This is a genomic window from Streptomyces sp. WM4235, assembly GCF_001279725.1.
Lineage (GTDB): Bacteria > Actinomycetota > Actinomycetes > Streptomycetales > Streptomycetaceae > Streptomyces.
In genome coordinates this window covers 113,504-162,304 of record NZ_LGDE01000436.1, presented here as the reverse complement: position 1 = coordinate 162,304, position 48,801 = coordinate 113,504, and the positions used below count along the sequence as shown (strand labels likewise).

The following is a 48,801-nucleotide window of genomic DNA, read 5'->3' as shown; positions in this document are numbered from 1 at the left end:
CTTCGTCCGCAGGAACGCCTCCGTGCCCTCGGTGGGGCGGTGGTACATCCACGACAGCAGGCCCAGCGCGAACATGTTCTTGCTGCGCTCGGCCTCCTTCCGCGACAGCCCGAACTCCTTCAGCGCCTCCACCGTCAGTGTCGTCAGGGGCACCGGATGGATGTTGTACGCGTCCAGCGAGCCGTCCTCCAGCGGGGAGGTCGCGTAGCCGACCTTCGCCATCGGGCGCTTGGTGAACTCGTCGGTATTGACGATGATCTCCGCGCCGCGCGGAACGTCCGCGATATTCGCCTTCAGCGCCGCCGGATTCATCGCCACCAGCACATTCGGGGCATCGCCCGGCGTCAGGATGTCGTGATCGGCGAAATGCAGCTGAAAGGACGACACGCCCGGAAGAGTTCCGGCGGGGGCGCGAATCTCGGCGGGAAAGTTCGGCAGTGTCGAGAGGTCGTTGCCGAAGGACGCGGTTTCCGAGGTGAAACGGTCACCGGTGAGCTGCATTCCGTCGCCCGAGTCACCCGCGAATCGGATGATCACACGATCGAGGCGGCGGACTTCCTTGCCGCTCCCACCGGGCCGCGGCGACGTGCGCTGCTCGCCGACCACTGAGTCCTCGGCCCCGTCGGCCTGCTCGGCCGGGCTACTGACCTGGCTGGTCACTGAACTGGACCTCCTTCGAGGCGTGGGCGCTCGCTCCCAAGGCCAACCCTACGTCCGTGAGGTCATTCGTCCCTGGGTCGCCCGAATTCTGGACCGTCCTTTGGGGGGCGGTCTGTCCGACAGACGTCGTGCAGTACGCGAAATATTCCAAACCTCCGGGCGATGGCGCCGGACCCCGACAGGTGCGTTTCGGGACCGGTACCACCACACCTCACCTGACAGAGTGTCAGTTGATCAAGATCTTAGATAGGTGAGAACCGCCAGTACACGCCGGTGATCCCCCACACTCGGGGACAGACCGAGCTTCATGAAGATATTGCCGACGTGCTTTTCCACCGCGCCGTCGCTCACCACGAGCTGCTTCGCCACCGCGGAATTCGTGCGCCCCTCGGCCATCAGGCCCAGTACCTCGCGCTCGCGCGGCGTCAGGTTCGCCAGCACGTCCTGCTTGCGGCTGCGGCCCAGCAGCTGGGCGACCACCTCGGGGTCCAGGGCCGTACCGCCCCTGGCCACGCGCACCACCGCGTCCAGGAACTCCCGGACCTCGGCCACCCGATCCTTGAGCAGATACCCCACCCCGGTGCTGGAACCGGCCAGCAGTTCGGTGGCGTACTGCTCCTCCACGTACTGCGACAGCACGAGCACCCCGATCCCGGGATGGTCGCGGCGCAGCCGCACGGCGGCCCGCACCCCCTCGTCGGTGTGCGTCGGCGGCATCCGCACGTCGGCCACCACCACGTCCGGCAGCGCGCCCTGCGCCGCCAGCTCGTCCACCGTCTTGATCAGGGCTTCCGCGTCCCCGACGCCGGCGACGACGTCATGCCCCCGGTCGGTCAACAACCGGGTCAGGCCCTCGCGCAGCAGCACTGAATCCTCGGCGATGACCACCCGCACCCTGTCTTCCACTTCTCAGCAGCTCCCGCATCCACTCGTCACCCGCATACCTGGCAGACCCAAGCATCCCAGCCGGCCGCCCCGACAACGGCGAATCCGGGCCAACTGGTCGCCGTCGGCCGGTATTCGACCATGCGATGCCGTGCGGTGCGTCGGGCTCGGCGGACCGGCCGCCGGGCACGCGGACGGGACCCCCGCCCACCCGGACGGGGGTCCCTCGGCAAGTCGAACGAGATGGCCTAGCGACCCGGTACGCCGGCCGGCTCGCGGTCGCGCCACGGCAGCTCGGCGGTGGCCGTCGTACCGGCGCCGGCGGGGGAGTCCACGACCAGCACCCCGTCCACCGCGTCCAGTCGCCCGGTGAGCCCCGCCAGCCCCGACCCGGCCGCGGCCGACGCCCCGCCCCGGCCGTCGTCCGCGACCTGGATCAGCACCCGGTCGCCGGACCGCCAGACGTCCACGCTCGCGGTACGGGCCATCGCGTGCCGGCTGATGTTCTGCAGCAGCTCCGACACCACGAAGTACGCGATGCCCTCGATCGCCGCCGCCGGCCGGGCCGGCAGGTCCACCGACACCCGCACCGGCACCGCGCAGCGTGCGGCCACCGAGGACAGCGCCGCGTCCAGTCCCCGGTCCGTCAGGACCGCCGGGTGGATGCCCCGCGCCAGGTCCCGCAGCTCCTGGAGGGCGATCTTCACCTCGCCGTGCGCCTCGTCCACCATGCGCGCGGCCTCCCGGGGGTCCTCGGTCAGCTTCTCCTTCGCCAGCCCCAGTTCCATGGCCAGGGCCGCCAGGCGGGCCTGGGCCCCGTCGTGCAGGTCCCGCTCGATGCGCCGCAGGTCGGCGGCGGCGGTGTCCACCACGACGCCCCGGTCGGACTCCAGCTCCGTGACCCGGTGGGCCAGCCGGGAGGGGCCCAGCAGGCCGGTGACCAGCACCCGGTCCACGGTCGTCAGGGCGCGCAGCACCCAGGGGGTGGCGAGGGTGAGGGCGAGCCCGACCAGGCAGGTGGTGGCGATGGCGAGCGGGGAGTCCAGGTAGAAGGAGTAGTCGTCGTTCTGGAACACCTGGAGTCCGGGCTGGTCGGTGAAGGTCGGGAAGACCCAGAACCAGAGCGGGTACAGCAGGAATCCCCACCCGTACGTCCAGAACACCAGCGCCACGCAGAAGCCGAACACCGCCCACGGGAAGTGGACCACCGAGTACAGCACGTGCCGCCAGGCGCTCCCGCTCTTGAGCAGGGCCCCCATGGCGGCCATCGCCCCGCTCTTGCGGGCCCTGATCGGCTCGGGAGCCGCGACGTCCACCCGCAGCAGCCCCCGCACCCGGGCCCGCTCCACCTGTCCGAAGCCGCGGCCCATCGCGAGCACCCCGGCCAGGACCGGAACCCCGAGGAAGGTCACGAGCAGACCGCCGCCGAGGCTCACCCCGGTGACGGCGAGGCAGAAGTACAGGGTGCTCAGCGGGAACCCGAGCATCAGGAACCCCAACTCCCGCCAGGTCCGCGCCGCCACCGGAGCCCGCAACACCGTGCCGATCGTCGTGCCTGTGCCCGTGTCCTCGCCCATGATCCCGACCCGCCCTTCGTGTCCGCCCGTTACCCCTCAACCCTGCCGCCGGGCCGCCCCCGGAACCATGCGGCGGGTCGGCCTGTCCGGAGGGGGGTTAACCCCACCCCGCACGGCCCCACCCCACCCCGCCCGGCCCCGCACGCGAAAGCGGGACCCCCGTCCACCCGGACGGGAGCCCCGCACCCACCACGTCGCCGCAGGGAGCCGAACGAGACGACGGGACCTACCGGACCGGTACCTCCGCCGGCTCGCGGTCGCGCCACGGCAGCTCCGCCGTGACCGTCGTCCCCACACCCTCCGGGGAGTCCACGACGAACACCCCGTCCACCGCGTCCAGCCGCTCCGTCAGCCCCGCCAGGCCCGAACCGGCCCGCGCGGACGCGCCACCGCGCCCGTCGTCCGACACCCTGATCAGCAGCCGCGGACCCGTCCGCCACACCTCCACGCCCGCGCCCCGCGCAGCCGCGTGCTTGCTGACGTTCTGCAGCAGCTCCGACACCACGAAGTACGCGATGCCCTCGATCGCCGCCGCGGGCCGCGCCGCCAGGTCCACGTGCACCTTCACCGGCACCAGGCACCGCGCGGCCACCGAGGACAGCGCCGCGTCCAGCCCCCGGTCCGTCAGGACCGCCGGGTGGATGCCCCGCGCCAGGTCCCGCAGCTCCTGGAGCGCCAGCTTCACTTCCCCGTGTGCCTCGTCCACCATCGCGGCCGCGCCCTCCGGGTCCTCCAGCAACTTCTCCTTCGCCAGGCCCAACCCCATCGCCAGGGCCACCAGCCGGGCCTGGGCCCCGTCGTGCAGGTCCCGTTCGATGCGCCGCAGGTCCGCGGCCGAGGTGTCGACGACCACCGCCCGGTCGGACTCCAGCTCCGCGATCCGCCGCTCCAGCTCGTCGGAGGGGGACAGCAGGCCCCGCACCATCGCCCGGTCCACGCTCGCCAGCCAGCGGGCCACCCACGGCAGGACCGGCCACAGCACGAACAGCCCCGTCAACGCGACGGTGAAGGTGAGCACCCCCCAGGGCAGCCGGACCAGTTCGAACAACACGGTCCGCCAGGCGACGGGATCCTTGATGCTCGACCACAGCCAGGGGAAGAACCCGCCGGAGCGCAGCGGGCCGGGGATCGGCGTCGGCTCGTCCACCCGTACGCCCAACAGCCACCGGGAACGGACCCGTTCCAGCTTGCCGAGCTGCCGCGAACCGAGCAGCCCGCACGCGAGCAACGGCAGCCCGATCGCGGTCACGGACAGACCGCCCGCGGTCGAGACCATGACCACCGTGTAGACGAAACCGATCAGCGCCGCCGGCAGATTGCTCAGCAGGTACGCGATCTCCTTCCACGTGGCCGCGCCGAAGGCCGCACGTACGGGTGGGAGGAGGTCGTCCTGGGAAGTGCGGATGCTCGCGGTCATGCCGCACAGCCTGCCAATTTCCGTCCGGCGTCGCCATGGGGTGGCCCGGCGGCGGTGAACGGGGGATAACCCCACCCCGCGTGGCCCAGGCCCTAGACTCCCGTGCGTACCAGATCACCCAGATCGTCGACAGTGGCCGAGGAGCGAGGAACGGACGTGCCCGACCCAACGGTATCGACCGTGACCGTGTACGCGGCGGACTACTTCCGAAGCTATTCGGTCGTCGGCCTGCTCGCCGTGCTCGGCGTGCTGTTCGTCGCCGTGGCCTTCGGCGCCGGCCGACTGCTGCGGCCCGTGGTCCCCACCCCCGAGAAGCTCCTGACGTACGAGTGCGGCGTGGACCCCGTCGGCGAGGGCTGGGCGCACACCCAGGTCCGCTACTACGTCTACGCGTTCCTCTACGTCATCTTCGCCGTCGACTCGATCTTCCTGTTCCCGTGGGCGACCGTGTTCGCCGCCGCCGGCTACGGCGCCACGACCCTGGTGGAGATGTTCCTCTTCCTGGGCTTCCTGGCCGTCGGCCTGCTCTATGCGTACAAGAAGGGCGTCCTCGAATGGCTGTGACACCGGCGGGGACACCGGCCGAGCCGCAGCCGCTTCCCGAGCCGAAGCGGCTGGGAGTGCTCTCCCGACTGGCACCCGAACCCATGAAGGTGGTCCTGAACTGGGGCCGCCGCTACAGCCTGTGGGTCTTCAACTTCGGCCTGGCCTGCTGCGCGATCGAGTTCATCGCCGCGTCCATGGCCCGACACGACTTCATCCGACTCGGTGTCATCCCCTTCGCGCCGGGTCCCCGGCAGGCCGACCTGATGATCGTCTCGGGCACGGTCACCGACAAGATGGCCCCCGCCGTGAAGCGGCTCTACGAGCAGATGCCCGAGCCGAAGTACGTCATCTCCTTCGGCGCCTGCTCCAACTGCGGCGGACCGTACTGGGACTCGTACTCCGTCACCAAGGGCGTCGACCAGATCATCCCGGTCGACGTCTACGTGCCCGGCTGCCCGCCGCGCCCCGAGGCGCTGCTCCAGGGGATCCTCAAGCTCCAGGAGAAGATCGCCCGAGAGTCGCTCGCGGACCGCTACGCGAATCCGTCCGTCGCCCAACTCACCAGCGGCCTGGTCACGCCCCCGCCCGCGCCCTCGGCCACAGCGGGGGCCGGCGCGTGAACCTCTACGACTCCCTGCCCGACGCGGCGGCGACCGTCTTCGGCGCCGAGGCCGTGGGCTCGTTCGCGTACGACGTCCTCACGGTCGACGTGCCCGTCGGATCCTGGATCTCCTCGCTGGAGATCGCCCGCGACAAGCTGGGCTGCACCTACTTCGACTGGCTGAGCGCGGTGGACGAGCCGGGCACCGGCTTCCAGGTCTGCGCGCACGTCGTCTCGCTGGAGGACCACCGCGTACGACGCCTGCTGCTGCGGACCACCGTCCCGCACGCGGCGGCCTCGCTGCCGTCCGCCGTCGCCGTCTACGCGGGGGCGCAATGGCACGAGCGGGAGACCTTCGAGATGTTCGGGGTGATCTTCACCGACCACCCCCACCTCGTTCCCCTCCTGCTCCCCGAGAACTTCGAGGGCCACCCGCTGCGCAAGGACTTCGTGCTCGCGGCCCGCGTCGCCAAGGCCTGGCCGGGCGCCAAGGAGCCGGGCGAGGCACACGACCCCGACGCGCCGAAGCGACGACAGATGCTGCCGCCGGGCGTTCCCGACCCCAACGACTGGGGCCCGCTCAAGGGCCAACTGCCGCCGGCCCCCACCCGCCCCGCCCGCACCCCGCGCGCGGCCGGCGGCGCGGGCGCCCCGGCCCGGACGCCCCGCGAGGGCGCGCCGGTCCGCCGTACCCGCTCGGTGGCCGAGGGCTCCGCGACCCAGGCACCCCCGGCCGAAGGCGACGCCCCGGTGCGTCCGGTGCGGCGCAGCCGGTCGGTCGCGGACGGCTCCGCGAGCCAGGCCGGCCCGCCGGGGCCTGCGTCCGGGGCCCCGGACGCGCCCTGGCACGACCCGAAGCCCGCCTTCGAGGAACCGGCGCCGGCCGCGACGCCCGCACCGCCCGAGCCGCCCCCGGCCCAGACTCCGACGGACGGACCCGCCCCGGACGAAACCCCGGAGGAAACCCCGGACAAGAAGCCGGACACGGCCCCGGGCAAGGCCCCGGCCAAGAAGCCGGACCCGGCACCCGGGTCCGAGTCCACCCCCGACCCCACCCCCGAGACCGGAGGCGACGCGTGAACGACGTCCTCGACGTCGCCCTGCGACTGATCGTCGTCTTCGTCGTCTTCCTCGTGCTCCCGCTCGTCGTCGGGCAGACCGAGCACAAGGTGATGGCCCACATGCAGGGCCGCCTCGGCCCCATGTACGCGGGCGGCTTCCACGGCTGGGCCCAGCTCGTCGCCGACGGCGTGAAGTTCGCGCAGAAGGAGGACATCGTCCCGGCCGACGCCGACCGGCGGATCTTCCAGCTCGCCCCCGCCGTCGCGCTGCTCCCCTACCTCCTGGTCCTCCTCGTCATCCCCATCGGCCCCGGTGAGGGCGCGGTCGGCCAGGTCATCGACGCGGGCCTGTTCTTCGCCCTCGCCGTCATGGGCGTCGGCGTACTCGGCAGCCTGATGGCCGGCTGGGCCTCGGCGAACAAGTTCTCCCTGCTGGGGGGTCTGCGTACCGCCGCTCAACTGCTGGCGTACGAGCTGCCCATGCTGCTCACGGCCGCCTCGGTGGCCATGGCGGCCGGCACGGTCTCCCTCCCCGGCATCGTCGACGCCTTCCAGTGGTGGTGGCTGCCCTGGCAGATCGTCGGCGCGCTCGTCTTCTTCATCGCCGGCCTCGCCGAACTCCAACGGCCGCCCTTCGACATGCCCGTCGCCGACTCCGAGATCATCTTCGGCGCGTACACCGAGTACACCGGCCTGCGCTTCGCGCTGTTCCTGCTCGCCGAGTACGCCGGCATCGTCGTCCTGTGCGGCCTCACCACCGTCCTCTTCCTCGGCGGCTGGCACGGCCCCTTCGGCGGGGACGACCTGGGGTGGGTCTGGACCCTCCTCAAGGTCGCCGTCCTCGCCTTCGTGGTGATCTGGCTCCGCGTGAGCTACCCCCGACTGCGCGAGGACCAGTTGCAAAAGCTCGCCTGGACCGTCCTCATCCCGCTCGCGCTCGCCCAGATCGCGCTCACCGGCATCGTGAAGGTGGCGATCAACTGATGCCCGTTCCCGGATCCGGCCTGGCCAAGGGCCTCGCCGTCACCCTGCGCACGATGACGAGGCGCTCGCACACCGCCCAGTACCCCGACGTGCAGCCCGAACTCCCGCCGCGCAGCCGCGGCGTCATCGCGCTGTTCGAGGAGAACTGCACGGTCTGCATGCTCTGCGCGCGCGAGTGCCCCGACTGGTGCATCTACATCGACTCCCACAAGGAGACGGTGCCCGCCGCCGCCCCCGGTGGGCGCGAGCGCAGCCGCAACGTCCTCGACCGCTTCGCCATCGACTTCTCCCTCTGCATGTACTGCGGCATCTGCATCGAGGTGTGTCCCTTCGACGCCCTCTTCTGGTCGCCGGAGTTCGAGTACGCGGAGACCGACATCCTCGAACTCACCCACGAGCGCGACAAGCTCCGCGAATGGATGTGGACCGTGCCGGCCCCGCCCGCCCTGGACCCGGCCGCCGAGGAGCCCAAGGAGATCGCCGCCGCCCGCAAGGCCGTGGACAAGGCGGAAGCGGCTGCCGCCGCCGAAGCGGCCGCCGCCGCGGCCGCCGCGACCGAGACACCGACCGACCCGGAGGGAGACGCGTGAGCCCCGCCGCCACCCTGGCCGCCACCGGCCCCGGCTTCCTCTCCCCGACGGGCGTCGAGATCGCCTTCGTCCTCGTCGGCCTCGCCACCCTCGGCGCGGCGCTCGTCACGGTCACCACCAAACAGCTCGTGCACGCCGCGCTGTGGCTGGTCGTGGCGCTCGGCGGGATCGCCGTCGAGTACCTGCTGCTGACCGCCGAGTTCATCGCGTGGGTGCAGGTGCTGATCTACCTCGGTTCCGTGGTCGTCCTGCTCCTCTTCGGACTGATGCTGACCAAGGCGCCCATCGGCCGGTCCCCGGACGCCGACTCGGGCAACCGCCCCGTCGCCCTCGGCGTCGCGATCGTCGCCGCCGTCGCACTCGTCTGGGTCGTCGTCGACGCCTTCCGCACCACCTGGATCGACCTCGACGGGGCCGCCCAGGGATCCACCCGGGTCACCGGCGAGTTCCTCTTCCAGCACTGGGTGCTGCCCTTCGAGGCCCTCTCCGTGCTCCTCCTCGCGGCCCTGATCGGCGCCATCGTCCTGTCCCGCAGGAACGACCCCGCCGCCGGCCCCGACGACCAGAAGGGGCCGCGCTGATGCACCTCGCCTACCCGGCCGTCCTCGCGGCGCTCCTCTTCTGCGTCGGCCTGTACGGGGTACTCGCCCGCCGCAACGCCATCCTCGTGCTGATGGCCGTCGAGCTGATGCTCAACGCCGTCAACCTCAACCTGGTGGCCTTCGACGTCTGGCTGCGCGACGCCCTGCACGCCGGCCAGGCCCTCACCCTCTTCACCATCGCCATCGCCGCCGCCGAGATCGGCATCGGCCTCGCGATCGTGCTGACGGTGTACCGCAACCGGGGCACCTCGGACGTCGACCGACTGCGCGACACCGCCGAGGGCCACGAGCCCGCCCCGACCGATCCGAGCATCCAGAGCGAGGTCACCGCGTGAGCACCACGACCCTCGCGGTCCTCGTCCCCCTCCTCCCGTTCCTCGGCGCGGTGGCGGGACTGCTGTGCGGCCGCGGTGCCCCCGGCTTCGTCCGGCCGCTCGCCATCCTGCCGACGCTGGGCGCCGCCGTGCTGGCCGTGCTCGTCGCCGTCCGCCAGGGCGGCGGCCCGGCCATCGACACCGCGACCGAGCTGACCCCGACCGGCTCGGTGCCGATCGAGCTCGGCCTGTACGTGGACGGCTTCGCGGCCCTGGTCGCCGTGCTGGTCGGCGTGGTCGCCACCTGCGTGCAGCTCTACTCCACGGCCTACCTGCGCGAGGACCCGCGCTACCCGTCGTACGCCGCCCTGGTCTCCCTGTTCACCTCCGCCATGCTGGTCGTCGTCTACTCCGGCGACCTGATGGTGCTGCTCGTCGGCTGGGAGGTGATGGGCATCTGCTCGTACTTCCTCGTCGGCCACTACTGGGAGACCGAGGCGGCCCGCTCCGCCTCCCTGAAGGCCTTCCTCGTCACCAAGCTCGGCGACGTGCCCTTCCTCATCGGCCTGTTCGCCCTCGCCACCGACGCCGACTCCTTCCGGATCACCGAGATCCTGGACACCGTCGGCGCCGGCGGCCTCGACCACCCGACGCTGATCGCGCTGCTCCTGCTCGCCGGGGTCGCCGGCAAGTCCGCGCAGTTCCCGCTGCACACCTGGCTGCCCGACGCCATGGCGGGCCCCACCCCGGTCTCCGCGCTGATCCACGCCGCGACGATGGTCGCCGCCGGCGTGTACTTCGTCGCCCGCCTGCTCCCGGTCTTCGCGGCCTCCCGGGCCGCGCTGGTGGTGATGGCCGCCATGGCGGCCATCACCATGATCGGCTCGGCCCTCGCCGCCCTGGCCCAGGACGACATCAAACGCGTACTGGCCTACTCCACGATCGGGCAGCTCGGCTACATGATCGGCGCCCTGGCCGTCGGCGACCGGGGCGCGGCCGTCTTCCACCTCCTGTCGCACGGCGCGTTCAAGGCGCTGCTCTTCCTCGGCGCGGGCGTGATCATCCACGCCGCCGGGACGAACTCCCTGGCCGCCATGTCCCGCACGGCCGGCCTGGCCAAGCGCATCCCCGACGCGTTCTGGACGATGACGCTCGCGCTCCTCGCGCTCGCCGCCATCCCGCCCTTCGCCGGCTTCTTCTCCAAAGAGGCGATCCTCGTCGCCGCCGAGCGCACCGCCACCGGCCACTCCGACGTCGCCCCCGGCGCGGCCGGCTGGCTGGTGCTCGTCTCCGGCGTGCTGACCGCCCTGCTCACCGCCGCCTACGCCACCCGGCTGTGGCTGATGGCCTTCCGCGGCCGGGGCGCCGCCGCCCCCGACCACGGCAAGGAGCCCGTCGCCATGACCGGCGTGCTGTGGCTGCTGGCGATCCCCACGGTGGCCTTCGGCCTCGCCGCCGGCCCCCTCGCCGACTGGTTCGACGGCGAGCAGCTCACCCCGTCCGTGGTCACCTCGGTCCTCGGAGTCGGCGCCGCCGTCATCGGCGTCCTGCTGACCTACGGCCTCTGGCAGCGCGCCGGCGCCGCGGCATACGCGGCCCCCGCCGCGATCGGACCCGCGGCCGCCGCCGTCACCGACGAGCCCGCCGCCGTCGCGGCCGGTGTCTCCGCCGCCACCGCCGCGGCGGAGTCCGCCGCCGAGACCCCCGAGGTCGCGGAGGTCGCCCACGAGCACCCCACCGTCCCCGCGGGCCCCGCCCCCGACCCCGGCAAGGCGCTCCTCGGCCCGCTGCACCGCCACGCCGCGGCCGGCTTCCACCTCGACGCCGTCTACGACCGGCTGTTCGTCCGCCCCGTACGGGCCGCCGCCGGCCTGGTCCGCTTCCTCGACCGGGAGGTCGTGGACACGTACGTCCGCGGCGCGGGCGCGGGCCCCCGACTGCTCGGCGCCCTCGTCCGCCGCGCCCAGACCGGCAACGTGCAGAGCTACCTGAGCGCCCTGCTCGCCGGCGCCGTGGTCCTGGCCATCGCCACCGCCGTCCTCGCCAACGTCAACGCCGGATCGTGAGCCGTGAGTCAGCCGTGATTGATATCAGCCCGTCCGTCATGCAGTTCCTCCTGGCGTTCGTCGTGGCCGTACCGCTCCTCGGCGCCGTCGCCGCCCTCCTGCCGGCCCCGCCCGGCCTCAAGGGCAAGAGCCCCGAACAGGCCGTGCTGCGCCACGGCGTGACCGTGACCGGCGTGATCCTCGCCGCGACGATCGCCCTGACCCTGGGCTTCGACCACGACGCCCCGTCCCGATTCCAGGCGACGACGGACATCGGCTGGATCCCGGCACTGGACATCCGGATCCACCTCGGCATCGACGGCATCTCGCTCCCCCTCCTCCTGATGACCGCGTTGCTGTTCTTCCTCTGCGCGCTCTTCAGCTACTTCAAGCTCCCCGAGGGCCCCTCCCCGAAGGCCTTCGTCGCCCTGCTGCTCGTCCTGGAGTCCGGCACCCTCGCGACCTTCGCCGTCCTCGACCTGCTGCTGTTCTTCCTGGCCTTCGAGATGGTCCTCATCCCGATGTACTTCCTCATCGCCCGCTGGGGCGGCGCTCAGCGGCAGGCCGCCGCCTGGAAGTTCATCCTCTACACCCTCCTCGGATCCGTGGTCATGCTGCTCGGCCTGCTGCTGATCGGGCTGGACAGCGGCACTTTCGACATGGTGGCACTCGCCTCCGACAACGGCCGCGAACTGTCCCACACCACCCAGCTCCTGGCCGTGCTCGCCATCGGCCTCGGCCTCGCCGTGAAGACCCCCATGTGGCCCCTGCACAGTTGGCTGCCGGACGCGCACACCGCCGCCCCCACCGTCGGATCGGTGCTGCTGGCGGGCGTGATGCTGAAGATGGGCACGTACGGGTTCGTCCGCATCCTGCTGCCGATCACCCCCGACGGCATGGCCACCTTCGCCCCCTACCTCGGCGCGTTCGCCGTCGTCGGCATCGTCTACGGGTCCCTCGCCTGCCTCGCGTTGGCCCGCAAGGGCAACAAGGGCGACCTCAAGCGGCTCATCGCCTACTCCTCCGTCGGCCACATGGGCTTCGTGCTCCTCGGCATCGCCTCCATGACCCCCACCGGCGTCAACGGCGCGCTGTTCGCCAACATCGCCCACGGCCTGATCACCGGCCTCCTCTTCTTCCTGGTCGGCGCCCTCAAGGACCGCTACGGCACCGCCGACCTCGACACCCTCGCCGGGGCGACCGGCGCCGCCCTCTACGGCCGCGCCCCCCGCCTCGGCGCGCTCCTCGCCTTCGCCGCCGTCGCCTCCCTGGGGCTGCCCGGCCTCGCCGGGTTCTGGGGCGAGATGCTGGCCCTGTTCGGTGCGTTCGACCCGGCCGAGGGACTGCCCCGGTCGGCGTTCCTCACGTACACGGCCGTCGGCGCGTTCGGCACGCTGCTCACCGCCGGCTACCTCCTGGTCGTCGTCCGCCGGGTCTGCATGGGCGACCCGAAGGCCGGACCCGAGATCACCGTCGCGGACGTCCGGCACTACGAGTTCGCCGCCTGGACCCCGCTCGTCGCCCTCACCGTCCTCGCCGGCCTGTGGCCCGCCGTCCTCCTCGGCCTCACCGACCCGGCCGTCCAGAAGCTCCTCGCAGGAGGCAACTCATGACGGTCCTGTCCGCCGCGGGCGCGCAGACCCCGAGCCTGGTCCAGTCCGTGGACTGGCTCGCCATCGCCCCCGTCGTCATCACCGCCGCCGTCGCCCTCGTCGTCCTGGTCGCGGACCTCTTCCTGCCCGAGGAGCGCAAGCCGCTGCTCGGCTGGGTCTCCGTGGCCGGGCTCGCCGCCGCGACCGCCTCCCTGCTGCCGCTGCGCGCCGGCGACCGCGCCACCTTCTGCCTCACCGGCGACCCCGGCGCGTGCAGCTACACCGCGGACCACTTCGCGCTCGTCGTGCAGTTCCTGGTGCTGGCCGGCGCCCTGGTCACCGCCCTGCTGTCGGTCACCGCCGTCCGCGACGGCCGCATGCCGGCGGGCGAGTACTGGTTCCTGCTGCTCTCCTCGGCGGCCGGCGCGGCCCTGCTGCCCGCCTCCCGGGACCTCGCCACCCTGATCGTCGCCCTCGAGGTCGCCTCGCTGCCGGCCTTCGCCCTCGTCGGCATGCGCCGCGGCGACCGGCTGTCCTCCGAGGCCGCCCTCAAGTTCTTCCTGTCCTCGGTCACCGCCACCGCCGTGTCCCTGATGGGCGTCGCCTTCGTCTACGCGGCCACCGGCTCCCTGCACCTCGCCCAGGTCGCCGACCGGCTCGAAGACGTTCCCGCGCGGTTCGACACCCTCGCCATGGCGGGCGTCGCCCTCACCCTCGTCGGTTTCGCCTTCAAGACGGCGGCCGTCCCCTTCCACTTCTGGGTCCCCGACACCTACGTGGGCGCCCCGCTGCCCATCGCGGGCTACCTCTCGGTGATCGGCAAGGCCGTCGGCTTCACCGGCCTGATCCTCGTCACCGTCATCGCCTTCCCGGCGTACTCCGACATCTGGGGCCCGGCGCTGGCCGTCCTCGCCGCGCTGACCATGACCGTCGGCAACGTCGCCGCCCTGCGCCAGTCCGCCGACCGCCCGAACAGCGCCGTCCGCCTCCTCGCCTGGTCCTCGGTGGGCCAGGCCGGCTACCTGCTGGTCCCGATCGCCGCCGCCGCGTACTCCGACCGCGACCAGATCGGCTCCACCGTCGCCTACGCCCTCATGTACGCGGCCGTGAACCTCGGCGCCTTCGCCGTGGCCGCCCTGGTCGCCCGCACCAAGCCGCTGCACCGCATCGACGACTACCGGGGCCTGTACGCCGAGCGCCCCGCCGCCGCCCTGGCCCTGGCCTTCTTCCTGCTGTGCCTGGCCGGACTGCCGCCCGGCCTCATCGGCCTCTTCGCGAAGGTCACCGTCTTCCGCTCGGCGGTCGACGCCGGACTGGGCTGGCTGGCCGTGCTGATGGCGATCAACGTCGTGATCGCCCTGTACTACTACCTGCGCTGGACGGCCCTGCTCTTCCGCGCCCCGCGGGAGGCCGCGGGCGAGAGCGCGGGCGAGGGCGCGGCCACCGCCGGGGCCCGGGTGAAGGCCCCCCTGCCGATCACCGTCGCCATCGTGCTCACCGGAGTCACCGCCCTGGTCCTCTCGGGCGCCCCGCAGCTCATCCTGCGCTTCGCCGCGGGCAGCCTCTTCCCGCAGTAGCCGCCCGCCCCGCACGCCCGCCCACACGCCGTCCCGCACGCCGTGACCCGTACGGAGCAATGCCCACGGCCGCCCCGCCGCCCGGCCCACCGGTGCGGCGTCCCCGTCGTGCCCCGGGAACCAGACGCCCCCACCTCGCGTTGACCAGGAAGGAAGGGTCCACTGGACCGGAGACCCTTCGCACCGAAGATCCTGGACGGGGTCCCCCTGCCGCACCACTTGGAGGGCGTACCGTGCACCGCCGGCACAACGGGCTGAAGACCGCCGTACTCCTCGGCGGGCTGTCCGCACTCATCATCGTCATCGGAAGTTTCTTCGGGCGGGGCGGCCTGATCGTCGCCGTCCTCATCGCCCTCGGGACGAACGCGTACGCGTACTGGAACAGCGACAAGCTGGCTCTACGCGCGATGCGCGCCCGCCCCGTGAGCGAGTTCGAGGCCCCCGAGCTGTACCGCCTGGTCCGCGAGCTCTCCACCTCCGCGCGCCAGCCCATGCCCCGGCTCTACATCTCGCCGACCGAGGCCCCCAACGCCTTCGCCACCGGCCGCAACCCGCGCAATGCCGCGGTCTGCTGCACCGAGGGCATCCTGCGCATCCTCGACGAACGCGAGCTGCGCGGGGTGATCGGCCACGAGCTGAGCCACGTCTACAACCGCGACATCCTCATCTCGTCCGTCGCCGGAGCACTCGCCTCCGTGATCATGTTCCTGGTCAACTTCGCCTGGCTGATCCCCATCGGCCGCTCGAACGACGACGAGGGACCCGGCCTGTTCGGCATGCTGCTGATCATGATTCTCGGCCCGCTGGCCGCGTCCGTGATCCAGCTCGCCATCAGCCGCTCGCGCGAGTACGAGGCCGACGCCTCCGGAGCCCAGCTCACCGGCGACCCGCTGGCCCTGGCGAGCGCCCTGCGCAAGCTGGACGCCGGCACCAAGCAGCTGCCGCTGCCCCCGGAACCACGTCTGGAGACGGCGAGTCACATGATGATCGCCAACCCCTTCCGCCCCGGTGAGGGATTGTCGAGGATGTTCTCGACGCACCCCCCGATGGCCGAGCGCATCGCCCGGCTCGAACAGATGGCAGGCCGTACGCAGTGAAGACAATCCTGAACGTGATCTGGCTCGTACTCAGCGGCGTCTGGCTGTTCCTCGGCTACTGCCTCGCGGGTGTGATCCTCTGCATCACCATCATCGGCATCCCCTTCGGCATCGCCGCCTTCCGCATCGCGGTGTACGCCCTGTGGCCCTTCGGCTACACGACCGTCGAGCGACACGACTCCGGCGCCGGCTCCTGCGTCGGCAACGTCCTGTGGCTGGTCCTGGCGGGCTGGTGGCTGGCCCTCGGCCACATCGTCACCGGCATCGCGCTCTGCGTCACGATCATCGGCATCCCCTTCGGCATCGCCAACTTCAAGATGGTCCCGCTCTCCCTGCTCCCGCTGGGCCGCGAGATCGTCCCGACCGACGCCCCCTTCGCCTCCCGCTGACCCGGCTCGCGGGCCCCGGGCGTCGCCCTAGGCGACGCCCTCGCGGCCGGGGAGGGGCGTACGGGCACGGGCCCGCTCCCATCCGTCGAGGGCCGTCAGGCAGGCGTGGTCGAGGTGCCGCAGCCCGCCCAGGTCCAGCCGTACGCGCTGCCCGGGCGGCAGCGCGTCCAGGGAGTCCAACAGCTTCGGCAGCCGCAGGAAGTTGGCGTTACCCAGCACCCGGACACACAGCACGTCCCCCTCCCACACCTCCTCCAGGTGCACGTGGGAGGTCTCCCAGGCCGCCTTGGCGACGGCCAGACCCAGTCCGATGAGCACCCCCTCGAACAGGTTGGTCGCCACGATCGCCGACGCGGTCACCACCAGCACCACCGCCTCGCCCCGGTGCGTCCGCCACAGCGCGGCCACCGCCCTGGCCGGCAGCAGCTTCCATCCGGCGTGCAGCAGCACCCCGGCCAGTGCCGCGAGCGGCACCACCTCCAGCACCTGCGGCAGAGCCACGGCGAACAACAACAGCCAACCCCCGTGCATCACCCGCGCCGCCCGGGTCCGCGCCCCCGCCTCCACGTTCGCGGCGCTGCGCACGATCACGGCGGTCATCGGCAGCGCCCCGAGCAGCCCGCAGGTGAGGTTCCCGACGCCCTGGGCGACCAGCTCCCGGTCGTAGTGGGTGCGCGGCCCGTCGTGCATGCGGTCGACGGCCGCCGCGCTGAACAGGGTCTCCGCGGACGCGATCAGCGCGAGCGCCACCACCGTCCCGACGGCTCCCACCGACAGCAGCACCCCGAAGTCGTCCACGGCCGGCAGGGTCACCGCCTCCAGCACGCCCTTCACCCGCACCCGGTCCACCGGGAGCCGCAACAGCGCGGCCGCGGCGGTCGCCGCCGCCACCCCGACGAGCGCCCCCGGTACGAGCCTGATCCGGGCCGGCGCGCGCCGCCAGAGCACCATCACGGCGATGGTCCCGGCCCCGAGCGCCACGGCGGCCCAGTCGGCCTGCGCCCCGAGCACGTGCACCCCACCCAGCTTCGCGAGGGTCTGCCCGGGGGCCCGGACCCCGCCCAGCGCGTACAACTGACCCGCGATCAGCACGAGCCCGATCCCGGCCAGCATCCCCTGCACCACGGCGACGGAGATCGCCCGGAACCACCGCCCGAGCCGGAGCGCCCCCATGGCGAGTTGCAGCAGCCCGGCAGCCACCACCAGCGCCCCGAGCGCGGGCAGACCGTACGCCCGCACGGCCTCGTAGACGAGTACGGTCAGCCCCGCGGCCGGGCCACTGACCTGGAGCGAACTCCCGCGGAACCAGCCGGTGACGAGGCCTCCGACCACCCCGGTGACGATGCCGAGTTCGGCCGGCACCCCGGAGGCGACGGCGACGCCGACACAGAGCGGCAGCGCGACGAGCGCGACGACGACGGACGCCCCGAAGTCTTCGCGAAACGTACCGGCCCCAGGCATGCGAGAACCCCCTGCCACGTGATGGATGGTTGTCACCCAGCGTGGTGGGCGCACCGGCCCGTGCCCAGTGACCACAGGGGCCCGCGGCGGAGCACGCGCCGCACACGCCCCGCACACGCGCGGTCCACCACCCGGACGGGCCGGGGGCGACGGGGCACCGCCCCGAACCGGCAACCATCGGCGCCAGAGCGCCGCGAGCCCGTCCACGGATACGAACGAGCGCAGCCGTGACGGGCCTCTTCACCTCGTTGCCGGTGGACGCCTCACCGCGTGGATCCCTCACCGCGTGGGTCCCTCGCCGCGGGCGGGGTCACGGCCGCGGGAACGGCGGCCGACACGTCGCGGGCGGCCTCACGACCGCGCGCGGGACGCGGCTCTGCCGGATCTCTCGACGGCAGGCCGATGAACGGCCGTTCAAAGTGGAAGGGGCGGGGCGGCCGGATTCGAACCGGCGTCCTCCTCCATGCTGTGTAGGCGCACTACCTCTGTGCTACGACCCCGCTTGCCGTGATCATAGCCGGCCCGCCCCACCCCGGCGCCGGCGATTTTTCCGACAGGCCCGCCGAGCCGCACCTGTGGCGCACCTGCGGCCGGACGGCGAGGGCACAACGCGGGCAGCCGTCGAGGCGGTCCTCGGCGCAGTGCCCCCGTTGTGCCCTGCCAAGCTCACCTAGAAGCGTTGGTGCGGGTCAGAGGCCCTGATCAGCGGTAGTTCACGAACTGGATCGCGAAGTCCAGGTCCTTGCCCTTGAGGAGGGCCTGGATGGTCTGGAGGTCGTCGCGGCTCTTGGAGCTGACGCGCAGCTCATCGCCCTGGACCAGAGCCTTGACGCCCTTGGGACCCTCGTCACGAATGATCTTCGCGACCTTCTTCGCGTTCTCCTGGGAGATGCCCTCCTCGATCGTCGCGAAGATCTTGTACTCCTTGCCGGACAGCTGCGGCTCACCGGCGTCCAGGGCCTTGAGCGAGATCCCGCGCTTGACCAGCTTGGTCTCGAAGACGTCGAGGACGGCCTTCACGCGCTCCTCGGAGTTCGCCTCCAGCAGGATCTTCTCGCCGGACCAGGCGATCGACGCGCCCGTCCCCTTGAAGTCGTAACGCTGGGAGAGCTCCTTGGCGGCCTGGTTGAGGGCGTTGTCGACCTCCTGCCGCTCGACCTTCGAGACGATGTCGAAACTGGAGTCGGCCATGTGCTGTGGCTCCTTGAAGTCGGCTGTGTGATGCCCCGGAGGGCGCGGCCGGACAACCCCGGCCCGCTCCGCAAAGCCTAGCCACCACGCCCACGTGCGGCGCTGATCAATCCTGTGGCGAAGCACCCCCGGCCATCGGGTATTGTTTACGTCGTTGCCACGGAGCGCCGCCGCAAGGCGGAAAAACGGCAACATCTCTTGGCGGTGTGCCCGAGTGGCCAAAGGGAGCAGACTGTAAATCTGCCGGCTCAGCCTACCCAGGTTCGAACCCTGGCGCCGCCACGCGAAAGAGGCCCCCGTTCACCCAGTGAACGGGGGCCTTCTTCGTTCCCCGGCCGCCCTCACTCCACCGTCAGGTGGTACGTGATGTCGACCCAGAAGCCGTTCGTCGCGGACGCCGCGATCTCCAGTACGTACTGACCCGCCGGGAGCGGGCCGAGTCCGCACCACAGGCCCCAGGCGACCCGGGGTATCCCCAGCGACTGGAACGGCCTCGACGAGAACTCCTCCAGCCTCAGCGGCACGCTGTTCAGGGCCGCACGCGCCCGCGCCACGGTCGGCGTCCACGGTCTGGTGACGAACGGGACCGCCGCCCGCTGGGTGTTCAGCACCGGGAAGAACAACCTCCGGCCGCTCGGGACCGTGCACCGCCGCACCACCCGGCCGCCGTGCGTCCCGGCGAGGAACCACAGGTCCTCGGGCTGCCGCCATCCGGCGTTGCGCCCCGTGGTGTCACCGACGGGGCTGCGGTCCTCCGGCGCGGACAGGGCCCACTTCCACCACCGGGCGGCGAGCCGGGCTCCCTCCGCCTCGCCGATCCGCCAGTCGCCGTCGCCCATTCGCCCCACTCCGGTGCCTCGTACGACCGTCCCCGCGGCCGAATCCGCAGTGACCCTATCGGGCGCCTCCCGCGCAACGATGGGGACGTCGGGTCGTTCACGGGGCGTGCATCGGACATCGGACACACGAGGCAAGGTCGGCGGCGGCGTCCTGCTCGCGCTGCTCGGCGCCGGCATCCCGGCCCTGGTCGGGGCGGCTCTGGACACCCAGGTGGGGGAGCCGTACCAGGAGACGCGGCTCTACTTCGGCAGTGACCGCCCGGGCGGCCAGGGGCCGGTCGGCGAGGGGGAGTTCACCCGCTTCCTGGACGGCGAGATCACCCCGGCCTTCCCCGAGGGACTCACCGTCCACCACGGGCGGGGCCAATGGCGCGGCCATGACGGCCGGATCGTCCACGAGACCTCGTACGAGGTGGTGTTGCTGTACCCCGAGAAGGAGGCGCAGGAGCGCGGCGCGCGCATCGAGCGCATCCGGCGGACGTACGAGCACCGGTTCCGGCAGGACTCGGTGGGCCGTTCGGACGACAAGGTGAGCGCCGAGTTCTGAACGACCCGCGGGCCGGGCCCGGGACCCGCGTCCGACGTCAGTTGCCCGCCACGTCCTTGACGGCCACCGAGACCGGCGTCGAGCCCGAGAGCAGTTCCAGGATCAGGCCCGCCGTCGCCGGGGTCTCGATCAGCTCCGCGAGGACCGCCGCGACGTCGTCGAGCGGGATCGACCCCCGGCCCGTGTCCGCCTCCAGGCGGACCAGGCCCGTACCGGCCTGATCGGTGAGCGCGCCCGGGCGCAGGATCGTCCACTCCAGGCCCAGCCGGGTGCGGAGGTGGTCGTCGGCCTCGCCCTTCGCCCGCAGGTAGTGGTCGAAGACCTCGTCCCCGTCGTGGCGGGCGTCGGCGCCCATCGAGGAGACCATCAGGAAGCGCCGTACGCGGGCCCGTTCGGCCGCGTCGGCGAAGAGGACGGCCGCGCCCCGGTCCACGGTGTCCTTGCGTTCGATACCGCTGCCCGCTCCCGCCCCGGCCGCGAAGACGGCCACGTCGGCGCCCTGGAGGATCCCCGCCACGTGCTCGACGGTCGCCGACTCCAGGTCGCAGAGCACCGGTTCGGCCCCCGCGTCCCGCAGGTCGTCGCCCTGCTCCGGGTCGCGGACGATGCCCGCGACCTCGTACCCGCGCGCGGAGAGCAGCCGCTCCAGCCGCAGCGCGATCCGACCGTGTCCACCCGCGATGACGATGCGCATGCCCCGACCGTACGTCGAGCGGGGCGCCCGCGCCCGCGAAGCGGCGGCGAACGGCCCCCGCCGCTCAGGGGCCGGGCTCGGTACGCCCCTGCCGGGGCAGGTCCAGGGCCACCGCGACCGCCGAGTCGCAGTACTCCCGTACGGCACTCGTCCGGGCTACGACACGCCCCCGGTGGATCACGATCCGGCTGTACGCCAGCGAGAGCACCCCGGCGATCCGGTCCCCGCGCACCGCGAGCAACTCCGCCGGGAAGCCCGCCTCCACCCGCACCTCGGGCAGGCCCATGGCCTCGCGGGCGCAGGCGCTGACCGTCTCGTAGGCCTCCGCCGCCCGGAGCCCGCCCTGCGAGGCCAGCAGGTACGCCGCTTCGAGCGGGTCACCCCGGCCCACCGGGTTGCCGGCGTCGCGCAGGGCCCCGCTCCCGGCCGCGACCCGGACCCCGGCGGCACGGAGCAGCCGGACCGGTGCGGTGCGCAGGCCCCGCCGCTCCAGGGCCGCGCAGTCCCCCTGGGGCAGGCAGGTGACCCGTACGCCGGCCGCGGCCAGTTGGTCGGCGGCGCGGGTCGCCACGTCCAGCGGGAGACGGGACAGACCACCACAGGGGCCGATGCCGACACCGGGGCGCAGCCCGCCGGCCATGGCCGCGAGCCGGGCCAGACGCACCGGGTCGTCCCCGTCCGTGTGGAGGTCCACGGGGCAGCCGTGCTCGGCGGCGAGTTCCAGGACGGCCTCGACGAAGCCGGTGGGATCGGGGTCGAGGTCCGGGCAACCACCGATCACGGAGGCCCCCATCTTGACCGCGTCACGGAGCATGGCGAGTCCGTCCGCCCCGGCGACCCCGGTCAGCAGCCGGGGCACGGCGACGGTGGTCAGGTCGGTGAGGCCGCGCAGCGAGCGGCGGGCCTGGAGCACGGCCTCCATCGGGCCGAGCCCGTGGACGTCGCCGATCCGTACGTGCGAGCGCAGGGCGGTGGCGCCGTGCCCGAGCTGGAGCAGCGCCGCCTCGGTGGCCCGGCGCTGCACCTCGTCGGGGGCGTGGGAGACGGGCCCCTCACCGTCCGCGGTCAGGGCGGTGTCGCCGTGCGCGTGCGGCTCGGCGGGGGCCGGCAGCAGCAGGTACCCGGTCAGGTCGACGCGGGACAGCGCGGGGGCGGGCAGGCTCCCGGGGGTCCCGACGGCCTGGATGCGGCCGCCCCCGCCCAGCCGGACGTCGACGGTGCGGCCGTCGGTGAGGCGGGCGCCGGCGAGCAGCAGGGTGGTGGACTCGGGGCCGGTCGCGGGACCACCCGCGTGACTCCGGGGGCCGTGTGCGGGCCCATGGCCGCCACCCTCGCCCCGGCCGCCGTGCGGGGAGTGGGACGGCTGCTGCGGCGGGCTGTCGGACATCGCGCTCCTGCGGTGGCTCGGGCGCTTCCCGGGTCCGTGGCCGCGGCCCGCGGCCCAAGATCACGCAGCGTGCCCCGAGCCTAGGGCGCGGGGGTCTCCGGTTCGCGGAGGAGCGAAATAGTCGTACCGGTGTGGTGCCTCCGCGGCGCGATCCGGAGTGCGAGGCCGCTCGGGATGCACAGAGCGTGAGATCGGGGCGGAATCACCGGTGCGAACCGTGTGACCTCGCCCACATTCGACCCGGAAAGTCGTGGAAATGGAGGCGGGAGAGGTGTGCGGGCCGATTCCGCAATCCGGCCCCGACCGCTCGGAGCCCGGTCCCCGCAAAGGATTTGGGCGATCGGCGGGCAACCGTGTAATGTCTTCCTCGCTCGCCCCAATAGCTCAGTCGGTAGAGCGTCTCCATGGTAAGGAGAAGGTCTGCGGTTCGATTCCGCATTGGGGCTCTGGTGAGAGAGGTTCCCCACCCTCGGGTGGGGAGTCGATCACATCAAAGCGGCGTAGCTCAGTCGGTAGAGCAAGCGGCTCATAATCGCTGTGTCACCGGTTCAAGTCCGGTCGCCGCTACACACAGTAGCCGATTGCGGGGTCGGTCTCCCGGTCGGCTACTCTTGTATGCGTTCATCCGTCCCAATTGTCCGTCAAGGAGCACTCACGTGGCTGCCACCGACGTCCGCCCGAAGATCACGCTGGCCTGCGTGGAGTGCAAGGAGCGGAACTACATCACCAAGAAGAACCGGCGTAACGACCCGGACCGTCTTGAGATGAAGAAGCACTGCCCGCGTTGCAACTCGCACACCGCGCACCGCGAGACCCGCTGATCCTGGCGAGTCTCGAATACAGGCACCGTCACGAGGCCGTCCCCTTTCATCGGGGGGCGGCCTCGTGTCGTTTCCGCGTCCGGATCCCTCCCGGCCCCACCTCTGTTCCCCGTGCGTGACGTCCCCGCGCCCGAGGGGCGCGGTCGGTGATCCGTGACGTGTTCCGCGTGACTTTCATGTCCCTCAACAGGAGGTAGTGAGCCATGGCCCTCGACCAGACCTTCGTGGGGCGGAGCTACCCGCCCACCGATCCGTACGAGGTCGGCCGGGAGAAGATCCGCGAATTCGCCGTCGCCGTAGGCGACGAGAATCCCGTCTACACCGACCCCGAAGCCGCGAAGGCGCTCGGCCACCAGGACGTGATCGCGCCGCCGACCTTCGTGTTCGCCATCACGTTCCAGGCGGCGGGCCAGGTCATCGAGGACCCGCAGTTGGGTCTGGACTACAGCCGCGTCGTGCACGGCGACCAGAAGTTCGCGTACGTCCGCCCCGTGCGGGCCGGCGACCGGCTCTCCGTGACCTCCACCATCGAGGCCGTGAAGTCGCTCGCGGGCAACGACATCATCGACATCCGGGGCGAGGTCCACGACGCCTCCGGCGAGCACGTGGTGACGGCGTGGACCAAGCTCGTGTCCCGCGCTCCCCAGGAGGCCTGAGATGACCGCGCAGATCCAGTACGCCGACGTGGAGGTCGGCACCGAACTCCCGGCGGCCTCCTTCCCCGTGACGCGCGCCACGCTCGTCCGGTACGCGGGCGCCTCCGGCGACTTCAACCCGATCCACTGGAACGAGAAGTTCGCCAAGGAGGTCGGGCTCCCGGACGTGATCGCGCACGGCATGTTCACCATGGCCGAGGCGATCCGGGTGGTCACCGACTGGCTGGGCGACCCGGGTGCGGTCGTCGAGTACGGGGTGCGCTTCACCAAGCCCGTCGTCGTCCCGAACGACGAGGAGGGCGCGCTGATCGAGGTCACCGCCAAGGTGGCGGCCAAGCTGGACGACAACCGGGTCCGGGTGGACCTGACGGCGATGAGCGCGGGACAGAAGGTCCTGGGCATGTCGCGCGCGGTGGTCCGACTGGCCTGAGGCCGGCGCCCGCGACCGTCGGACCGGGGCCGCCCCGGTCCGACGGTCGCCGCGCCGCCGACCCGCGGTGGACGTCCTACGGGGGAGCGTTCCTACCGGGGGACCGCGGCGAGCAGCCGGCGGGCGGCCTCCGCGACCGCCTCACGGACGGCCGGGTCGGTGATCGTCCCCGTCCCCTCGTCCACGACGGCCCGGGGTACCGGCACCCGCGCGCAGGCCTCCTCCACGACGCTCGCCCCCGTGTACCCGAGGACCGTGCGCAACGCCCGATGGGCCCCGGCGGCGCCGGTCGGTGACGAGGACGCGTTGATCCAACCGACCGGCTTGTCCACGATCTCGACGCCGCCGACCGTCCAGTCCAGCAGGTTCTTGAAAGAGCCCGGAAGATCGCCCGCGTACTCCGGCGTGCAGAACAGCACCGCATCCGCCCGCGCGATCAGCTCGCGCAGCCGGACGACCTCGGCCGGCAGGGGATCGACGTCGTCGTCCGGATTGAAGTGCGGGAGCCTCGCCAGGTCGAGGTAGGGCGTGGCGCGCGCCGCGTCGCCGAGGACCTCGGGAACCGTGAGGATCACCGAGGTGTTGGTCGAGCCGGCGCGGGTGCTTCCGCTGATCAGGGCGAGGCGTGGGGTTCGGGTCACGGGCGTGATGCTACGGCCGCGCGGTGTCGCGGCCGAAGGGATCGGGGAGGTGGCCCGCGCAGAGGAGCGTTGACAAAGTTAGTGATTGAGCAATAACTTGCTTCCATGGCAAGGATGAGCGCAGACGAGCGACGCGAGAGCGTCATTCGCGCGGCGATGCACGAGTTCGCGCGTGGCGGTTACCACGGGACCTCCACCGAGACGATCGCCAAGCGGGTGGGCGTCTCGCAGCCGTACCTGTTCCGGCTGTTCCCGAGCAAGCAGGCGATCTTCATCGAAGCCGTCGCCCGCTGCACCGAGGACATTCGGCTCGCCTTCGAGGAGGCCTCCGAGGGCCTCGGTGGCGAGGACGCGCTCAAGGCCATGGCGGAGGCGTACAAGCGGCTCATCGCCGAGCACCCCGACAAGCTCCTGATGCAACTCCAGTCGAACGTGGCCGTCGCGGCCGCCGAGGCCGAGGGGGAGACGGAGTTCGGGGTGATGGTCCGGGCCGGTTGGATGCGCCTGTGGGACACCGTGCGGGCGGCGATCGGCGGCGATGCCGACCAGACCGCCGGCTTCATGGCGCACGGGATGCTCATCAACACCCTCTCCGCCCTGGGCTTCCCGCCCGAGCACCGCGTCTGGGAGGGGTGCCGCCTGCTGGACGAGGCGGGCGGCCCCGAGACCGACATCCGTACGAGCGCGTAGCGCGCGACCGGCCGCGCGTCATCGGCCGGGACACCGTTCGACCCCGTCCCGGCGGTCGTACGGGCAAGGAAGTTAGTCATCGATAACTAACAGGCAGATCCGTAGGGGGAAACGTGGACAGGCAAGGCACCGCACCCGGCGACACGAGCGCCGACACCAGGCTCAAGGCACCCGCCGTCTGGGCCCTCATCCTCACCGGCGTCGCCAGCTTCATGGCGGCCCTCGACAACCTCGTCGTCACCACCGCCCTGCCCGCGATCCGCGAGGACCTCGGCGGCAAGCTGGAGGACCTGGAGTGGACGGTGAACGCCTACACGCTCACCTTCGCCGTGCTCCTCATGTTCGGCTCCGCCCTCGGTGACCGGTTCGGCCGCCGCCGGCTGTTCATCGTCGGGCTCTCGATCTTCACCGGCGCCTCCGCCGCCGCGGCCCTCTCACCCGGCATAGACGAGCTGATCGCCGCCCGGGCCGTCCAGGGCGTGGGCGCGGCGATCATGATGCCGCTCACCCTCACCCTCCTCACCGCCGCCGTCCCGGCCGCCCGCCGCGGCATGGCCCTCGGCATCTACGGAGCCGTCACCGGCCTCGCCGTCGCCAGCGGCCCCCTCATCGGCGGCAGCCTCACCGAACACATCTCCTGGCAGTGGATCTTCTGGCTCAACGTGCCGATCGGTCTCGCGCTGATCCCCCTCGCCCGACTGCGCCTCGCCGAGTCCACGGCTCCCGACTCCCGCCTCGACGTCCCCGGCACGATCCTCATCAGCGGCGGCCTCTTCGGCATCGTCTACGCCCTGGTCAACGCCAACTCCGACGGCTGGACCAGCGCCCCCGTGCTCACCGGCCTGATCGTCGGCAGCGCGCTCGTCGGCGCCTTCATCCGCCACGGGATACGCCACGCGAACCCCATGCTCCCCATGCGGCTCTTCCGTAACCGGGGCTTCCTCGGGATCAACCTGGCCAGCCTGCTGATGTTCCTCGGCATGTTCGGCTCGATCTTCCTGCTCGCCCAGTTCCTCCAGGGCGTCGCCGGCTACTCGCCCACCGAGGCCGGACTGCGCATGCTCCCCTGGACCGGCATGCCGATGATCGTCGCGCCGATCGCCGGCATCCTCTCCGACCGCATCGGGGGCCGGCCGGTCGTCGCCGCCGGACTGGCGTTCCAGGCCCTCGGACTCGGCTGGTTCGCGGTGATCCTCAGCGCCGACGTCTCGTACGCCGCCCAGCTCCCCGCCCTCGTCCTCAGCGGCATCGGCATGGCCCTGTACTTCGCCCCCGCCGCCAACGTGCTGATGTCCACCGTGGCCCCCGCCGACCAGGGCAAGGCCTCCGGCACCAACAACGCCCTCCGCGAGGTCGGCGGCGCTCTCGGAGTCGCCGTCCTCGCCTCGGTCTTCTCCGCCCAGGGCGGCTACGAGAGCCCCCAGGCCTTCACCGACGGCACGATCCCCGCCCTGTGGATCGGCGCCGTCGCCGTAGCCCTCGCCGCCGGCCTCGCCCTCCTGCTCCCGGGCAGGGCCAAGACCCGGGACCAAGGCCTCCCCGGCCCCGAAGCCGCCTCCCCGGCCCCGGTCAAGGTGCCCGCCGCCGGCTGAGGCAGGGCCCCGTGTCGGCGGGCGCCCCGCCGACACGGGCGAAGAACCGGTACGGTCCGTGGCCCCGCAGGGATGCGAGGGGGACGGACCGTACTCTTGTCCCCGTGCAGGAACTCCACGACGCCCCCCTCGCCCCGCTGACCACCTTCCGCCTCGGCGGACCCGCGGCCCGCCTGGTCACCGCGACCACCGACGCCGAGGTGATCGCCGCCGTCCGTGCCGCGGACGCGACCGGCACCCCGCTGCTGATCATCGGCGGCGGCAGCAACCTCGTCATCGGTGACCGGGGATTCGCCGGCACCGCCCTGCGCATCGCCACCACCGGGTTCACCCTCGACGGCACGCGCCTGGAGCTCGCCGCCGGCGAGAACTGGAGCGACGCCGTCGCCCGCACCGTCGAAGCCGGCCTCGCCGGCGTCGAGTGCCTCGCCGGGATCCCGGGCTCCGCCGGCGCCACGCCCATCCAGAACGTCGGGGCGTACGGCCAGGAGGTCTGCGACACCATCACCGAGGTCGTCGCCTACGACCGCACCACCGGCGAAACGGTCACCCTCCCCGCCGACGCGTGCGGCTTCCGCTACCGCAACAGCACCTTCAAGGACCAGCCCGACCGGTACGTGGTCCTGCGCGTGCGCTTCGCCCTCGAAGACGCCGGCGGCCTGTCCGCGCCGATCAAGTACCCCGAGACCGCCCGCGCCCTCGGCGTGGAGGCCGGTGACCGGGTCCCGGCCGCCACCGCCCGCGAGACCGTACTGCGCCTGCGCGCCGGCAAGGGCATGGTCCTGGACCCCGCCGACCACGACACCTGGTCGGCCGGCTCGTTCTTCCACAACCCGATCCTGACCGACGAGGCGTACGCCGCCTTCCTCGCCCGAGTCCAGGACCGCCTCGGCGCCGAGACCGCCCCGCCCGCCTACCCCGCCGGCGACGGCCGGACGAAGACCAGCGCGGCCTGGCTGATCGACAAGGCCGGCTTCACCAAGGGCTACGGCACCGGCCCCGCCCGCATCTCCACCAAACACACCCTCGCCCTCACCAACCGCGGCGAGGCCACCACCGAGGACCTCCTCGCCCTGGCCCGCGAGGTCGTCGCGGGCGTCCACGCGGCCTTCGGCGTCACCCTGGTCAACGAACCGGTGACGGTCGGCGTCAGCATCTGAGGAGTCCCGGCCGCCATGCAATGCCCCCTGCACGGTGCCGGCACGGACCCCACCCGGCTGGTGGGACGCACGATCAGCAGCGTCGTCGCGTCCTGGCACGTCTACGAGGGCGAACGCTCCGAGGCGCCGCTCGACGTGTGGCTGATCGACAACGAGGGCGAGTCCACTCGCATCACCACCGGGTCCGACCAGTGCCTCATCGTCGAGTCGGAGTCCCCGCACGCGCCCTACGACATGGGGGAGTGGGGCCGCATCGAGGTCGGCGAGGACCTCGGCGACCACCCCTTCCTGCGCCACCTCGGCGAGACCGTCGCCACCGTGGCCGAGTACGCCGTCCCCGAGACCGGGCGCACCCACCTGGAGATCGGCTTCGTGGACGGCGACCGGGTCCGGGCCGACTGTTACGAGGGAGACCTGCGGCTCACCCGGTGAGCCAGTGGTCGATCCCCGCCAGCAGCTTCCCCTGGACGTCCTCCGGCGCGGCCGAACCGCGCACCGACTGCCGGGCCAGCTCCGCCAACTCCGCGTCCGTGAAACCGTGGTGGCGGCGCGCGATCTCGTACTGGGCCGCGAGCCGGGACCCGAACAGCAGCGGGTCGTCCGCCCCCAGCGCCATCGGCACCCCCGCCTCGAAGAGCGTGCGCAGCGGCACGTCCTCGGGGCGCTCGTAGACGCCCAGGGCCACGTTGGACGCCGGGCAGACCTCACAGGTGACCTGCCGGTCAGCGAGCCGCTTCAGCAGCCGCGGATCCTCGGCCGCCCGCACTCCGTGCCCGATGCGGGAGGCGTCCAGGTCGTCCAGACAGTCCCGTACCGAGGCCGGGCCGGTCAGCTCCCCGCCGTGCGGGGCCGCCAGCAGACCGCCCTCGCGGGCGATGGCGAAGGCCCGGTCGAAGTCACGGGCCATCCCGCGCCGTTCGTCGTTGGAGAGACCGAAGCCGACGATGCCGCGATCGGCGTACCGGACGGCGAGCCGGGCCAGGGTGCGGGCGTCGAGGGGGTGCTTCATGCGGTTGGCCGCGATGATCACCCGCATCCCCAGGCCGGTCTCCCGGGAGGCCGCGTCCACGGCGTCGAGGATGATCTCCACGGCCGGGATCATCCCGCCGAGGAGCGGGGCGTAGGAGGTGGGATCCACCTGGATCTCCAACCAGCCGCTGCCGTCCCGCACGTCCTCCTCGGCGGCCTCGCGCACCAGCCTGCGGATGTCGTCGGGCTCGCGCAGACAGGACCGGGCCGTGTCGTAGAGCCGCTGGAAGCGGAACCAGCCCCGCTCGTCGGTGGCCCGCAGCTTGGGCGGCTCCCCGCCCGTCAGCGCCTCGGGCAGGCGCACGCCGTACTTGTCGGCGAGCTCCAGCAGGGTCGACGGGCGCATCGAGCCGGTGAAGTGCAGGTGGAGGTGGGCTTTCGGCAGAAGCGTGAGATCGCGTACGTGCTCCATCCGGTGATCCTGCCGTACTCACGCGCCGAGCGGGAGGGCGTTTTACCCATCGGGGTCTTGCTCGAACGCGTGAGCGAACCCCGAGGGGCCACGTGGACGCACGAGCGGCGGCTCCCCGGGACCGGGGAACCGCCGCTCGCGAACCGCTCGGAAAGCCCCGCAGGACTAGGCCTTGGCCTCCGCCAGCAGCTTCTGGATCCGGGACGCGCCCTCCACCAGGTCCTCGTCGCCCAGGGCGTACGAGAGACGGAGGTAACCCGGGGTGCCGAAGGCCTCGCCCGGGACGACCGCGACCTCGGCCTCGTCGAGGATCAGCGCGGCCAGCTCGACGGAGGTCTGCGGGCGCTTGCCGCGGATCTCCTTGCCGAGCACGTCCTTGACCGACGGGTACACGTAGAAGGCGCCCTCGGGCGTCGGGCAGAACACGCCGTCGATCTCGTTCAGCATCCGCACGATCGTCTGGCGGCGGCGGTCGAAGGCGACGCGCATCTCGTGGACCGCGTCCAGGTTGCCGGACACGGCGGCCAGCGCCGCGACCTGCGCCACGTTGGAGACGTTGGAGGTGGCGTGGGACTGGAGGTTGGTCGCGGCCTTCACGACGTCCTTCGGGCCGATGATCCAGCCCACGCGCCAACCCGTCATCGCGTACGTCTTGGCGACGCCGTTCACGATGATGCACTTGTCGGCCAGCTCGGGAACGATCGCCGGCAGCGAGACGAACTTCGCGTCGCCGTAGACCAGGTGCTCGTAGATCTCGTCCGTCAGGACCCACAGACCCTTGTCGGCGGCCCAGCGGCCGATCGCCTCGGCGTCGGCCTCGGAGTAGACGGCGCCCGTCGGGTTGGAGGGGGAGACGAAGAGGACGACCTTGGTGCGCTCGGTGCGCGCGGCCTCCAGCTGCTCGACCGAGACCCGGTAGCCGGAGGTCTCGTCGGCGACGACCTCCACCGGGACGCCGCCCGCGAGGCGGATCGACTCGGGGTAGGTGGTCCAGTACGGAGCCGGGACGATGACCTCGTCGCCCGGGTCGAGGATGGCCGCGAACGCCTCGTAGATCGCCTGCTTGCCGCCGTTGGTCACCAGGATCTGGGAGGCGTCGACCTCGTAGCCGGAGTCGCGCAACGTCTTCGCGGCGATTGCCGCCTTCAGCTCGGGCAGACCGCCCGCCGGCGTGTAACGGTGGTTCTTCGGGTTGCGGCAGGCCTCGACGGCGGCCTCGACGATGTAGTCCGGCGTCGGGAAGTCGGGCTCGCCCGCGCCGAAGCCGATCACCGGGCGCCCGGCGGCCTTGAGGGCCTTGGCCTTGGCGTCCACGGCGAGGGTGGCGGACTCGGAAATGGCGCCGATACGGGCGGACACCCGGCGCTCGGAGGAAGGCGTTGCAGAGGTCATGGGTCCAATCGTCCCAGACGGCCCGGAAGCGCCGCACACCGTTTCAGGTACCGGACGCACGAGATCCGGACGCCCTTCCCGGCGGCTTCTGTTCGACGTCAGGGCCAGGAGCACGTATGCTCACCTGTCGTTGGACCTCGCCGACAGCTCCAAAGCGTGCGCACTCCGTGCACTCGCTCGGATGCGGTAGGTTGGGGAACGCAAAGGGTCGTAGCTCAATTGGTAGAGCACTGGTCTCCAAAACCAGCGGTTGGGGGTTCGAGTCCCTCCGGCCCTGCTCCACACTCCTTCTCGGATGTGTGCGCAGGTACGTACTTCGATGCAACGCCGTGCGGCGCAACCGGGCGCGGCTACGGCCACGACCCGGATTCAGGTGAGAGACGTGACGGACGCCCTGGGCTCCATCGACATGCCTGACGCCGAGGACGACACTCGCGAGAAGAAGGCCCGCAAGGGCGGCAAGCGCGGCAAGAAGGGCCCTCTGGGCCGGCTCGCGCTGTTCTACCGCCAGATCGTCGCGGAACTCCGCAAGGTTGTATGGCCGACCCGCAACCAACTCACGACGTACACCACCGTGGTGATTGTCTTCGTCGTCATCATGATCGGTCTGGTGACCGTGATTGACTATGGGTTCCAGGAAGCCATCAAGTTCGTCTTCGGCTGATCCCCGCGGAGGGCGGCGCCTTGATGGGTGCCGCCCGTTTTCGCATGTTCGACCACCTTTTGTATCCAGGAAGAAGCAGCCACCGTGTCTGACCCGAACCTGAACGTGAGCCCCGACTCCGTCGAGTCCGTCGAGGACGAGCTCGACATCGTCGAGGCTGCAGACGCCGTGGACCCCGACGAAGCCGAGCTCGCCGACGCCGAGGCGGGTGCCGCGGCCGAAGAGGCCGCGCTGCACGTCGAGGACGAGGGTGACGCGCAGGCCGAGGACGACGCGGAGGCCGAAGAGGCCACCGACGAAGTCGAGACCGACGAGGACGCCGAAGAGGCCGAGGACGACGAGGCTGCCGAAGAGGCCGCCGAGGTCGAGCCCGCCGAGCCGGTCGACCCCACCGAGGCCCTGCGCCAGGAGCTGCGCTCCCTGCCGGGCGAGTGGTACGTGATCCACACCTACGCGGGCTACGAGAAGCGCGTGAAGGCGAACCTGGAGCAGCGCGCCGTCTCGCTGAACGTCGAGGAGTTCATCTACCAGGCCGAGGTGCCCGAGGAAGAGATCGTCCAGATCAAGAACGGCGAGCGCAAGAACGTCCGGCAGAACAAGCTGCCCGGCTACGTTCTCGTTCGCATGGATCTGACGAACGAGTCCTGGGGCGTCGTCCGCAACACCCCCGGTGTCACCGGATTCGTCGGCAACGCCTACGACCCGTACCCGCTGACCCTGGACGAGATCCTCAAGATGCTCGCGCCGGAGGCCAAGGAGAAGGCCGACAAGGCCGCCGCCGAGGCCGCGGGCCTGCCCGCGCCCGCCGTCAAGCGCACCATCGAGGTCCTCGACTTCGAGGTCGGCGACTCGGTCACCGTCACCGACGGCCCGTTCGCGACGCTGCAGGCGACGATCAACGAGATCAACCCGGACTCGAAGAAGGTCAAGGGTCTCGTCGAGATCTTCGGCCGCGAGACCCCGGTCGAGCTCAGCTTCGACCAGATCCAGAAGAACTGATCACGTTCCTCTGAGCAACTGCTTCGAACAGGTCAGATCGCCCCGAAAAGGGTGGTCTGACCTGCTCGGTTTTTAGCCTCGCACCGATACCCGTTATCGTGGTGCGGTATGCCTCCATCCGGATGACCGGATGAAGGCGAAAACTCTCACTAGGACCCGGAGAGAGCAATGCCTCCCAAGAAGAAGAAGATCACGGGGCTTATCAAGCTCCAGATCAAGGCCGGTGCGGCCAACCCGGCTCCGCCGGTCGGCCCCGCGCTCGGTCAGCACGGCGTCAACATCATGGAGTTCTGCAAGGCCTACAACGCCGCGACCGAGTCGCAGCGTGGCATGGTCGTGCCGGTGGAGATCACGGTCTACGACGACCGTTCCTTCACCTTCATCACCAAGACTCCGCCGGCCGCGCGCCTCATCCTGAAGAGCGCGGGCGTGGAGAAGGGCTCCGGCGAGCCGCACAAGACCAAGGTCGCGAAGCTCACGCGTGACCAGGTCCGCGAGATCGCCACGCTCAAGATGCCTGACCTCAACGCCAACGACATCGACGCGGCCGAGAAGATCATCGCCGGCACCGCGCGTTCGATGGGCATCACGGTCGAAGGCTGATTCAGCCACACCGCCCGGCAACACCAGTGGTAGGGCCAAGCGCTGGTCCGCACCACGACTCCACGCCTGAAGTCACAACACAGGAGCAGAAGTGAAGCGCAGCAAGACTCTCCGCGCTGCGGACGCCAAGGTCGACCGGGAGAAGCAGTACGCCCCGCTCGAGGCCGTCCGTCTCGCCAAGGAGACCTCCGCCACCAAGTTCGACAGCACCGTCGAGGTCGCCTTCCGCCTGGGTGTAGACCCGCGCAAGGCCGACCAGATGGTCCGCGGCACCGTGAACCTCCCGCACGGCACCGGCAAGACCGCCCGGGTCCTGGTCTTCGCGACCGGTGACCGTGCTGCGGCCGCGGAAGCCGCCGGCGCCGACATCGTCGGCGACGACGAGCTGATCAACGAGATCGCGAAGGGCAACCGCCTCAACGAGTTCGACGCCGTTGTCGCCACCCCGGACCTCATGGGCAAGGTCGGCCGCCTCGGCCGCGTGCTCGGTCCCCGTGGCCTCATGCCGAACCCGAAGACCGGCACCGTCACGATGGACGTCGCCAAGGCTGTCACCGAGATCAAGGGTGGCAAGATCGAGTTCCGCGTCGACAAGCACTCGAACCTGCACTTCATCATCGGCAAGGTCTCCTTCTCCGATGAGCAGCTCGTCGAGAACTACGGCGCGGCCCTGGACGAGATCCTTCGTCTGAAGCCGTCCGCCGCGAAGGGCCGTTACATCAAGAAGGCCGCCCTGAGCACCACGATGGGTCCCGGCATTCAGCTGGACTCGAACCGCACCCGGAACCTCCTCGTCGAGGAAGACCCGGCCGCGGTCTGAGCCTCACGGCTCTGAGCCCTCGGGCTCGCTGAACGGCAGAACGGGCCCCTCGGCTCCCTCACGGGAGCCGAGGGGCCCGTTTTCTTTGCCTGACCTTGTGTGGAGCGCGCCACACCTGCACGGATTGACGGGAAATGCGCACGACGGCGTGGATCACGCCACGTAAGGTCGAAATCAATCAAACAATCACACCAGGGGTGGGGACTCCAACATGCTCGTACACCGCAACAAAACCGCCGGCGCCGTCCTGGCCGCCGTCCTGCTCGTGGGTGGGGCCACGGCGTGCGAGGACGGCAAGAAGGACGGAGCGGCCAAGTCGGCGACCCCGGCCGCCGCGGCGCCGTCCAAGGCCGCCATCGAGGTCACGCCGGCCGCGTACCTGGAGAAGGTGAAGAAGAAGTCCGAGGAGCTCACCTCGCTTCGCTACACCATGTCCGGGACCGCCATGGGCGAGAAGGTCTCCGGCGAGGCCTCCATGCGCATGAAGCCCACGGTGGCCATGGCCATGAAGATGGCCGCCCCCGGAGCCGCGGGCGGCGCCGAGTCGGTCGAGATCCGCCTGCTGGACGGTGCCATGTACCTGGGCAGCGAGGGCAAGTGGATGAAGTTCGACATGAAGGCGATGGGCGCCGAGACCTCGAAGAAGATGGAAGGCCTCGGTCAGGGCGCGCAGGGCGAGAACCCGGGCGACAAGGCCGACGAGCTGCTCAAGGCCGAGGACCTCAAGTCCCTCGGCGAGGAGACCATCGACGGCGTGAAGACGCGGCACCTCGTCGGCACCGTCCCCCTGGAGAAGATGCGGGCCTCGCTGGCCTCGGGCACCCCGGAGGCCAAGGAGCGCCGGGAGAAGTCCCTCAAGGCGATGGAGGACGAGGGCGTCAAGAGCCTGACCGTGGACATGTGGATCGACGAGCAGGACCACACCAAGCAGGTCCGCACCCGCGGCACCGCCACCAAGGGCCCGATGGACATGACCATCAAGTTCCTGGACTTCAACAAGCCGGTCGAGATCGCCGCCCCGCCGGCCGACCAGGTCATGGACCTCGCCGAGATGATGAAGGACAGCGGCGAGCAGGGCTGATCGGCCCCTCCCGAACCCGCCGTACGAGCTGATCCCGAGCGGATTTGCTTGACAAGGTCTGGTTCACGTACGATTCCCCGGAAGCCAAAGACCGCTGGTCGTTGCCGTGCTCGCAAGGGTGCGGTGGCCGAAGGATCCGCTGAATGCGGACGTCCTGCGCAGGTGTTCGTGGAAAGTTCCCGGAGTCATTCGGTTGAGCTACGCCCCGTGCGCTTGCGCCGGGGCGTTCTTGTTGTTCAGCCCCTTCTGAGCGGTCCTCATCACCCGGAAGGAGGCCGAAGCGCTATGCCGACGCCCAACAAGGCTGCCGCGGTAGCCGAGCTCAAGGACGCGTTCCAGAGCTCGAACGCCGCCGTGCTGACCGAGTACCGGGGTCTCACCGTGGCGCAGCTCAAGACGCTGCGTCGTTCGCTCGGTGAGAACGCCCAGTACGCCGTGGTGAAGAACACGCTGACCAAGATTGCGGCCAACCAGGCCGGGATCACCGCGCTGGACGAGCACTTCGCTGGTCCGACCGCGGTCGCCTTCATCACCGGTGACCCGGTGGAGTCGGCGAAGAGCCTGCGTGACTTCGCCAAGGACAACCCGAACCTCATCATCAAGGCGGGTGTCCTTGATGGTAAGGCGCTCACCGCCGATGAGATCAAGAAGCTTGCGGACCTCGAGTCCCGCGAGGTTCTGCTCAGCAAGCTGGCCGGCGCGTTCAAGGGCAAGCAGTCTCAGGCTGCCTCGCTCTTCCAGGCGCTGCCGTCGAAGTTCGTCCGCACCGCGGAAGCGCTTCGCGTCAAGCTCGCCGAGCAGGGCGGTGCCGAGTAATTCGGCTCGCGCACTGATCCACGCCGCCTAGTGCGTGGGTCGTAGCGGGCCGTTACGCCCGCCTCTATATACATCCGGCACCTGCCGAATTAGTGGAAGGATCGCCCATCATGGCGAAGCTCTCTCAGGACGACCTCCTCGCCCAGTTCGAGGAGATGACCCTCATCGAGCTCTCCGAGTTCGTGAAGGCCTTCGAGGAGAAGTTCGACGTCACCGCCGCCGCGGCCGTCGCCGCCGCCCCGGTCTCCGGTGGCCCGGTTGCCGACGCCCCCGAGGAGCAGGACGAGTTCGACGTCATCCTCACCGGTGCCGGCGACAAGAAGATCCAGGTCATCAAGGTCGTGCGCGAGCTGACCTCCCTGGGTCTGAAGGAGGCCAAGGACCTCGTCGACGGCGCTCCGAAGCCGGTTCTCGAGAAGGTCGCCAAGGAGGCCGCTGACAAGGCCGCCGAGTCCCTCAAGGCTGCCGGCGCGGCTGTCGAGGTCAAGTAACACCTCAGAGGCTCTCTGAAGCCTCTTCAAAGGGCGATCACCCGTAAGGGTGGTCGCCCTTTGGCGTACCCGGAGTGCCTGACTTGCCCTGGTCTCGTTGGGGAGTAGGGTGATCTTCGTTGCCTCGAAGCAGGGTCCGGAGATGATCCGCTCGGAGCAGGGGGCCTTGACGAACGGCCGGTGGCGCGCAATTCTCAGACCCGTCGTGAGATGGGTCGGCTCGCTCCGGTGATCCGAGGCGAGGATCGACGATCCGAGGCATGGATCGACTACGAAGAGGGCAGTACTGATACGCGCTCTGTGTACGAGAGCGCCGCAGCGTTGGATGCAGGGTTGGTTTTTAAACGACACGGGGAAGGCCTGTTGCCGGTTTCCGGAAACCTGGTCTGGACATCAGTGAGCCGAGTGGCTACACTGACCCTTTGCGCTGCCTGTTAGCTGCCCCCTGCCCGTCGCCAGGGGCATGCCCACGCTTGAGCACACTTGATTGATCCGTCCTGACCTGGTCTTTCGGCCAAGTCGGGGGCGTCCGTCTTCTGTGTCGGCTGGGACCGGTACGCGCGTAGTGAGTCCGAGCCCTCGGAAGGACCCCCTCTTGGCCGCCTCGCGCAACGCCTCGACCAATACGAACAACGGTGCCAGCACCGCCCCGCTGCGCATCTCCTTTGCAAAGATCAAGGAGCCCCTCGAGGTTCCGAACCTCCTGGCGCTGCAGACCGAGAGCTTTGACTGGCTGCTCGGCAACGCCGCCTGGAAGTCTCGCGTCGAGTCGGCGCTTGAGAGCGGACAGGACGTTCCCACCAAGTCCGGTCTGGAAGAGATCTTCGAGGAGATCTCGCCGATCGAGGACTTCTCCGGGTCGATGTCGCTGACGTTCCGCGACCACCGTTTCGAGCCGGCGAAGAACTCGGTCGACGAGTGCAAGGACCGCGACTTCACGTTCGCGGCGCCGCTTTTCGTCACCGCCGAGTTCACGAACAACGAGACCGGAGAGATCAAGTCTCAGACGGTCTTCATGGGCGATTTCCCGCTCATGACCAACAAGGGCACGTTCGTCATCAACGGCACCGAGCGTGTCGTCGTGTCGCAGCTGGTCCGTTCCCCTGGTGTCTACTTCGACTCCTCCATCGACAAGACGTCCGACAAGGACATCTTCGCAGCCAAGATCATCCCGTCCCGGGGTGCCTGGCTGGAGATGGAGATCGACAAGCGCGACATGGTCGGTGTCCGCATCGACCGCAAGCGCAAGCAGTCCGTCACCGTCCTCCTGAAGGCTCTCGGCTGGACCACCGAGCAGATCCTCGAAGAGTTCGGCGAGTACGAGTCCATGCGCGCCACCCTGGAGAAGGACCACACCCAGGGCCAGGACGACGCGCTGCTCGACATCTACCGCAAGCTGCGTCCGGGCGAACCGCCGACCCGCGAGGCCGCTCAGACGCTGCTCGAGAACCTCTACTTCAACCCGAAGCGCTACGACCTCGCCAAGGTCGGCCGCTACAAGGTGAACAAGAAGCTCGGCGCGGACGAGCCGCTCGACGCCGGTGTGCTGACCACCGACGACGTCATCGCGACCATCAAGTACCTGGTCAAGCTGCACGCCGGTGAGACCGAGACGACCGGCGAGTCCGGCCGTTCGATCGTCGTCGAGACCGACGACATCGACCACTTCGGCAACCGTCGTCTGCGCAACGTCGGCGAGCTCATCCAGAACCAGGTCCGCACGGGTCTGGCTCGTATGGAGCGCGTCGTCCGCGAGCGGATGACGACCCAGGACGTCGAGGCGATCACGCCGCAGACCCTGATCAACATCCGGCCGGTCGTCGCCTCCATCAAGGAGTTCTTCGGCACCAGCCAGCTGTCGCAGTTCATGGACCAGAACAACCCGCTGTCGGGTCTCACCCACAAGCGCCGTCTGTCGGCGCTCGGCCCGGGTGGTCTCTCGCGTGAGCGGGCCGGCTTCGAGGTCCGTGACGTGCACCCGTCGCACTACGGCCGCATGTGCCCGATCGAGACCCCCGAAGGCCCGAACATCGGTCTGATCGGCTCGCTCGCGTCCTACGGTCGCGTCAACGCGTTCGGTTTCGTCGAGACCCCGTACCGCAAGGTCATCGAAGGTGTCGTCACCGACGACGTCGACTACCTGACCGCGGACGAGGAAGACCGCTTCGTCATCGCCCAGGCCAACGCCGGCCTGTCCGACGACATGCGCTTCACGGAGAACCGCGTACTGGTTCGCCGTCGTGGCGGCGAGATCGACTACATCGCCGGCGACGACGTCGACTACATGGACGTCTCCCCGCGCCAGATGGTGTCCGTCGCGACCGCGATGATCCCCTTCCTGGAGCACGACGACGCCAACCGTGCCCTCATGGGCGCGAACATGATGCGCCAGGCCGTTCCGCTCATCAAGGCGGAGGCGCCGCTCGTCGGCACCGGCATGGAGTACCGCTGCGCCGTCGACGCCGGTGACTCGATTCGTGCGGAGAAGGACGGTGTCGTCCAGGAGGTCTCGGCCGACTACATCACCGTCGCCAACGACGACGGCACGTACACCACGTACCGTGTCGCGAAGTTCTCCCGCTCGAACCAGGGCACCTCGGTCAACCAGAAGGTCATCGTCAACGAGGGTGACCGCATCATCGAGGCGCAGGTCCTCGCCGACGGTCCCGCGACCGAAGAGGGCGAAATGGCCCTCGGCAAGAACCTGCTCGTCGCGTTCATGCCCTGGGAAGGTCACAACTACGAGGACGCGATCATCCTGTCGCAGCGCCTCGTGCAGGACGACGTCCTCTCCTCGATTCACATCGAGGAGCACGAGGTCGACGCCCGTGACACCAAGCTGGGCCCCGAGGAGATCACCCGGGACATCCCGAACGTCTCCGAGGAGGTCCTCGCGGACCTCGACGAGCGCGGCATCATCCGCATCGGTGCGGACGTCGTCGCCGGCGACATCCTGGTCGGCAAGGTCACGCCCAAGGGTGAGACCGAGCTGACCCCGGAGGAGCGTCTGCTCCGCGCGATCTTCGGTGAGAAGGCCCGCGAGGTGCGTGACACCTCGCTCAAGGTTCCTCACGGTGAGATCGGCAAGGTCATCGGTGTCCGCGTCTTCGACCGCGAGGAGGGCGACGAGCTTCCTCCGGGCGTGAACCAGCTGGTTCGCGTCTACGTCGCCCAGAAGCGCAAGATCACCGACGGTGACAAGCTCGCCGGCCGCCACGGCAACAAGGGTGTCATCTCCAAGATCCTTCCGATCGAGGACATGCCCTTCCTTGAGGACGGCACGCCGGTCGACATCATCCTGAACCCCCTGGGTGTCCCGTCCCGAATGAACCCGGGACAGGTCCTGGAGATCCACCTCGGCTGGCTCGCCAGCCGCGGCTGGGACGTCTCCGGTCTCGCCGAGGAGTGGGCCGAGCGACTGAAGGTCATCGGTGCCGACCGCGTCGAGCCCGGTACCAACGTCGCCACCCCGGTGTTCGACGGTGCCCGCGAAGACGAGCTCGCCGGCCTCTTCGAGCACACCATCCCGAACCGTGACGGTGACCGTCTGGTCCTCCCGTCCGGCAAGGCGCGTCTGTTCGACGGCCGCTCCGGCGAGCCGTTCCCGGACCCGGTTTCCATCGGGTACATGTACATCCTCAAGCTCCACCACCTGGTCGACGACAAGCTCCACGCTCGGTCGACCGGTCCGTACTCGATGATCACGCAGCAGCCGCTGGGTGGTAAGGCGCAGTTCGGTGGCCAGCGCTTCGGTGAGATGGAGGTGTGGGCGCTTGAGGCTTATGGCGCCGCTTACGCCCTCCAGGAGCTGCTGACCATCAAGTCCGATGACGTCACCGGCCGCGTGAAGGTCTACGAGGCCATCGTCAAGGGCGAGAACATCCCCGAGCCGGGCATTCCCGAGTCCTTCAAGGTGCTCATCAAGGAAATGCAGTCGCTCTGCCTCAACGTGGAGGTGCTGTCCTCGGACGGCATGTCCATCGAGATGCGCGACACCGACGAGGACGTCTTCCGCGCGGCGGAGGAGCTCGGTATCGACCTGTCCCGGCGCGAGCCGAGCAGCGTCGAAGAGGTCTGACGGGCCTGACGGGGGGCTCGCTCAAGAGCCCCCCGTCATCCCCGGGACCGTTCAGACCATGATTGAGACTCGACCCCGAAAGAGGGATTGACGCACAGTGCTCGACGTCAACTTCTTCGACGAGCTGCGGATCGGCCTTGCCACCGCGGACGACATCCGAACCTGGTCGCACGGCGAGGTCAAGAAGCCGGAGACCATCAACTACCGCACGCTCAAGCCCGAGAAGGACGGACTCTTCTGCGAGAAGATCTTCGGTCCGACCCGGGACTGGGAGTGCTACTGCGGCAAGTACAAGCGTGTCCGCTTCAAGGGCATCATCTGCGAGCGCTGCGGCGTGGAGGTCACGCGCGCCAAGGTGCGTCGTGAGCGGATGGGCCACATCGAGCTTGCCGCTCCCGTCACCCACATCTGGTACTTCAAGGGCGTCCCGTCGCGCCTCGGATACCTGCTGGACCTCGCGCCGAAGGACCTCGAGAAGGTCATCTACTTCGCCGCGTACATGATCACGTTCGTCGACGACGAGCGTCGCACCCGCGACCTCCCGTCGCTGGAGGCGCACGTCTCCGTCGAGCGCCAGCAGATCGAGAACCGCCGTGACGCGGACCTCGAAGGCCGCGCCAAGAAGCTCGAGACCGACCTGGCCGAGCTTGAGGCCGAGGGCGCGAAGGCCGACGTACGCCGCAAGGTGCGCGAAGGTGCCGAGCGCGAGATGAAGCAGCTCCGTGACCGCGCCCAGCGCGAGATCGACCGCCTCGACGAGGTGTGGGCCCGCTTCAAGAACCTCAAGGTCCAGGACCTGGAGGGCGACGAGCTCCTCTACCGCGAGCTGCGTGACCGCTTCGGCACGTACTTCGACGGTTGCATGGGCGCCGCGGCGCTGCAGAAGCGCCTGGAGTCCTTCGACCTGGAGGAGGAGGCCGAGCGCCTCCGCGAGATCATCCGGACCGGCAAGGGCCAGAAGAAGACCCGTGCGCTCAAGCGCCTCAAGGTCGTCTCCGCGTTCCTGCAGACCAGCAACAAGCCCAAGGGCATGGTTCTGGACTGCGTTCCGGTCATCCCGCCGGACCTGCGTCCGATGGTGCAGCTGGACGGTGGCCGCTTCGCGACCTCCGACCTGAACGACCTGTACCGCCGCGTGATCAACCGCAACAACCGCCTGAAGCGCCTTCTCGACCTCGGTGCCCCCGAGATCATCGTGAACAACGAGAAGCGCATGCTCCAGGAGGCCGTCGACGCCCTCTTCGACAACGGTCGTCGTGGTCGCCCGGTCACCGGTCCCGGCAACCGCCCCCTGAAGTCCCTGAGCGACATGCTCAAGGGCAAGCAGGGTCGATTCCGTCAGAACCTCCTCGGCAAGCGCGTGGACTACTCCGCGCGTTCCGTGATCGTCGTCGGTCCTCAGCTGAAGCTGCACCAGTGCGGTCTGCCGAAGGCCATGGCACTGGAGCTCTTCAAGCCGTTCGTGATGAAGCGCCTGGTCGACCTGAACCACGCGCAGAACATCAAGTCGGCGAAGCGCATGGTCGAGCGCGGCCGCACGGTCGTCTACGACGTGCTCGAAGAGGTCATCGCGGAGCACCCGGTTCTGCTGAACCGTGCGCCCACGCTGCACCGCCTCGGCATCCAGGCCTTCGAGCCCCAGCTGGTCGAAGGCAAGGCCATCCAGATCCACCCGCTCGTCTGCACCGCGTTCAACGCGGACTTCGACGGTGACCAGATGGCCGTGCACCTGCCGCTGTCGGCAGAGGCGCAGGCCGAGGCCCGCATCCTGATGCTGTCCTCGAACAACATCCTGAAGCCGGCAGACGGTCGTCCCGTCACCATGCCGACCCAGGACATGGTGCTGGGTCTGTTCTTCCTCACCACCGACGGCGAGCTCCGTGACGTCAAGGGCGAGGGCCGCGCGTTCGGCTCCACGGCCGAGGCGACCATGGCGTTCGACAACGGCGAGCTGGCCCTCCAGTCGGCCGTCGACATCCGCTTCCCGGTGGGCACCATCCCGCCGCGCGGCTGGGTGGCGCCGGTCGCCGAGGAAGGCGAGCAGGAGTTCCAGCCGGGCGACAGCTTCCGTCTGAAGACGACCCTGGGTCGCGCGCTCTTCAACGAGCTGCTGCCCGAGGACTACCCGTTCGTCGACTACTCGGTGGGCAAGAAGCAGCTCTCCGAGATCGTCAACGACCTGGCGGAGCGCTACCCCAAGGTCATCGTGGCGGCGACGCTCGACAACCTGAAGGCGGCCGGCTTCCACTGGGCGACCCGTTCGGGCGTCACCGTGGCCATCTCCGACGTCGTCGTGCCCGAGGCCAAGAAGGCCATCGTCGCGGGCTACGAGGCGATGGACGAGAAGGTCCAGAAGCAGTACGAGCGCGGTCTGATCACCAAGGACGAGCGCACGCAGGAGCTCATCGCGATCTGGACCAAGGCGACCAACGAGGTTGCCGAGGCGATGAACGCGAACTTCCCCAAGACGAACCCCATCTTCATGATGGTTGACTCGGGTGCCCGAGGAAACATGATGCAGATGCGACAGATCGCCGGTATGCGTGGTCTGGTGTCGAACGCGAAGAACGAGACCATCCCGCGTCCGATCAAGGCGTCCTTCCGTGAGGGCCTCACCGTTCTGGAGTACTTCATCTCCACGCACGGTGCCCGTAAGGGTCTGGCGGACACCGCCCTGCGTACCGCCGACTCGGGTTACCTCACCCGTCGTCTGGTGGACGTCTCGCAGGACGTCATCATCCGCGAGGAGGACTGCGGCACCGAGCGCGGCCTCAAGCTCAAGATCGGTGTCAAGGACGAGGCCGGCGTTCTGCGCAAGGCCGACGACGTCGAGACCTCCATCTACGCCCGCATGCTGGCCGAGGACGTCGTCATCGACGGCAAGGTCATCGCGCCGGCCAACGTGGACCTCGGTGACGTGCTCATCGACGCCCTCATCGCGAACGGCGTCGAGGAGGTCAAGACCCGCTCGGTCCTGACCTGTGAGTCCGCGGTCGGCACCTGTGCCTTCTGCTACGGACGCTCGCTCGCCACCGGCAAGCTGGTCGACATCGGTGAGGCGGTCGGCATCATCGCCGCCCAGTCCATCGGTGAGCCCGGTACCCAGCTGACGATGCGTACCTTCCACACCGGTGGTGTGGCCGGTGACGACATCACGCAGGGTCTGCCGCGTGTCGTCGAGCTCTTCGAGGCCCGTACCCCGAAGGGTGTCGCCCCGATCTCCGAGGCCGCCGGTCGCGTGCGGATCGAGGAGACCGAGAAGACGAAGAAGATCGTCATCACGCCCGACGACGGCAGCGAGGAGACGGCGTTCCCGATCTCCAAGCGCGCCAAGGTCATCGTGCACGAGGGCGACCACGTCGAGGTGGGCCAGAAGCTCACCATGGGTGCCACCAACCCGCACGACGTGCTGCGCATCCTCGGTCAGCGCGCGGTCCAGGTCCACCTGGTCGGCGAAGTCCAGAAGGTCTACAACTCGCAGGGCGTGTCGATCCACGACAAGCACATCGAGATCATCATTCGGCAGATGCTCCGCCGCGTGACGATCATCGAGTCCGGCGACGCGGAGCTCCTGCCGGGCGAGCTGGTCGAGCGGTCGAAGTTCGAGACCGAGAACCGTCGTGTGGTCACCGAGGGCGGTCACCCCGCCTCCGGCCGTCCGCAGCTGATGGGTATCACCAAGGCCTCGCTCGCCACCGAGTCGTGGCTGTCGGCGGCGTCCTTCCAGGAGACGACCAGGGTTCTGACGGACGCGGCGATCAACGCCAAGTCCGACTCCCTGATCGGCCTCAAGGAGAACGTCATCATCGGTAAGCTCATCCCGGCCGGTACGGGTCTGTCCCGCTACCGCAACATCCGGGTCGAGCCCACCGAGGAGGCCAAGGCCGCGATGTACTCGGCCGTCGGCTACGACGACATCGATTACTCGCCCTTCGGCACCGGCTCCGGCCAGGCTGTCCCGCTGGAGGACTACGACTACGGCCCGTACAACGGCTAAGGGTCACCGAGAAAGCCCCCCGTCGCTCCGAGAGGAGCGGCGGGGGGCTTCTTCGTGTCAGGGGGAGGCCTTCCCGTCCGGGGGGCCGCACGGGGGGCCGTACGACGCCGGCGCCCCCCCGGGAGTCCGGGAGAGGCGCCGGGTGGCGGCCGCGGGGCCAGAGCCTCGGCCGGGTGTCAGGGCTTGTGGATGTCCTCGACGCCGTAGTACTTGGACACGCACTGGGCGACCCAGTCCTTGTCCTTGTTCTTGGTGAAGTACGGCTCGGCGAGCTTCCCGATGTAGGACGGCTTGTACATCACGTCCGTCGCACCGCGGGAGACCTCCTTGCGGATCCGGGCGTCCTGCTTGTCCCACACCAGGGAGCGGTAGACGGTGTCCTTGGTCATCTCCTGTACGGCGGGCACGAGCGCGCCCACGGAGGCGACGGTGAACCCGGCGGCGAGGACCACGACGAGGGCGCCCGGGAGCAGGCTGCCGCGGTCGACGGAGGCGAGCCGGACGCCGATGGCGCGGCCGGCCAGGATCCCGTACAGGCACAGGGTCATCAGGAACGGGACCATGAAACTGTTCCAGGTCCGGGCGTAGGTCCAGCCGGTGGGGCCGTAGCCGTTGTTCAGGGCCATGGCCACCACGAACGAGGCGAGCATCAGGACCGGCACCGGCAGGACGATCAGCAGCACCTTCAGGCGGCCCGGGATCGCGGTGACGCGCTCGGCGCCGGTGGGGGAGAGGTACGCGACGGCCAGACCGATCAGGAGGCCCGCGGCGACGGCGCCGAGGTAGGCCCACTGGCCGCCGATGGCGTCCCAGATGTTGCCCCAGTCCTCGAAGGACTTGCGCAGGGCCTTCCCGGAGAGCATCGAGTCGGAGGGCGGCTGGACCGAGCGGCGCCACTTCGCGCCGGGGGAGGTGTACAGCACGGCCAGTCCGACGAGGCTGCTGACGCAGTACGTGGCGAGCCAGGTGAACGACCACCAGGTACGGGCGAGCCCCACCTTCGGGATGCTCAGCAGCATGGCCACGCCCATGAACAGCCCGCCCACGATGGTGAAGGGCTCGCTCAGGGTGCCGATGCCGAAGCCGATCACGACGGCGGCGGCCAGGGCGAGGCGGCGCGGCCAGACGCGGCCCGAACGGCCGGCCCAGACGGCGATCAGCACGGCCCAGATGCCGATGATGGCGGGGACCGTGTGCGAGATCGTGGCGGGGGCCCACAGCAGGGCCTGGTAGTTGCGCGTGCCCGCGAAGGAGAAGAGGGCGGTCACCACGACGGACGCCGCGATCAGCACCGCGATCGGCACCTGCCAGCCGAACGCGCGCAGGCCGACGCGGGCCAGCATCACCAGGCCGGCGCCCATCGTCAGGATGATGAGGGTGGGCAGGACCTTCGTGCCGAGGATTCCGTCGGAGTAGACGATCCCGCTCATGAAGGCGTTGGTGAGCCGACCGTTCTGCGTGTTGTAGAAGTCGGCGGTGATCCCGAAGACGCCCATGTCGCGGGCCTTCCAGGCGGCGCACCAGTCATCCGAGGTGGGGCGGACGTAGAGGCCCAGGAAGGCGCCGACGGCCAGCAGGGCCGAGGCGGCGAGGGCGATGACGACTGCGGCGTACGCCACGAGCGGACGCAGGCGTTCTCGTATGGAATCGAGCGGCATTCGGGATCTTTCGCGACGGGGCCGTTCCGCGGCGGCCGCGCGCCGTGCCACAGGGGGCGAGAACGGCGTCCGGGACCGGGGATGATCGGGTAGAAGTCTAGACTTCACGTCCCCTGTCGCTCCCACCTCCTCGGCGCGCCGCGTGGGGGTCCGCAGGTCGGGAGGTCGCGGGCCTGCGACGAAGGTGCCCGGGAGCATTTGTTTTGACCGGAGTGAGTGAGGTAGGTACGCTCATACCTTGTGCCTGGGGTGTGTCTGGTTCCCGTGCGTGTCCATCAACCGCACGAGGGACGAATCAGCCACCGCGATCCAAGCGTTTCCGTGCTTGCACGGAGGTCCGCCGGATCCGACACACCCGACCGCGTGGGTCGGCGAGTTCCAGGTTAGTTTCACTACACGGCACACAGAAACCGGAGAAGTAGTGCCTACGATCCAGCAGCTGGTCCGGAAGGGCCGGCAGGACAAGGTCGAGAAGACAAAGACCCCCGCGCTTGAGGCTTCGCCCCAGCGTCGCGGCGTCTGCACGCGAGTGTTCACGACCACCCCGAAGAAGCCGAACTCGGCGCTCCGTAAGGTCGCGCGTGTGCGTCTGACCTCCGGCATCGAGGTCACGGCCTACATTCCGGGTGAGGGACACAACCTGCAGGAGCACTCGATCGTGCTCGTGCGTGGTGGCCGTGTGAAGGACCTGCCGGGTGTTCGTTACAAGATCATCCGCGGTGCGCTTGACACCCAGGCTGTCAAGAACCGCAAGCAGGCCCGCAGCCGCTACGGCGCCAAGAAGGAGAAGTAAGAATGCCTCGTAAGGGCCCCGCCCCGAAGCGCCCGGTCATCATCGACCCGGTCTACGCATCTCCTCTGGTGACGTCGCTCATCAACAAGATCCTCCTGAACGGCAAGCGCTCCACCGCCGAGCGCATCGTTTACGGCGCCATGGAAGGCCTCCGCGAGAAGACCGGCGCTGACCCGGTCATCACGCTGAAGCGCGCGCTGGAGAACGTCAAGCCGTCGCTCGAGGTCAAGTCCCGCCGTGTCGGTGGAGCCACCTACCAGGTGCCGATCGAGGTCAAGCCCGGTCGCGCCGCCACCCTCGCGCTGCGCTGGGTCGTGGGTTACTCCCGCGCCCGTCGTGAGAAGACCATGACCGAGCGCCTCATGAACGAGCTGCTCGACGCCTCCAACGGTCTTGGCGCTGCCGTCAAGAAGCGCGAGGACACGCACAAGATGGCCGAGTCCAACAAGGCCTTCGCGCACTACCGCTGGTAGTCCCACCCCACATCGAGACCGAGAGAAGACCGAAGCCTTATGGCTACCACTTCGCTTGACCTGGCCAAGGTCCGCAACATCGGGATCATGGCCCACATCGACGCGGGCAAGACGACCACCACCGAGCGCATCCTGTTCTACACCGGTGTGTCTTACAAGATCGGTGAGGTCCACGACGGCGCTGCCACGATGGACTGGATGGAGCAGGAGCAGGAGCGTGGTATCACCATCACGTCTGCCGCGACGACCTGCCACTGGCCCCTCGAAGACGTTGACCACACCATCAACATCATCGACACCCCGGGCCACGTCGACTTCACCGTCGAGGTGGAGCGTTCGCTCCGCGTCCTCGACGGCGCCGTCACCGTCTTCGACGGTGTCGCCGGTGTCGAGCCGCAGTCCGAGACGGTGTGGCGTCAGGCCGACCGTTACGGCGTGCCGCGCATCTGCTTCGTGAACAAGCTGGACCGTACCGGCGCCGAGTTCTTCCGCTGCGTTGACATGATCACGGACCGCCTCGGCGCGACCCCGATCGTCATGCAGCTCCCGATCGGCGCCGAGATGGACTTCCAGGGCGTTGTCGACCTGGTTCGCATGAAGGCCCTCGTCTGGTCCGCCGAAGCCTCCAAGGGCGAGATGTACGACGTCGTCGACATCCCCGCCTCGCACACCGAGCTCGCCGAGGAATGGCGCGGCAAGCTCGTCGAGGCCGTCGCGGAGAACGACGAAGAGCTCATGGAACTGTTCCTGGAGGGCGTCGAGCCCACCGAGGAGCAGCTCTACGCCGCTGTTCGTCGTATCACCATCGCGTCCGGCAAGGGCGGCGACACCACCGTCACCCCCGTTTTCTGCGGCACCGCGTTCAAGAACAAGGGCGTTCAGCCCCTGCTCGACGCCGTCGTGCGCTACCTGCCCTCCCCCCTGGACGTCGAGGCCATCGAAGGCCACGACGTCAAGGACCCGGAGGTCGTGGTCAAGCGCAAGCCGTCCGAGTCCGAGCCGCTGTCGGCCCTCGCGTTCAAGATCGCGAGCGACCCGCACCTCGGCAAGCTCACCTTCGTCCGGATCTACTCCGGTCGCCTGGAGGCCGGCACCGCGGTGCTGAACTCCGTCAAGGGCAAGAAGGAGCGCATCGGCAAGATCTACCGCATGCACGCGAACAAGCGTGAGGAGATCGACTCGGTGGGCGCCGGCGACATCGTCGCCGTCATGGGCCTGAAGCAGACCACCACCGGTGAGACGCTGTGTGACGACAAGAACCCGGTCATCCTGGAGTCCATGGACTTCCCGGCCCCGGTCATTCAGGTCGCCATCGAGCCCAAGTCCAAGGGTGACCAGGAGAAGCTGGGTGTTGCCATCCAGCGTCTCGCGGAGGAGGACCCCTCCTTCCAGGTTCACTCGGACGAGGAGACCGGCCAGACCATCATCGGTGGTATGGGCGAGCTTCAC

The 48,801-nt window shown here is 69.9% G+C and carries 45 protein-coding genes and 5 tRNA genes (1 of these 50 running past the window's edge); 36 read left to right on the top strand and 14 right to left on the bottom strand.

All coding sequences use genetic code 11. The features are described 5' to 3' along the window. The 4 genes from ADK55_RS28480 to ADK55_RS28465 all read right to left on the bottom strand — a co-directional run. Nucleotides 1–660, bottom strand: a 660-nt coding sequence (locus tag ADK55_RS28480) for a 2-oxoacid:acceptor oxidoreductase family protein (protein ID WP_199826650.1), incomplete at its 3' end; no start/stop codon positions are given. 234 nt (nt 661–894) lie between these two features. Beyond that, nucleotides 895–1,554 carry a response regulator transcription factor gene (locus ADK55_RS28475; RefSeq protein ID WP_053682661.1) on the bottom strand — a complete coding sequence of 220 codons (660 nt, stop codon included), beginning with the start codon at nt 1,552–1,554 and terminating at the stop codon, nt 895–897. 239 nt (nt 1,555–1,793) lie between these two features. Then, the gene (locus ADK55_RS28470; RefSeq protein ID WP_053682660.1) at nt 1,794–3,122 is read right to left on the bottom strand and encodes a sensor histidine kinase; all 1,329 of its coding nucleotides are present in this window, start codon (nt 3,120–3,122) and stop codon (nt 1,794–1,796) included. 226 nt (nt 3,123–3,348) lie between these two features. Beyond that, complete coding sequence (locus ADK55_RS28465) at nt 3,349–4,539, bottom strand: sensor histidine kinase (RefSeq protein WP_053682659.1); 1,191 nt, start codon at nt 4,537–4,539, stop codon at nt 3,349–3,351. Nucleotides 4,540–4,695: 156 nt separating this feature from the next. Here ADK55_RS28465 and ADK55_RS28460 point away from each other — a divergent pair, with 156 nt between their 5' ends. From ADK55_RS28460 to ADK55_RS28405, 12 genes are all read left to right on the top strand, one after another. Continuing rightward, entirely contained in the window at nt 4,696–5,103 is a 408-nt protein-coding gene (locus tag ADK55_RS28460) for an NADH-quinone oxidoreductase subunit A (RefSeq protein ID WP_053682658.1), read from the top strand. Continuing rightward, complete coding sequence (locus ADK55_RS28455; RefSeq protein WP_053682657.1) at nt 5,094–5,705, top strand: NADH-quinone oxidoreductase subunit B; 612 nt, start codon at nt 5,094–5,096, stop codon at nt 5,703–5,705. The genes ADK55_RS28460 and ADK55_RS28455 overlap by 10 nt, the downstream gene beginning before the upstream one ends. After that, nucleotides 5,702–6,766, top strand: coding sequence for an NADH-quinone oxidoreductase subunit C (locus tag ADK55_RS28450; protein WP_053682656.1), 1,065 nt, complete (start codon nt 5,702–5,704; stop codon nt 6,764–6,766). Before ADK55_RS28455 ends, ADK55_RS28450 begins: the two co-directional genes overlap by 4 nt. After that, nucleotides 6,763–7,731 carry a complex I subunit 1/NuoH family protein gene (locus ADK55_RS28445; protein WP_053682655.1) on the top strand — a complete coding sequence of 323 codons (969 nt, stop codon included), beginning with the start codon at nt 6,763–6,765 and terminating at the stop codon, nt 7,729–7,731. Before ADK55_RS28450 ends, ADK55_RS28445 begins: the two co-directional genes overlap by 4 nt. After that, nucleotides 7,731–8,321 carry a NuoI/complex I 23 kDa subunit family protein gene (locus ADK55_RS28440; RefSeq protein WP_199826649.1) on the top strand — a complete coding sequence of 197 codons (591 nt, stop codon included), beginning with the start codon at nt 7,731–7,733 and terminating at the stop codon, nt 8,319–8,321. Before ADK55_RS28445 ends, ADK55_RS28440 begins: the two co-directional genes overlap by 1 nt. Further along, the gene (locus tag ADK55_RS28435; protein WP_053682654.1) at nt 8,318–8,902 is read left to right on the top strand and encodes an NADH-quinone oxidoreductase subunit J; all 585 of its coding nucleotides are present in this window, start codon (nt 8,318–8,320) and stop codon (nt 8,900–8,902) included. Before ADK55_RS28440 ends, ADK55_RS28435 begins: the two co-directional genes overlap by 4 nt. After that, complete coding sequence (gene nuoK, locus ADK55_RS28430; protein ID WP_053682653.1) at nt 8,902–9,258, top strand: NADH-quinone oxidoreductase subunit NuoK; 357 nt, start codon at nt 8,902–8,904, stop codon at nt 9,256–9,258. Before ADK55_RS28435 ends, nuoK begins: the two co-directional genes overlap by 1 nt. Further along, the gene (locus tag ADK55_RS28425) at nt 9,255–11,303 is read left to right on the top strand and encodes an NADH-quinone oxidoreductase subunit L (RefSeq protein WP_053682652.1); all 2,049 of its coding nucleotides are present in this window, start codon (nt 9,255–9,257) and stop codon (nt 11,301–11,303) included. Before nuoK ends, ADK55_RS28425 begins: the two co-directional genes overlap by 4 nt. Nucleotides 11,304–11,341: 38 nt before the next feature. Further along, on the top strand, nt 11,342–12,895 hold the full coding sequence (locus tag ADK55_RS28420) for a complex I subunit 4 family protein (RefSeq protein ID WP_053682651.1): 1,554 nt from the start codon (nt 11,342–11,344) through the stop codon (nt 12,893–12,895). Then, nucleotides 12,892–14,451, top strand: coding sequence for an NADH-quinone oxidoreductase subunit N (locus tag ADK55_RS28415; protein WP_053682650.1), 1,560 nt, complete (start codon nt 12,892–12,894; stop codon nt 14,449–14,451). Before ADK55_RS28420 ends, ADK55_RS28415 begins: the two co-directional genes overlap by 4 nt. Before the next feature lie 233 nt (nt 14,452–14,684). Continuing rightward, nucleotides 14,685–15,548, top strand: coding sequence for a zinc metalloprotease HtpX (gene htpX, locus ADK55_RS28410; protein ID WP_053682649.1), 864 nt, complete (start codon nt 14,685–14,687; stop codon nt 15,546–15,548). Then, nucleotides 15,545–15,937: a YccF domain-containing protein gene (locus ADK55_RS28405; protein ID WP_053682648.1), complete on the top strand. Its 393-nt coding sequence runs from the start codon at nt 15,545–15,547 to the stop codon at nt 15,935–15,937. The genes htpX and ADK55_RS28405 overlap by 4 nt, the downstream gene beginning before the upstream one ends. 27 nt (nt 15,938–15,964) lie before the next feature. On the opposite strand, the gene ADK55_RS28400 is transcribed toward ADK55_RS28405, so the two are convergent. From ADK55_RS28400 to ADK55_RS28390, 3 genes are all read right to left on the bottom strand, one after another. Continuing rightward, a complete protein-coding gene (locus tag ADK55_RS28400) occupies nt 15,965–17,398 on the bottom strand; it encodes a SulP family inorganic anion transporter (protein WP_053682647.1) in 1,434 nt (477 codons plus the stop codon). Nucleotides 17,399–17,825: 427 nt separating this feature from the next. Then, nucleotides 17,826–17,900, bottom strand: a tRNA-Ala gene (locus tag ADK55_RS28395). Between the two features lie 200 nt (nt 17,901–18,100). Further along, entirely contained in the window at nt 18,101–18,589 is a 489-nt protein-coding gene (locus ADK55_RS28390) for a YajQ family cyclic di-GMP-binding protein (protein WP_053682646.1), read from the bottom strand. Nucleotides 18,590–18,789: 200 nt separating this feature from the next. Here ADK55_RS28390 and ADK55_RS28385 point away from each other — a divergent pair. After that, nucleotides 18,790–18,871: transfer RNA gene (locus tag ADK55_RS28385), tRNA-Tyr, on the top strand. Between the two features lie 59 nt (nt 18,872–18,930). Here the strand turns inward: ADK55_RS28385 and ADK55_RS28380 are convergent. Next, complete coding sequence (locus ADK55_RS28380; RefSeq protein ID WP_053682645.1) at nt 18,931–19,428, bottom strand: hypothetical protein; 498 nt, start codon at nt 19,426–19,428, stop codon at nt 18,931–18,933. A gap of 106 nt (nt 19,429–19,534) precedes the next feature. Here ADK55_RS28380 and ADK55_RS28375 point away from each other — a divergent pair, with 106 nt between their 5' ends. After that, nucleotides 19,535–19,975 carry a DUF3574 domain-containing protein gene (locus tag ADK55_RS28375; protein WP_053682644.1) on the top strand — a complete coding sequence of 147 codons (441 nt, stop codon included), beginning with the start codon at nt 19,535–19,537 and terminating at the stop codon, nt 19,973–19,975. Nucleotides 19,976–20,012: 37 nt separating this feature from the next. Here the strand turns inward: ADK55_RS28375 and ADK55_RS28370 are convergent, their stop codons facing one another. Beyond that, complete coding sequence (locus tag ADK55_RS28370) at nt 20,013–20,669, bottom strand: SDR family oxidoreductase (protein ID WP_053682643.1); 657 nt, start codon at nt 20,667–20,669, stop codon at nt 20,013–20,015. 64 nt (nt 20,670–20,733) lie between these two features. Beyond that, nucleotides 20,734–22,056, bottom strand: a complete 1,323-nt coding sequence (locus tag ADK55_RS28365; protein WP_199826648.1) for an amidohydrolase family protein — start codon at nt 22,054–22,056, stop codon at nt 20,734–20,736. A 373-nt stretch (nt 22,057–22,429) separates the two neighbouring features. Between ADK55_RS28365 and ADK55_RS28360 the strand changes: the two genes are divergently transcribed. The 5 genes from ADK55_RS28360 to ADK55_RS28340 all read left to right on the top strand — a co-directional run bounded on the left by ADK55_RS28360 (nt 22,430) and on the right by ADK55_RS28340 (nt 23,963). Further along, nucleotides 22,430–22,502, top strand: a tRNA-Thr gene (locus ADK55_RS28360). A gap of 48 nt (nt 22,503–22,550) precedes the next feature. Continuing rightward, nucleotides 22,551–22,623 (top strand) — tRNA-Met (locus ADK55_RS28355). An 89-nt stretch (nt 22,624–22,712) separates the two neighbouring features. Then, complete coding sequence (gene rpmG, locus ADK55_RS28350; protein ID WP_006604855.1) at nt 22,713–22,877, top strand: 50S ribosomal protein L33; 165 nt, start codon at nt 22,713–22,715, stop codon at nt 22,875–22,877. A 203-nt stretch (nt 22,878–23,080) separates the two neighbouring features. Continuing rightward, the gene (locus ADK55_RS28345) at nt 23,081–23,533 is read left to right on the top strand and encodes a MaoC family dehydratase N-terminal domain-containing protein (RefSeq protein WP_053682642.1); all 453 of its coding nucleotides are present in this window, start codon (nt 23,081–23,083) and stop codon (nt 23,531–23,533) included. 1 nt (nt 23,534) lies between these two features. After that, nucleotides 23,535–23,963 (top strand): MaoC family dehydratase, encoded by a 429-nt coding sequence (locus tag ADK55_RS28340; protein WP_053682641.1) that lies wholly within the window; start codon nt 23,535–23,537, stop codon nt 23,961–23,963. Nucleotides 23,964–24,055: 92 nt separating this feature from the next. Here ADK55_RS28340 and ADK55_RS28335 read toward each other — a convergent pair whose 3' ends face one another. Continuing rightward, nucleotides 24,056–24,604 (bottom strand): NADPH-dependent FMN reductase, encoded by a 549-nt coding sequence (locus ADK55_RS28335; RefSeq protein ID WP_053682640.1) that lies wholly within the window; start codon nt 24,602–24,604, stop codon nt 24,056–24,058. Between the two features lie 105 nt (nt 24,605–24,709). Between ADK55_RS28335 and ADK55_RS28330 the strand changes: the two genes are divergently transcribed. The 4 genes from ADK55_RS28330 to ADK55_RS28315 all read left to right on the top strand — a co-directional run bounded on the left by ADK55_RS28330 (nt 24,710) and on the right by ADK55_RS28315 (nt 28,478). Then, entirely contained in the window at nt 24,710–25,294 is a 585-nt protein-coding gene (locus ADK55_RS28330) for a TetR/AcrR family transcriptional regulator (protein ID WP_199826647.1), read from the top strand. A 113-nt stretch (nt 25,295–25,407) separates the two neighbouring features. Continuing rightward, on the top strand, nt 25,408–26,886 hold the full coding sequence (locus tag ADK55_RS28325; RefSeq protein ID WP_053682638.1) for a DHA2 family efflux MFS transporter permease subunit: 1,479 nt from the start codon (nt 25,408–25,410) through the stop codon (nt 26,884–26,886). A gap of 11 nt (nt 26,887–26,897) precedes the next feature. Then, nucleotides 26,898–28,046 (top strand): UDP-N-acetylmuramate dehydrogenase, encoded by a 1,149-nt coding sequence (locus ADK55_RS28320; protein ID WP_266949232.1) that lies wholly within the window; start codon nt 26,898–26,900, stop codon nt 28,044–28,046. A 15-nt stretch (nt 28,047–28,061) separates the two neighbouring features. Continuing rightward, nucleotides 28,062–28,478 (top strand): hypothetical protein, encoded by a 417-nt coding sequence (locus ADK55_RS28315; protein WP_053682636.1) that lies wholly within the window; start codon nt 28,062–28,064, stop codon nt 28,476–28,478. On the opposite strand, the gene ADK55_RS28310 is transcribed toward ADK55_RS28315, so the two are convergent. Together ADK55_RS28310 and ADK55_RS28305 are read right to left on the bottom strand one after the other, a co-directional pair. Then, nucleotides 28,468–29,487 (bottom strand): adenosine deaminase, encoded by a 1,020-nt coding sequence (locus tag ADK55_RS28310; protein WP_053682635.1) that lies wholly within the window; start codon nt 29,485–29,487, stop codon nt 28,468–28,470. The genes ADK55_RS28315 and ADK55_RS28310 overlap by 11 nt on opposite strands. A 165-nt stretch (nt 29,488–29,652) precedes the next feature. Beyond that, nucleotides 29,653–30,879: a pyridoxal phosphate-dependent aminotransferase gene (locus ADK55_RS28305; RefSeq protein WP_053682634.1), complete on the bottom strand. Its 1,227-nt coding sequence runs from the start codon at nt 30,877–30,879 to the stop codon at nt 29,653–29,655. Nucleotides 30,880–31,083: 204 nt separating this feature from the next. Between ADK55_RS28305 and ADK55_RS28300 the strand changes: the two genes are divergently transcribed. The 10 genes from ADK55_RS28300 to ADK55_RS28255 all read left to right on the top strand — a co-directional run bounded on the left by ADK55_RS28300 (nt 31,084) and on the right by ADK55_RS28255 (nt 44,428). Next, nucleotides 31,084–31,156 (top strand) — tRNA-Trp (locus tag ADK55_RS28300). A 105-nt stretch (nt 31,157–31,261) separates the two neighbouring features. Next, nucleotides 31,262–31,543: a preprotein translocase subunit SecE gene (gene secE, locus ADK55_RS28295; protein WP_030298162.1), complete on the top strand. Its 282-nt coding sequence runs from the start codon at nt 31,262–31,264 to the stop codon at nt 31,541–31,543. An 84-nt stretch (nt 31,544–31,627) separates the two neighbouring features. Further along, the gene (gene nusG, locus ADK55_RS28290) at nt 31,628–32,542 is read left to right on the top strand and encodes a transcription termination/antitermination protein NusG (RefSeq protein WP_053682633.1); all 915 of its coding nucleotides are present in this window, start codon (nt 31,628–31,630) and stop codon (nt 32,540–32,542) included. A 168-nt stretch (nt 32,543–32,710) separates the two neighbouring features. After that, nucleotides 32,711–33,145, top strand: a complete 435-nt coding sequence (gene rplK / locus ADK55_RS28285; protein ID WP_053682632.1) for a 50S ribosomal protein L11 — start codon at nt 32,711–32,713, stop codon at nt 33,143–33,145. 91 nt (nt 33,146–33,236) lie between these two features. Next, the gene (gene rplA / locus ADK55_RS28280; RefSeq protein WP_053682631.1) at nt 33,237–33,965 is read left to right on the top strand and encodes a 50S ribosomal protein L1; all 729 of its coding nucleotides are present in this window, start codon (nt 33,237–33,239) and stop codon (nt 33,963–33,965) included. Nucleotides 33,966–34,176: 211 nt separating this feature from the next. Continuing rightward, nucleotides 34,177–35,046, top strand: coding sequence for an LppX_LprAFG lipoprotein (locus tag ADK55_RS28275; RefSeq protein ID WP_063839637.1), 870 nt, complete (start codon nt 34,177–34,179; stop codon nt 35,044–35,046). 285 nt (nt 35,047–35,331) lie between these two features. Further along, nucleotides 35,332–35,862 (top strand): 50S ribosomal protein L10, encoded by a 531-nt coding sequence (gene rplJ, locus ADK55_RS28270; protein ID WP_008739730.1) that lies wholly within the window; start codon nt 35,332–35,334, stop codon nt 35,860–35,862. Nucleotides 35,863–35,972: 110 nt separating this feature from the next. Next, a complete protein-coding gene (gene rplL / locus ADK55_RS28265) occupies nt 35,973–36,353 on the top strand; it encodes a 50S ribosomal protein L7/L12 (RefSeq protein ID WP_053682630.1) in 381 nt (126 codons plus the stop codon). Between the two features lie 595 nt (nt 36,354–36,948). Beyond that, nucleotides 36,949–40,431 carry a DNA-directed RNA polymerase subunit beta gene (gene rpoB / locus ADK55_RS28260; RefSeq protein ID WP_053682629.1) on the top strand — a complete coding sequence of 1,161 codons (3,483 nt, stop codon included), beginning with the start codon at nt 36,949–36,951 and terminating at the stop codon, nt 40,429–40,431. A gap of 97 nt (nt 40,432–40,528) precedes the next feature. Next, on the top strand, nt 40,529–44,428 hold the full coding sequence (locus ADK55_RS28255) for a DNA-directed RNA polymerase subunit beta' (protein WP_053682628.1): 3,900 nt from the start codon (nt 40,529–40,531) through the stop codon (nt 44,426–44,428). A 176-nt stretch (nt 44,429–44,604) separates the two neighbouring features. On the opposite strand, the gene ADK55_RS28250 is transcribed toward ADK55_RS28255, so the two are convergent. Beyond that, the gene (locus ADK55_RS28250; RefSeq protein WP_053682627.1) at nt 44,605–46,086 is read right to left on the bottom strand and encodes a DUF6056 family protein; all 1,482 of its coding nucleotides are present in this window, start codon (nt 46,084–46,086) and stop codon (nt 44,605–44,607) included. Between the two features lie 421 nt (nt 46,087–46,507). On the opposite strand from ADK55_RS28250, the gene rpsL reads away from it, so the two are divergent. The 3 genes in view from rpsL to fusA are tightly spaced (at most 39 nt apart) and all read left to right on the top strand, a layout consistent with a single transcriptional unit that may run on beyond the window. After that, nucleotides 46,508–46,879, top strand: coding sequence for a 30S ribosomal protein S12 (gene rpsL, locus ADK55_RS28245; protein WP_007265893.1), 372 nt, complete (start codon nt 46,508–46,510; stop codon nt 46,877–46,879). A gap of 2 nt (nt 46,880–46,881) precedes the next feature. Then, on the top strand, nt 46,882–47,352 hold the full coding sequence (gene rpsG / locus ADK55_RS28240) for a 30S ribosomal protein S7 (RefSeq protein ID WP_053682626.1): 471 nt from the start codon (nt 46,882–46,884) through the stop codon (nt 47,350–47,352). Between the two features lie 39 nt (nt 47,353–47,391). Then, nucleotides 47,392–48,801, top strand: partial view of an elongation factor G gene (fusA, locus tag ADK55_RS28235; protein WP_053682625.1) — the 5' portion only. Its footprint extends 717 nt past the window's final position; 1,410 of the gene's 2,127 nt are visible here — the first part of the coding sequence; its start codon is at nt 47,392–47,394; its stop codon lies beyond the right edge, outside the window.

What these genes read in the sequence shown, in the direction of transcription:
- ADK55_RS28390 (WP_053682646.1), bottom strand. Translation starts at nt 18,589, where the DNA reads ATGGCCGACTCCAGTTTCGACATCGTCTCGAAGGTCGAGCGGCAGGAG.
- ADK55_RS28310 (WP_053682635.1), bottom strand. Translation starts at nt 29,487, where the DNA reads ATGGAGCACGTACGCGATCTCACGCTTCTGCCGAAAGCCCACCTCCAC.
- ADK55_RS28380 (WP_053682645.1), bottom strand. Translation starts at nt 19,428, where the DNA reads ATGGGCGACGGCGACTGGCGGATCGGCGAGGCGGAGGGAGCCCGGCTC.
- ADK55_RS28455 (WP_053682657.1), top strand. Translation starts at nt 5,094, where the DNA reads ATGGCTGTGACACCGGCGGGGACACCGGCCGAGCCGCAGCCGCTTCCC.
- ADK55_RS28305 (WP_053682634.1), bottom strand. Translation starts at nt 30,879, where the DNA reads ATGACCTCTGCAACGCCTTCCTCCGAGCGCCGGGTGTCCGCCCGTATC.
- ADK55_RS28250 (WP_053682627.1), bottom strand. Translation starts at nt 46,086, where the DNA reads ATGCCGCTCGATTCCATACGAGAACGCCTGCGTCCGCTCGTGGCGTAC.
- ADK55_RS28440 (WP_199826649.1), top strand. Translation starts at nt 7,731, where the DNA reads ATGCCCGTTCCCGGATCCGGCCTGGCCAAGGGCCTCGCCGTCACCCTG.
- rpsG (WP_053682626.1), top strand. Translation starts at nt 46,882, where the DNA reads ATGCCTCGTAAGGGCCCCGCCCCGAAGCGCCCGGTCATCATCGACCCG.
- ADK55_RS28315 (WP_053682636.1), top strand. Translation starts at nt 28,062, where the DNA reads ATGCAATGCCCCCTGCACGGTGCCGGCACGGACCCCACCCGGCTGGTG.
- rplK (WP_053682632.1), top strand. Translation starts at nt 32,711, where the DNA reads ATGCCTCCCAAGAAGAAGAAGATCACGGGGCTTATCAAGCTCCAGATC.
- ADK55_RS28345 (WP_053682642.1), top strand. Translation starts at nt 23,081, where the DNA reads ATGGCCCTCGACCAGACCTTCGTGGGGCGGAGCTACCCGCCCACCGAT.
- ADK55_RS28465 (WP_053682659.1), bottom strand. Translation starts at nt 4,539, where the DNA reads ATGACCGCGAGCATCCGCACTTCCCAGGACGACCTCCTCCCACCCGTA.
- rplJ (WP_008739730.1), top strand. Translation starts at nt 35,332, where the DNA reads ATGCCGACGCCCAACAAGGCTGCCGCGGTAGCCGAGCTCAAGGACGCG.
- ADK55_RS28330 (WP_199826647.1), top strand. Translation starts at nt 24,710, where the DNA reads ATGGCAAGGATGAGCGCAGACGAGCGACGCGAGAGCGTCATTCGCGCG.
- rplL (WP_053682630.1), top strand. Translation starts at nt 35,973, where the DNA reads ATGGCGAAGCTCTCTCAGGACGACCTCCTCGCCCAGTTCGAGGAGATG.
- ADK55_RS28365 (WP_199826648.1), bottom strand. Translation starts at nt 22,056, where the DNA reads ATGTCCGACAGCCCGCCGCAGCAGCCGTCCCACTCCCCGCACGGCGGC.
- ADK55_RS28275 (WP_063839637.1), top strand. Translation starts at nt 34,177, where the DNA reads ATGCTCGTACACCGCAACAAAACCGCCGGCGCCGTCCTGGCCGCCGTC.
- ADK55_RS28340 (WP_053682641.1), top strand. Translation starts at nt 23,535, where the DNA reads ATGACCGCGCAGATCCAGTACGCCGACGTGGAGGTCGGCACCGAACTC.
- ADK55_RS28415 (WP_053682650.1), top strand. Translation starts at nt 12,892, where the DNA reads ATGACGGTCCTGTCCGCCGCGGGCGCGCAGACCCCGAGCCTGGTCCAG.
- ADK55_RS28400 (WP_053682647.1), bottom strand. Translation starts at nt 17,398, where the DNA reads ATGCCTGGGGCCGGTACGTTTCGCGAAGACTTCGGGGCGTCCGTCGTC.
- ADK55_RS28420 (WP_053682651.1), top strand. Translation starts at nt 11,342, where the DNA reads ATGCAGTTCCTCCTGGCGTTCGTCGTGGCCGTACCGCTCCTCGGCGCC.
- ADK55_RS28370 (WP_053682643.1), bottom strand. Translation starts at nt 20,669, where the DNA reads ATGCGCATCGTCATCGCGGGTGGACACGGTCGGATCGCGCTGCGGCTG.
- ADK55_RS28470 (WP_053682660.1), bottom strand. Translation starts at nt 3,122, where the DNA reads ATGGGCGAGGACACGGGCACAGGCACGACGATCGGCACGGTGTTGCGG.
- nuoK (WP_053682653.1), top strand. Translation starts at nt 8,902, where the DNA reads ATGCACCTCGCCTACCCGGCCGTCCTCGCGGCGCTCCTCTTCTGCGTC.